General features: G+C 72.5%; 51 protein-coding genes and 1 pseudogene (2 of these 52 cut by a window edge). 27 read left to right on the top strand and 25 right to left on the bottom strand.

Annotation, left to right across the window (positions count from 1 at the left end):
* Positions 1-4 carry the 5' end (the start) of a FecCD family ABC transporter permease gene (locus AMK22_RS16320; RefSeq protein WP_073785643.1) on the bottom strand. It extends 1007 nt beyond the left edge of the window, so the window shows 4 of its 1011 coding nt (coding positions 1-4); it begins with the start codon at positions 2-4; the stop codon falls past the left edge of the window.
* A gap of 232 nt (positions 5-236) precedes the next feature.
* On the opposite strand from AMK22_RS16320, the gene AMK22_RS16315 reads away from it, so the two are divergent.
* Entirely contained in the window at positions 237-875 is a 639-nt protein-coding gene (locus AMK22_RS16315) for an HAD family hydrolase (RefSeq protein ID WP_073785642.1), read from the top strand.
* Positions 876-1041: 166 nt separating this feature from the next.
* On the opposite strand, the gene AMK22_RS16310 is transcribed toward AMK22_RS16315, so the two are convergent.
* Positions 1042-1266: a hypothetical protein gene (locus tag AMK22_RS16310; RefSeq protein ID WP_073785641.1), complete on the bottom strand. Its 225-nt coding sequence runs from the start codon at positions 1264-1266 to the stop codon at positions 1042-1044.
* 210 nt (positions 1267-1476) lie between these two features.
* Between AMK22_RS16310 and AMK22_RS41775 the strand changes: the two genes are divergently transcribed.
* Positions 1477-1860, top strand: a complete 384-nt coding sequence (locus AMK22_RS41775; RefSeq protein ID WP_073785640.1) for a cold-shock protein — start codon at positions 1477-1479, stop codon at positions 1858-1860.
* 88 nt (positions 1861-1948) lie between these two features.
* Here AMK22_RS41775 and AMK22_RS16300 read toward each other — a convergent pair whose 3' ends face one another.
* From AMK22_RS16300 to AMK22_RS16285, 4 genes are read right to left on the bottom strand one after another with little or no spacing between them, the layout of a single operon-like run.
* Complete coding sequence (locus AMK22_RS16300) at positions 1949-2827, bottom strand: 1,4-dihydroxy-6-naphthoate synthase (RefSeq protein ID WP_073785639.1); 879 nt, start codon at positions 2825-2827, stop codon at positions 1949-1951.
* Complete coding sequence (locus tag AMK22_RS16295; RefSeq protein WP_073785638.1) at positions 2808-3638, bottom strand: futalosine hydrolase; 831 nt, start codon at positions 3636-3638, stop codon at positions 2808-2810. Before AMK22_RS16295 ends, AMK22_RS16300 begins: the two co-directional genes overlap by 20 nt.
* A 41-nt stretch (positions 3639-3679) precedes the next feature.
* Entirely contained in the window at positions 3680-4159 is a 480-nt protein-coding gene (locus AMK22_RS16290) for a DUF2771 domain-containing protein (protein WP_073785637.1), read from the bottom strand.
* A gap of 27 nt (positions 4160-4186) precedes the next feature.
* Positions 4187-5665 (bottom strand): MFS transporter, encoded by a 1479-nt coding sequence (locus tag AMK22_RS16285; RefSeq protein ID WP_073785636.1) that lies wholly within the window; start codon positions 5663-5665, stop codon positions 4187-4189.
* 380 nt (positions 5666-6045) lie between these two features.
* Here AMK22_RS16285 and AMK22_RS16280 point away from each other — a divergent pair, with 380 nt between their 5' ends.
* From AMK22_RS16280 to AMK22_RS16270, 3 genes are all read left to right on the top strand, one after another.
* Positions 6046-6981: a DUF3027 domain-containing protein gene (locus tag AMK22_RS16280; RefSeq protein ID WP_199883235.1), complete on the top strand. Its 936-nt coding sequence runs from the start codon at positions 6046-6048 to the stop codon at positions 6979-6981.
* Between the two features lie 689 nt (positions 6982-7670).
* Positions 7671-10916 (top strand): sacsin N-terminal ATP-binding-like domain-containing protein, encoded by a 3246-nt coding sequence (locus tag AMK22_RS16275; RefSeq protein ID WP_073785634.1) that lies wholly within the window; start codon positions 7671-7673, stop codon positions 10914-10916.
* A 348-nt stretch (positions 10917-11264) separates the two neighbouring features.
* Positions 11265-12143: a DUF5707 domain-containing protein gene (locus AMK22_RS16270; protein WP_073785633.1), complete on the top strand. Its 879-nt coding sequence runs from the start codon at positions 11265-11267 to the stop codon at positions 12141-12143.
* A gap of 114 nt (positions 12144-12257) precedes the next feature.
* Here the strand turns inward: AMK22_RS16270 and AMK22_RS16265 are convergent, their stop codons facing one another.
* Positions 12258-14738, bottom strand: a complete 2481-nt coding sequence (locus tag AMK22_RS16265; RefSeq protein WP_073785632.1) for an HAD-IC family P-type ATPase — start codon at positions 14736-14738, stop codon at positions 12258-12260.
* Positions 14739-14992: 254 nt separating this feature from the next.
* Entirely contained in the window at positions 14993-15325 is a 333-nt protein-coding gene (locus AMK22_RS16260; RefSeq protein ID WP_073785631.1) for a DUF2530 domain-containing protein, read from the bottom strand.
* A gap of 241 nt (positions 15326-15566) precedes the next feature.
* Between AMK22_RS16260 and AMK22_RS16255 the strand changes: the two genes are divergently transcribed.
* Positions 15567-17021 (top strand): NCS2 family permease, encoded by a 1455-nt coding sequence (locus tag AMK22_RS16255; RefSeq protein WP_073785630.1) that lies wholly within the window; start codon positions 15567-15569, stop codon positions 17019-17021.
* Between the two features lie 61 nt (positions 17022-17082).
* Here AMK22_RS16255 and AMK22_RS16250 read toward each other — a convergent pair whose 3' ends face one another.
* Positions 17083-17331, bottom strand: coding sequence for a ribbon-helix-helix protein, CopG family (locus tag AMK22_RS16250; RefSeq protein WP_073785629.1), 249 nt, complete (start codon positions 17329-17331; stop codon positions 17083-17085).
* A gap of 144 nt (positions 17332-17475) precedes the next feature.
* On the opposite strand from AMK22_RS16250, the gene AMK22_RS16245 reads away from it, so the two are divergent.
* The 3 genes from AMK22_RS16245 to thpR all read left to right on the top strand — a co-directional run bounded on the left by AMK22_RS16245 (position 17476) and on the right by thpR (position 20131).
* Positions 17476-17916 (top strand): MarR family winged helix-turn-helix transcriptional regulator, encoded by a 441-nt coding sequence (locus AMK22_RS16245; RefSeq protein WP_073785628.1) that lies wholly within the window; start codon positions 17476-17478, stop codon positions 17914-17916.
* Positions 17917-18004: 88 nt separating this feature from the next.
* The gene (locus AMK22_RS16240) at positions 18005-19348 is read left to right on the top strand and encodes an MFS transporter (protein WP_073785627.1); all 1344 of its coding nucleotides are present in this window, start codon (positions 18005-18007) and stop codon (positions 19346-19348) included.
* A gap of 207 nt (positions 19349-19555) precedes the next feature.
* On the top strand, positions 19556-20131 hold the full coding sequence (gene thpR, locus AMK22_RS16235; protein ID WP_073785626.1) for an RNA 2',3'-cyclic phosphodiesterase: 576 nt from the start codon (positions 19556-19558) through the stop codon (positions 20129-20131).
* A 259-nt stretch (positions 20132-20390) separates the two neighbouring features.
* On the opposite strand, the gene AMK22_RS16230 is transcribed toward thpR, so the two are convergent.
* Together AMK22_RS16230 and pip are read right to left on the bottom strand one after the other, a co-directional pair.
* Positions 20391-22676 (bottom strand): N-acetylmuramoyl-L-alanine amidase, encoded by a 2286-nt coding sequence (locus tag AMK22_RS16230; RefSeq protein WP_073785705.1) that lies wholly within the window; start codon positions 22674-22676, stop codon positions 20391-20393.
* 345 nt (positions 22677-23021) lie between these two features.
* On the bottom strand, positions 23022-24002 hold the full coding sequence (pip, locus tag AMK22_RS16225; RefSeq protein ID WP_073785625.1) for a prolyl aminopeptidase: 981 nt from the start codon (positions 24000-24002) through the stop codon (positions 23022-23024).
* Positions 24003-24070: 68 nt separating this feature from the next.
* Between pip and AMK22_RS16220 the strand changes: the two genes are divergently transcribed.
* The 3 genes from AMK22_RS16220 to AMK22_RS16210 all read left to right on the top strand — a co-directional run bounded on the left by AMK22_RS16220 (position 24071) and on the right by AMK22_RS16210 (position 27320).
* The gene (locus AMK22_RS16220; protein WP_073785624.1) at positions 24071-24637 is read left to right on the top strand and encodes a hypothetical protein; all 567 of its coding nucleotides are present in this window, start codon (positions 24071-24073) and stop codon (positions 24635-24637) included.
* A gap of 97 nt (positions 24638-24734) precedes the next feature.
* Entirely contained in the window at positions 24735-25097 is a 363-nt protein-coding gene (locus tag AMK22_RS16215; protein WP_143203567.1) for a hypothetical protein, read from the top strand.
* Between the two features lie 105 nt (positions 25098-25202).
* Positions 25203-27320, top strand: coding sequence for a serine/threonine-protein kinase (locus tag AMK22_RS16210; RefSeq protein WP_073785622.1), 2118 nt, complete (start codon positions 25203-25205; stop codon positions 27318-27320).
* A gap of 54 nt (positions 27321-27374) precedes the next feature.
* Here the strand turns inward: AMK22_RS16210 and AMK22_RS16205 are convergent, their stop codons facing one another.
* A complete protein-coding gene (locus tag AMK22_RS16205) occupies positions 27375-27977 on the bottom strand; it encodes a TetR/AcrR family transcriptional regulator (RefSeq protein ID WP_073785621.1) in 603 nt (200 codons plus the stop codon).
* A 92-nt stretch (positions 27978-28069) separates the two neighbouring features.
* On the opposite strand from AMK22_RS16205, the gene AMK22_RS16200 reads away from it, so the two are divergent.
* Both AMK22_RS16200 and AMK22_RS16195 read left to right on the top strand, forming a co-directional pair.
* Positions 28070-29197 carry an ABC transporter permease gene (locus tag AMK22_RS16200; protein ID WP_073785620.1) on the top strand — a complete coding sequence of 376 codons (1128 nt, stop codon included), beginning with the start codon at positions 28070-28072 and terminating at the stop codon, positions 29195-29197.
* Positions 29194-29868 carry an ABC transporter ATP-binding protein gene (locus tag AMK22_RS16195; RefSeq protein ID WP_073785619.1) on the top strand — a complete coding sequence of 225 codons (675 nt, stop codon included), beginning with the start codon at positions 29194-29196 and terminating at the stop codon, positions 29866-29868. The genes AMK22_RS16200 and AMK22_RS16195 overlap by 4 nt, the downstream gene beginning before the upstream one ends.
* Before the next feature lie 172 nt (positions 29869-30040).
* Here AMK22_RS16195 and AMK22_RS16190 read toward each other — a convergent pair whose 3' ends face one another.
* Positions 30041-30793, bottom strand: a complete 753-nt coding sequence (locus tag AMK22_RS16190) for a class I SAM-dependent methyltransferase (RefSeq protein ID WP_073785618.1) — start codon at positions 30791-30793, stop codon at positions 30041-30043.
* Between the two features lie 605 nt (positions 30794-31398).
* On the opposite strand from AMK22_RS16190, the gene AMK22_RS16185 reads away from it, so the two are divergent.
* The gene (locus tag AMK22_RS16185) at positions 31399-32037 is read left to right on the top strand and encodes a TetR/AcrR family transcriptional regulator (protein WP_073785617.1); all 639 of its coding nucleotides are present in this window, start codon (positions 31399-31401) and stop codon (positions 32035-32037) included.
* 112 nt (positions 32038-32149) lie between these two features.
* A complete protein-coding gene (locus AMK22_RS16180) occupies positions 32150-32842 on the top strand; it encodes a helix-turn-helix domain-containing protein (RefSeq protein WP_079186184.1) in 693 nt (230 codons plus the stop codon).
* Between the two features lie 54 nt (positions 32843-32896).
* Here AMK22_RS16180 and AMK22_RS16175 read toward each other — a convergent pair whose 3' ends face one another.
* Positions 32897-33583 (bottom strand): GDSL-type esterase/lipase family protein, encoded by a 687-nt coding sequence (locus tag AMK22_RS16175; protein ID WP_079186183.1) that lies wholly within the window; start codon positions 33581-33583, stop codon positions 32897-32899.
* 68 nt (positions 33584-33651) lie between these two features.
* On the opposite strand from AMK22_RS16175, the gene AMK22_RS16170 reads away from it, so the two are divergent.
* Positions 33652-34653: a hypothetical protein gene (locus AMK22_RS16170; RefSeq protein ID WP_073785615.1), complete on the top strand. Its 1002-nt coding sequence runs from the start codon at positions 33652-33654 to the stop codon at positions 34651-34653.
* Between the two features lie 52 nt (positions 34654-34705).
* Here AMK22_RS16170 and AMK22_RS40870 read toward each other — a convergent pair whose 3' ends face one another.
* The gene (locus AMK22_RS40870) at positions 34706-35059 is read right to left on the bottom strand and encodes a TetR/AcrR family transcriptional regulator C-terminal domain-containing protein (protein ID WP_338014168.1); all 354 of its coding nucleotides are present in this window, start codon (positions 35057-35059) and stop codon (positions 34706-34708) included.
* Positions 35060-35095: 36 nt separating this feature from the next.
* Between AMK22_RS40870 and AMK22_RS40865 the strand changes: the two are divergent.
* From AMK22_RS40865 to AMK22_RS16150, 3 genes and pseudogenes are all read left to right on the top strand, one after another.
* Positions 35096-35632: pseudogene (locus AMK22_RS40865) on the top strand (ABC transporter permease); the annotation flags it as partial.
* 103 nt (positions 35633-35735) lie between these two features.
* Positions 35736-36332 carry a GNAT family N-acetyltransferase gene (locus AMK22_RS16155; protein ID WP_079186181.1) on the top strand — a complete coding sequence of 199 codons (597 nt, stop codon included), beginning with the start codon at positions 35736-35738 and terminating at the stop codon, positions 36330-36332.
* A 108-nt stretch (positions 36333-36440) separates the two neighbouring features.
* Entirely contained in the window at positions 36441-36842 is a 402-nt protein-coding gene (locus AMK22_RS16150) for a DUF4259 domain-containing protein (RefSeq protein ID WP_073785613.1), read from the top strand.
* Positions 36843-36874: 32 nt separating this feature from the next.
* Here AMK22_RS16150 and AMK22_RS16145 read toward each other — a convergent pair whose 3' ends face one another.
* The 8 genes from AMK22_RS16145 to AMK22_RS16110 form a co-directional block, all read right to left on the bottom strand.
* A complete protein-coding gene (locus tag AMK22_RS16145; RefSeq protein ID WP_073785611.1) occupies positions 36875-37486 on the bottom strand; it encodes a Uma2 family endonuclease in 612 nt (203 codons plus the stop codon).
* A gap of 171 nt (positions 37487-37657) precedes the next feature.
* Entirely contained in the window at positions 37658-38776 is a 1119-nt protein-coding gene (gene serC, locus AMK22_RS16140) for a phosphoserine transaminase (RefSeq protein WP_073785609.1), read from the bottom strand.
* 167 nt (positions 38777-38943) lie between these two features.
* The gene (locus AMK22_RS16135; protein WP_073785607.1) at positions 38944-40152 is read right to left on the bottom strand and encodes a cytochrome P450 family protein; all 1209 of its coding nucleotides are present in this window, start codon (positions 40150-40152) and stop codon (positions 38944-38946) included.
* Positions 40149-41501, bottom strand: coding sequence for a cytochrome P450 (locus AMK22_RS16130; RefSeq protein WP_079186180.1), 1353 nt, complete (start codon positions 41499-41501; stop codon positions 40149-40151). The genes AMK22_RS16135 and AMK22_RS16130 overlap by 4 nt, the downstream gene beginning before the upstream one ends.
* On the bottom strand, positions 41498-42163 hold the full coding sequence (locus tag AMK22_RS16125) for a GTP-binding protein (RefSeq protein ID WP_073785605.1): 666 nt from the start codon (positions 42161-42163) through the stop codon (positions 41498-41500). Before AMK22_RS16125 ends, AMK22_RS16130 begins: the two co-directional genes overlap by 4 nt.
* Positions 42144-42506, bottom strand: coding sequence for a DUF742 domain-containing protein (locus AMK22_RS16120; RefSeq protein ID WP_073785603.1), 363 nt, complete (start codon positions 42504-42506; stop codon positions 42144-42146). The genes AMK22_RS16125 and AMK22_RS16120 overlap by 20 nt, the downstream gene beginning before the upstream one ends.
* Positions 42503-42979, bottom strand: coding sequence for a roadblock/LC7 domain-containing protein (locus tag AMK22_RS16115; RefSeq protein ID WP_073785601.1), 477 nt, complete (start codon positions 42977-42979; stop codon positions 42503-42505). The genes AMK22_RS16120 and AMK22_RS16115 overlap by 4 nt, the downstream gene beginning before the upstream one ends.
* Positions 42976-44556: a sensor histidine kinase gene (locus AMK22_RS16110; RefSeq protein ID WP_073785599.1), complete on the bottom strand. Its 1581-nt coding sequence runs from the start codon at positions 44554-44556 to the stop codon at positions 42976-42978. Before AMK22_RS16110 ends, AMK22_RS16115 begins: the two co-directional genes overlap by 4 nt.
* 700 nt (positions 44557-45256) lie before the next feature.
* Here AMK22_RS16110 and AMK22_RS16105 point away from each other — a divergent pair.
* Complete coding sequence (locus tag AMK22_RS16105; protein ID WP_242434000.1) at positions 45257-48037, top strand: FAD-binding and (Fe-S)-binding domain-containing protein; 2781 nt, start codon at positions 45257-45259, stop codon at positions 48035-48037.
* A gap of 135 nt (positions 48038-48172) precedes the next feature.
* Here the strand turns inward: AMK22_RS16105 and AMK22_RS16100 are convergent, their stop codons facing one another.
* Positions 48173-49102: a LysR family transcriptional regulator gene (locus AMK22_RS16100; RefSeq protein ID WP_073785597.1), complete on the bottom strand. Its 930-nt coding sequence runs from the start codon at positions 49100-49102 to the stop codon at positions 48173-48175.
* 311 nt (positions 49103-49413) lie between these two features.
* Between AMK22_RS16100 and AMK22_RS16095 the strand changes: the two genes are divergently transcribed.
* On the top strand, positions 49414-50535 hold the full coding sequence (locus AMK22_RS16095; protein WP_443333296.1) for an EamA family transporter: 1122 nt from the start codon (positions 49414-49416) through the stop codon (positions 50533-50535).
* On the opposite strand, the gene AMK22_RS16090 is transcribed toward AMK22_RS16095, so the two are convergent.
* On the bottom strand, positions 50490-51545 hold the full coding sequence (locus AMK22_RS16090) for a transcriptional regulator (protein ID WP_073785595.1): 1056 nt from the start codon (positions 51543-51545) through the stop codon (positions 50490-50492). The genes AMK22_RS16095 and AMK22_RS16090 overlap by 46 nt on opposite strands.
* 173 nt (positions 51546-51718) lie before the next feature.
* On the opposite strand from AMK22_RS16090, the gene AMK22_RS16085 reads away from it, so the two are divergent.
* From AMK22_RS16085 to AMK22_RS16060, 5 genes are all read left to right on the top strand, one after another.
* Positions 51719-52864 carry an asparagine synthase-related protein gene (locus AMK22_RS16085; protein WP_242433995.1) on the top strand — a complete coding sequence of 382 codons (1146 nt, stop codon included), beginning with the start codon at positions 51719-51721 and terminating at the stop codon, positions 52862-52864.
* Positions 52865-52890: 26 nt separating this feature from the next.
* Positions 52891-53607: a class I SAM-dependent methyltransferase gene (locus AMK22_RS16080; protein WP_073785699.1), complete on the top strand. Its 717-nt coding sequence runs from the start codon at positions 52891-52893 to the stop codon at positions 53605-53607.
* Between the two features lie 224 nt (positions 53608-53831).
* Positions 53832-54626: a TIGR03084 family metal-binding protein gene (locus tag AMK22_RS16075; RefSeq protein WP_073785593.1), complete on the top strand. Its 795-nt coding sequence runs from the start codon at positions 53832-53834 to the stop codon at positions 54624-54626.
* Positions 54623-56473, top strand: coding sequence for an acyclic terpene utilization AtuA family protein (locus tag AMK22_RS40860; protein WP_242433994.1), 1851 nt, complete (start codon positions 54623-54625; stop codon positions 56471-56473). The genes AMK22_RS16075 and AMK22_RS40860 overlap by 4 nt, the downstream gene beginning before the upstream one ends.
* Positions 56470-57671, top strand: the 5' portion of a protein-coding gene (locus AMK22_RS16060) for an acyl-CoA carboxylase subunit beta (protein WP_073785591.1). The gene runs 397 nt beyond the window's last position; only the first 1202 of its 1599 coding nucleotides appear in the window; the start codon lies at positions 56470-56472; its stop codon lies off the right edge, out of view. The genes AMK22_RS40860 and AMK22_RS16060 overlap by 4 nt, the downstream gene beginning before the upstream one ends.

The raw sequence follows: 57671 nt of genomic DNA, 5'->3' as shown, positions 1-57671 counted from the left end.
ACATCGGACCCAATCGGACGGCGGGCGGAGCGGCGAAGCAAAGTTAGGCTTGGCTAAGTCTAAGCACCGCCCGTTTTGCGCCCCGAGGGCGACCGGGGTCGGGGGATGCAACGGGGCCCGGGGGCGTACCGGGGAGCCGCCCGGTCTGACGGTGCTTCACCGGGTTCCACGGGCCTTCACCGGGGCCCGAGGGGCGCGGCCACCGAGCCGGTGACCGGGGCCGCGACAATGGGGGAATGCCCGCACACCAGCCCACGCCCCCACGGGCGGCACTGACGGTCGGCTTCGACCTCGACATGACGCTCATCGACTCCCGTCCCGGCATCAAGGCCACCTACCTGGCGCTCTCCGCCGAGACGGGCACACGGATCGATGCCGACCTGGTGGTGAGCAGGCTCGGTCCGCCGGTCGACGACGAGCTGAGGAACTGGTTCCCGGCCGAAGCGGTCGCGGCGAGCGCCGACCGGTACCGGGAGATCTACCCCGCCCACGCCATCACCCCGACCCCCGCCCTGCCGGGCGCCCGCGAGTCGCTCGCGGCGATCCGGGAGCGGGGCGGCCGGGCGATCGTCGTCACCGCCAAGTACCGCCCCAGCGCGCAACTCCATCTCACCCACCTCGGGATCGAGCCCGACGCGCTGATCGGCGGCCTGTGGGCGGAGGCCAAGGCGGAGGCGCTGCGCGCGCACGGCGCGTCCGTGTATGTGGGCGACCACATAGGCGACGTACGGGGCGCCCGCACGGCCGGGGCGCTGTCGGTCGCGGTCACCACAGGCCCCTGCGACGCCGCCGAACTCCGGGCGGCGGGGGCGGACGTCGTCCTGTCCTCACTGACGGAGTTCCCGTCCTGGCTGGAGACGTACACCGCGCGCTGAACAGCCGAGCAGCCGCGGAACTGCGCGACTGAGCACGTGAGGCGCACGTGCGACATCAGTCACGCGGGACGCGCGTCCCACCCTGGGCACGCACGCCACACATGGGGCATTCGGGGCGCGCGGACCCGGGTTCGCCAGGTGTCCGACGCCCCCGACGCCCCCGGCGCTACCGCTCCCGCGCCCCCGCCCGCACCGATCGCACCACGCCCGCCGCGGCGATCAGGAAGCCGACGCCCATCAGCATGCAGAGCGACCAGGCGATGGACGGCAGCGGGCGGGTGCCGAGGAACAGCGGGGCCACCGTCGCCAGAGTGGCCAGCGCGCCGACGAAGAAGACGATCGCGCCGATACGGACCAGCCGGTCACCCGCGCCAGGAGGTGTAGTACTCACCCCGCCAGGGTAGTTCCCGACGGCGACAGGACCGCCCCGCGGGTTGCGGCGAGCGGCACAGGCATCGTTTCCGGACAGCGGTCCGAATGGTCAGGCTTGACTAGGGTGCCCCACCTGGGGAGGCTGCTGCCAGCAGGGGAGCACCACCACTGGATAGCCTGACCTGCTGAGGCTTTGTTCCGGCATACGGGTTGAGATGGGGTGCGTGCTTTGCCGACTGGCAAGGTCAAGTGGTTCAACAGCGAGAAGGGCTTCGGCTTCCTCTCCCGCGACGACGGCGGCGACGTCTTCGTGCACTCTTCCGTGCTTCCCGACGGTGTCGACGCGCTCAAGCCCGGCCAGCGCGTCGAGTTCGGTGTCGTCGCAGGCCAGCGTGGAGACCAGGCGCTGTCGGTGACGGTCCTGGACCCGACCCCCTCCGTCGCCGCCGCGCAGCGCCGCAAGCCGGACGAGCTCGCGTCCATCGTGCAGGACCTGACCACCCTGCTGGAGAACATCACACCGATGCTGGAGCGGGGCCGCTACCCGGACAAGCCGGCCGGCAAGAAGATCGCCGGCCTGCTGCGGGCGGTCGCCGACCAGCTCGACGTCTGACGGCCGGGATCCGCCCCGGGCCGGCCGCGCGACGCGGCGGCGGCCGGTCGCCGACGAACGACTGCGTGCCCGGGATCCGGCGGCCGTCTCAGACGAACGACAGCGCGTCCGGGCCGAGGGGCGGTACCAGCCCCTCGGCCGCCGCGCGGGTCAGCAGCCCGCGGACCGCCGCGTAGCCGTCCTCGCCGAGGTCGGCCGTGAACTCGTTGACGTAGAGCCCGATGTGCTGGTCCGCCACGGCCGGGTCCATCTCCTGGGCGTGCTCCAGCACGTAGGGCCGGGACACCTCCGGGTCGTCCCAGGCCATCCGTACCGAGGTGCGCGCCGACTCGGCGAGCAGCTTCAGCGTGTCCGTGCCCAGCGACCGCTTCGCGATGATCGCGCCGAGCGGAATCGGCAGCCCGGTGGTCTCCTCCCAGTGCCGGCCCATGTCGGCGAGGTTGTGCAGCCCGTAGTCGCGGTACGTGAATCGGGCCTCGTGGATGACGAGACCGGCGTCCACCTTGCCGTCACGCACGGCGGGCATGATCTCGTGGAAGGGCATGACGACGATCTCGCCGACGCCGCCCGGCACGACGTCCGCCGCCCAGAGCCGGAACAGCAGGTACGCGGTGGAGCGCTCGCTCGGCACCGCGACCGTCCGCCCCGTCAGGTCCGTGCCCGGTTCCCTCGTGAGGACGAGAGGCCCGCAGCCCCTTCCCAGCGCCCCGCCGCACGGCAGCAGCGCGTACTCGTCGAGGACCCACGGCAGCACCGCGTACGAGACCTTGAGGATGTCGCCCTCACCGCGCTCGGCCATGCCGTTGGTGATGTCGATGTCGGCGAAGGTGACATCGAGGGCGGGCGCGCCGGGGACCCTTCCGTGCGCCCAGGCGTCGAAGACGAAGGTGTCGTTCGGGCACGGCGAGAAGGCGATGCTCAGCGGGGAACGAGGAGCGCGAAGCGGCTCAGGCGTGGTGTCGGTCATGGCGGGTCCAACCTTCCAGTACGGGGAGAAGCTTCCCGAACGCCCCGGTGAGCGCGGTCAGCGCGTCCCCGATGCGCCAGGCGTCGCGGTCGCGCGGGCCGACGGCGTTCGACACCGCCCGGAGCTCCAGGACCGGTACGCCGGCCCGGTCGGCGGCCTCCGCGACGCCGAAGCCCTCCATGGCCTCCGCGGCGGCCCGCGGGTGCGCGGCGAGCAGGGCGGCGGCGCGCTCCGCGCTGCCGGTCACGGTGGAGACGGTGAGGATCTCGCCGGGGAGCGCGCCGGTCGCGGCGGTCACGTCCCGGACCAGCGAACGCGGCGGTACGTGCCGGTCGCGGCCGAAGCCCAGGCCCGTGACGGGGACGAAGCCCTCCGGCGTCTCCGCGCCCAGATCCGCGGCGACGATCCCGCTCGCGACGACGAGCGAGCCGACCGGGGCGGCGGGTACGAATCCGCCGCCGATCCCGGCCGAGACCACGAGGTCGTACGGAGCGGGCGCGAGGCCGTACGGCCCGGAGACGGGCTCGTACGGCGCGGGCCCGGAAGCGGGGCCGGAGATCGGCCCGGGGGCGTTTCCGGGCGCGGCGGAGGCGTGTCCCGAGGCGAGGCCGAAGGCCGTGGCGGCGGCCGCCGCGGCCGGTCCCGCGCCGCCCGCGAGCACATCGATGGCGACACCGGGGCCGCAGGAGCCGTGCACGCGGTGGAGTTCGGCGCCGGGTACCCGGCGCACGGTCACCCGTGTCCCGTCCCCGAACGCGCGCGTGACCGCGTCCCGTTCTGCCGAGACGGCGGTCACGACGAGCACACGCACGGGGAGGGGCCCTCCGGGGCCGGGGGTCGGCAGAGGGTGGGTCAGGACGTCTTCTTCAGCTCGAAGTGCCAGATGCCCGTGAGGTTCTTGCCCTGCGTCTCCACGATGCTGACCTGCGTGCTGTTCGTGGTCTCGCCGGTCTGGCTGGAGAAGAAGGCGCTGCCCGGGATGGACCGGTAGGTCTTCTTGTACGGCTCCTGCTCGGCCTGCTGACCGTTGATGAACAGGGTCCAGCCGTGCTCGGCGATCTCCGGGTCGACGCCGAAGCGGACCTTGTCGTCCATCGCGACCTCGACGGTCTTCTCCGCCTTCTTGTTGAGGCAGCTCTTGATCTCGGACGTCTTGAGGGGCTTGCCGTCGTTGTAGCAGGCCGCCTCGGAGCTCACCGAGTTGCCGCCGACCGTTACGGTCGCGAGCGGCGTCGGCTTGTCGCAGGCGGAGAGGACAAGGAGTCCCGCGGACACGGCACCAAGAGCGACGCCGATTCGACGGCCCTTACCGGAGAAGAACGCAACGGTCATGAGCCGAAGGCTATCGGTCGCCCCGTCTCATGCCACGCGGGGGTGCGGCGAGCCGCGCCTGGCGGCGCCCAGCAGCCCCCGTACGGACGTGGCGGCACCGAGGGCGAGAACGCCCGCGGCGACCGACACGCCCAGTACGCCGTTGAGGGGGAGGGCGATGCCGATGCCGCCGCCGACCACCCACGCCATCTGGAGTGCCGTCTCGGAGCGGGCGAACGCGGACGTCCGCACCTCCTCGGGCACGTCCCGCTGGATCATCGCGTCCAGCGAGAGTTTCGACAGGGCCTGGGTGAAGCCGGCCGTCGCGCTCAGCACGGCGACCGTGACGGCGCCGAAGAAGAACGCGGTGAGCACGGCGACCCCCAGGGCCAGGGCCAGGACCGAGGCGGTGATCACCTCGGGGCCGCGGGCCCGGACCCAGGACCCGACCACCGTGCCGAGCGCGTTGCCCAGCCCGGCCGCCACGCCGACGATGCCGAGCGAGACGGCGGCGTTCTGACCGGCGAGCGGCTGGTCGCGCAACAGGAACGCCAGGAAGAAGATGAGGAGGCCGGAGAGCATGCGATGGGCGGCGTTGGCCTGGAGGCCGTTCAGCACGGCAGGTCCCACGGACCGCAGCCCGGGCCGCCGCTCGCCGTCGCGCCCCCGGCCCAGGAGTCCTCGCCCACGAGCGCACCGCCCGTTCTTCCCCGGATCCGTCCCGCGGTCCTTCTTCCGGCCTTCGTGTCCGTTCCGCTCCGTCCGGGGGCGCGGGGGCAGCACACCGTACGGCGGCACCAGCCGGGCCCTGCGCTCGCCCTTCGCGGAATCGACCTCGTGCGGCAGTGTGAAGGCGAGGACCGTCCCGCCGAGGAAGACCAGGCACGCCCCGTACAGCGGCCAGGCCGGACCGATGAACTGCAGCCCGGCCCCGATCGGCGCGGCCACACCCGTCGCCAGCAGCCCGGCGAGCGTGACCCGGGCGTTCGCCTTCACCAGGGAGATGCGGGGTGGCAGCAGCCGCGGCACCACCGCGCTGCGCACCACCCCGTACGCCCTTGAACAGACCAGCACGCCCAGCGCGGCCGGATACAGTTCCAGGCCGCCGGTGGCGACCGCGCCCGACATGGTGAGCGCCAGCACCGCGCGGGTCAGCATCGCCGCCGCCATCGCGGCCCGGCGGCCGTGGGGCAGCCGGTCCAGCAGCGGACCGATCACGGGTGCGAGAAGCGCGAAGGGCGCCATCGTGACGGCGAGGTACAGCGCGACCCGGCCGCGGGCCTCGTCCGTCGGCACGGCGAAGAACACCGTCGAGGCGAGCGCCACCGTGATCATCACGTCGCCCGCGCCGTTCACGGCGTGCAGCTCGATCAGCTTGCCGAGACCGGACTCCCCGGCGCCGTGCGCGTGCGTCGCCCTCCGGATGCCCCGGGCGGCACCGGCGAAAGGGGAACGAAGGGCACGGCCGACCGCCCGCCCCGTCCTGCGGAACGGGCCGGAATCCTGGTGCGACCGGGCGGAAGTCACCCCGTCATAGTGCCCCGCCGGGGGTGGCCGCGAACCGGGACCGGCCCGGGGCGCGGACGCACTCCGCCCTGTCGGGCCAGTGTGCGACCCCGGACGTACGTCCGGCCCGTCCCCTGCCGCGCACCCCCGGTTCGGGACGGGCAGGTGGGCGGGGGACGACGAAGGGGGTAGCGTGCGTAGCGCGCCACCGGCGGTTGTTCTCGGCCGCGCGCCTATCGGCGATCCCGCAGAATGGATGGCAGAAGGTGCGCCCGAGGCAGGCACGACGGGCGCGGACGTCGACGCGGCCCCCAGGTCCGCTCCGCCCGCACCCGCCACGGCCGAAATCGATGGATGTGCAGGCGCGCCCGTGAGACTGGCGTAGGAGAGAAGCGAGACCTGTGAGTGCTGTGACGACGCGAAGGCGTACGGCCCGTACCCCTGCCCCCGACCGCCTGTGCGTCGAGGCGGTGGACCTGGCCCGCGCGGCGGCCGAGGAAGCGGCCGCGCCGGGGGTCGTCGGAGAGCACGTGGGCGTGGTCTCCGAGGGAGACCGGGTCGTCACGCACTTCTTCGAGTGCAAGGAGCCCGGCTACCGGGGCTGGCGCTGGGCGGTGACCGTCGCCCGGGCGTCCCGTGCGAAGAAGGTCACCCTTGACGAGACGGTTCTGCTGCCCGGCAGCGACGCGCTCCTCGCCCCGGAGTGGGTGCCGTGGAGCGAGCGCCTGCGCCCCGGCGACATGGGGCCCGGCGATCTGCTGCCCACCGAGGCGGACGACATCCGCCTGGAGCCCGGCTACACCGGCGAGGACGAGCCGCCGCCGAACTCCGCGGTCCCCGAGGTGTCCGAGGAGATGGCCGATCTCGTCGACGCGGAGGACGCGGAGCTGACGACCCGCCCCGCGACGACGAACCGCGGTGCGATCGCGGCGGTCGCGGACGAGCTCGGGATGCGCCGGGCGCGGGTGCTGTCGCGGTACGGGCTGCGCTCGGCGGCCGACCGGTGGGACGAGGCGTTCGGCGCGCGGACGCCGATGGCCCAGGCCGCCCCGGCGAGCTGCCTCACCTGCGCGTTCCTGGTGCCGCTGGCGGGCTCGCTGCGGCAGGCGTTCGGGGTGTGTGGCAACGAGTTCGGCCCGGCGGACGGACACGTGGTGTCCCTGTCGTACGGATGCGGTGGGCACTCCGAGGCGGCGGTCATGCCGAAGCCGCCGAAGCCGGCGCCGCATGCCCTGGACACGATGCAAGTGGACGAGTACCCGCTGCGCCCGGCCCGGGACTCCGGTTCGGTCCCGGCGGAGCCGGACACCCCCACGGAGGACCTCGGCCACTCCTGACGGCGCCGACGTGCCCGATGGCGCCGACGTGCCCGATGGCACGGACGTGCCCGATGGCATGGACGTGTCCGATGGCACGGACGTGTCCGATGGCATGGACGTGTCCGATGTGGCACCGAGGCGCCTGGGTCCTTGACGGCCGAGCCCCTGTCCTGTCTGCCCCGGTCGCACCCGCGAGGGAGTTCGCGCGGCTGTTCCTGCGGGAGACCTCGCGCGGGCGCCCCCCGGTCCCTCGTCGGACGGGCGTGCCCGCCGTGCCGATTCCGGGCGGGTCCGTGCCCGGGTCCGTCCGTGTCCCGTCCGGTCGCGTTCGTGCCGTCGTGCCCGTATCCGGTCGCGTTCGTGCTCGTGGTGTCCGTTCCGCTCGTTTCCGGGCCCGTCGGGTCCGTTGCCGGTCGTGTCCGCCCGCGTCGTGCCCGTTCCCGGTCGTGGCGGGCCGTGGTGCGGCCCCTTCGCGCGGGCGCCGTTCGCGATGCCCTGTCGCGATGCCCCGCCCGGCGCGAGGAGCCGGTACCTTCGGGCGCACACTGGCGGCACGGGACGCGTCGGTGGCGCCGGAGGCCTGGTGGCACCGTGACGCCCAACCCGAACAACCCGAACAACCGGAACGACCCGAACAACCGGAACGGCCGGAACAACCGGTGGAGACCGGAAGACCGGAAAGAACAGAGCGGAGTCGGAGCGTGAGCATGAATGGGACCGAGGGAGCCGACCCGTTCGGTACCGCGCGGCTGCGACGCGGCGTGCTCGACGCGTGGGGCGCCGGCCCCGCCCGGTTCCGCGAGGATGCCAACGCCGAGGAAGAACTCGCGCTCGGCGGCTACCGCGACCGGCTCGTCGTCGAACTGGCCCAGAACGCCGCCGACGCCGCCGCCCGCGCGGACGTCCCCGGACGGCTCCGCCTCACCCTGCACGCCGCGACCCCGGACGCCCCCGCCGTGCTCGCCGCCGCGAACACCGGCGCCCCGCTCGACGCCACCGGCGTGGAATCCCTCTCCACGCTGCGCGCCTCCGCCAAGCGCGAGGGCCACGAGGGTGCCGTCGGCCGGTTCGGCGTCGGGTTCGCCGCCGTGCTCGCGGTGAGCGACGAGCCGGCCGTGATCGGCCGGCACGGCGGCGTCCGCTGGTCCCTCGCCGAGGCCCGCGACCTGGCCGCCCGCGCCGCCACCGCCAGCCCCGGCCTCGGCGACGAACTGCGCCGCCGCGACGGCCACGTACCCCTGCTGCGGCTCCCGCTGCCCGCCGAGGGCACCCCGCCCGACGGCTACGACACCGTCGTCGTCCTCCCGCTGCGCGACGGCGGCGCCGAGGACCTCGTCGCCAGGCTGCTCGCCGCCGTGGACGACGCGCTGCTGCTCACCCTGCGCGGCCTCGACGAGATCGTGATCGAGACCCCGGACGCCGTACGGACGCTGCGCCGCACCCGGCAGGGCCCGTACACCCACATCGAGGACTCCGCGCACGGCACGCACCGCTGGCGCACCGTCACCCACCACGGCCCGGTCGAACCGGCCCTGCTCGCCGACCGGCCCCGCGAGGAACGGCTGCGCCCGCACTGGTCGGTCACCTGGGCCGTCCCGGTCGACGCGGAGGGCGCCCCGGTACGCCCCCGCACCGCCCCCGTCGTCCACGCGCCGACCCCCACCGACGAACCCCTCGGCGTCCCCGCGCTGCTCATCGCGTCGCTGCCGCTCGACAGCACCCGCCGCCACCCCGCGCCCGGCCCGCTCACCGACTTCCTGGTGGAGCGCGCCGCCGACGCGTACGCCGAACTGCTCGCCGGCTGGCGGCCGGTGTCCGTCGACACCATCGACCTCGTGCCCGGACCGCTCGGCAAGGGTGAACTGGACGGCGCCCTGCGCGGCGCCATCCTCGGGCGGCTGCCGCGCGTCGCCTTCCTGGAGCCCGCCGCCCCGCGCGACACCGCCGTCGAGGCGGACCGGACGGAGCCGGCGGACCGGTGGGACGACGCCTGGGACACCGAGCGCGACGGCATCCGGGAGACGGCCGGCACCGCGCTGCGCCCCATCGAGGCCGAGGTCCTGGAAGGGGTCGGTGCCGAGACCGTGCGCGTACTCGCCGAGGTCCTGCCGTGCCTGCTGCCCGCCGGACTGGAACGCCGCAGCGAACTGCGCACCCTCGGCATCGCCCGCGTCCCGCTGACCGAGGCGATCGACCGGCTCGCCGGCCTGGAACGCGATCCCGGCTGGTGGCGGCGGCTCTACGACAGCCTCTCCGGCATCGACCCCGATCGCCTCTCCGGTCTGCCCGTCCCGCTGGCGGGAACGCGGGAGGCGGCCGGCGCGCCGACGGAGCAGGACGCCGGGGCCCCGGCCGTGCCCCGGACCACCATCGGACCCCGCCAGGTCCTCCTCCCGCTCCCCGACGCGCTCGCCGGCCCGGTCCTGGACCGGCTCGCCCGGCTCGGGCTGAAGGTCGCCCATCCGGACGCCGCCCACCCGCTGCTGGAGAAGCTCGGGGCCCTGCCCGCCACCCCGCGCGCCGTACTGACGACCCCGCAGGTGCGGGCCGCCGTCGCCGGATCGCTGGACGCGGGCGAGATCTGGGACGAGGACGCGCCCGGCGCGGACGAACTCGCCGAGACCGTCCTGGCCCTCGTGCGCGACGCCGATCTGGCCCCCGGCGACGAACCCTGGCTCGGCGCGCTCGCCCTGCCCGACGAGGACGGCGAACTCGCGCCCGCCGGTGAACTCGTGCTGCCCGGCAGCCCGTTCGCCGCGATCATGAGGGAGGGCGAACTCGCCCTCTGCGACGAGGAACTGGCCGAGCGCTGGGGAGAACAGCCACTCACCGCCTGCGGGGTGCTCGCCGGCTTCACCCTCGTGCGGGCCACCGACGTCGTCCTCGACCCGGACGAACTGGAGCCCCGCGACGGCGACTTCGCCGAACCCGACGACCCCGGGCTGCTCGACGCCGTGGACGTGTGGTGCGAGGACGTCCTCGACCAGATGCCCGACACACCGGTGCCGCCGGTCGCCACCGAGCTCGTCGCCGTCCGCGACCTGGACCTCGTCGACGACGACGCCTGGCCGCAGGCGCTCGCGATGCTCGCCCGGCCGCCGCTGCGGGACGCGCTGACCCAGCCGGTGCGGGTGCTCCTGCCCGACGGCACCACGCGGTCCGTCCGCCCGTACACCGCCTGGTGGCTGCGCGATCACCCGGTGCTCGACGGCCGCCGCCCGGCCGGTCTGCGCGCGGCCTCCGGCGACCCCCGGCTGGCCGGGCTGTACGACTCCGCCGACGCGACCGGCTTCGACGACGCGCAGGTGCTGCGTGCCCTCGGGGTGCGGACGTCCGTGGCCGCGCTCCTCGACGAGCCGGGCGGCGCCGCCGAACTCCTCGGCCGGCTCGCGGACGAGAATCGCGAGGTCGACCCCGTGCAACTGCACGCGCTGTACACGGCGCTGGCCGACCTCGACCCCGAACAGGTCACGCTGCCCGACGAGTTGCGGGCCGTCGTCGACGGCGAGGTCCGGGTCGTCGACGCGGCGGACGCGGTGATCGCCGACGCCCCCGACCTGCTGCCGCTGGCCGCCCGGCTGCCGCTGCTCCCGGTCGCCCCGGCGCGCGCGGCCGAACTGGCCGAACTGCTCCAGGTGCGGCGGCTCGGCGACAGCGTCGAGGCCGAGGTGACCACGGACGGCGAGGAGCACCGCGTACCGGAGGCGGTACGGGTCCTGCTCGGCGCCGGTACGCCGGACACGTACGTGGAGCACGCCGAGCTGCGTGCGGGCGGCGTCGAACTGGACTGGCGCCGCACCCCCGACGGCATCGTGCACGCCGCCACGCTGGAGGGCGTCGCGGCCGGGCTGGCCTGGGCGGCGGGTCAGTGGCCGCGCCGCTTCGAGGTCGCGGCACTGCTGGAGGACCCGTCCCGGACCGAGGAACTGGCCCGCGACCGCTGGTTCGACTGACCCGGGCCGCCGCGCGGCGGGCGCGGCGGCCGGATCACGCGTACGGGCGGACCGCGCGTACCGGCGGACCACGCCGTACCGGATGATTCCGGGTACGGCCCGGATCACGCGCACGGACGAAGCGTGCATACGGGCCGATTCCCCGCCCGGACGTATTCCGTCGTTGTCGGGCCGTGTGGACGACGGAATCCGGCGTGCAAACCTGCTTTGCAGAGAATTTCCCGTTCGTCGTACAACCCTTCACATCTTTCACAGGTCTGCTCTTTCGAGTCATCAGGCTCATGACGAACGAGCCCTGCCCGGGCCGCACCACGTGCCCGCGGGGCCCTTTCTCCACTGGGGAAACACATGCGTATTCGTGCCACCGTGGCCGCCGTCTCCGGCGCCCTGGCCCTGTCCGCTCTGGCCGTCCCGGCCGCCCACGCGGATGACACCGCGAACCTGCCGAACATCCCGACGTCGGCGGCCGAGATCTTCGGCATCGCCCCGCAGGGCGCGTCGAAGACCGCCCGCACGGCGGCGGCCACGTCGGATCCCGTCATCTCCAAGGTCGTCGTCAACGGCGGCAAGGACATCGTCCTGGGCACCACCGCCTCCAAGACGGTCTCCGTCTCGGTCACCGCCTCGCACCCCTCCGGCATCTCCGACGCCTTCGTCGCCCTGTGGCACGGCAAGGACCTGTACTCCGAGGACTCCGTCGACGGCGCGGTCGTGCCGAACGAGGACGCGGCCAAGTGCACCAAGGTCAACACCACGACCTCGACGTGCAAGCTGACCTTCACCTTCGAGCCGGGCTGGGAGCTGTACAAGAACTCCCTGGCCGGTACCTGGAAGGTCGCCGTGGCCGCGCTCGCCGGTGACGAGACCAGCGCCACCGACAAGCAGGCCTACAGCAAGGTGCGCGTGCAGCGGGCCTCGAAGCTGACGGTCGACGCCGCGCCCGAGCCGGTCAAGAAGGGCAAGACCATCACGGTCACCGGCAAGCTCTCGCGGGCCAACTGGGAGACCTTCAAGTACCAGGGCTACACCGGCCAGCCGGTGAAGCTCCAGTTCCGCAAGAAGAACAGCAAGACCTACACCACGATCAAGACCATCAAGACGAACAGCACCGGCAACCTGAAGACCACGGTCAAGGCGTCGGTCGACGGCTACTGGCGCTACAGCTTCGCCGGCACGTCCACCACCCCGGCCTTCACGACCGCGGGCGACTTCGTCGACGTGCGCTAGTAGCCCCGCCCGGAGTCGGTTCCGGGTTTGTTCCGCTTCAACGCCACGGGCCGTGCCCGGAGACGGATTCCGTCTCCGGGCACGGCCCGTACGCGTTCCTGCGGGAACGCGGCGCTACGCCGGGAAGCGGCGGCCGACCAGCCGCCAGACGAACTCCAGGGCGGTCGCGGCCAGCACCGCGATGCCCACCGCCGTCCACGGCATCACCGTTCCCACCAGCTTCAGCGCGAAGAACTCCTGGAGCCACGGCACCACCAGCACGATCAGGAACGCCAGCCCCATCGCCGCCACCAGGCAGACCCGCCACCAGGTGTACGGGCGGGCGATGATCGCCAGGACCCACATCGAGACCAGGAACAGCGTGAGCGTCGCCGCGCTCGTCTCCGCCTCCAGCGAGCCCGCGCCGGTGTAGTGGTTCCGGGCGATCAGGTACGTCGTGAAGGTGGCGATCGCCGCGATGGCGCCCGACGGGATCGCGTACCGCATGACCCGGCGCACGAAGTGCGGATGGGCGCGTTCCTTGTTGGGCGCCAGGGCCAGGAAGAACGCCGGTACGCCGATGGTGAGCGTCGACAGCAGGGTCAGGTGGCGCGGCAGGAACGGGTAGTCGACCTGGGAGCAGACCACCAGGATCGCCAGCAGCACCGAGTAGACGGTCTTGGTCAGGAACAGGGTGGCGACCCGGGTGATGTTGCCGATCACCCGGCGGCCCTCGGCGACCACGGACGGCAGCGTCGCGAAGCTGTTGTTCAGCAGCACGATCTGGGCGACGGCCCGGGTCGCCTCGGAGCCCGATCCCATGGACACGCCGATGTCGGCGTCCTTCAGGGCCAGCACGTCGTTGACGCCGTCACCGGTCATCGCGACGGTGTGGCCGCGGGACTGGAGGGCCGCGACCATGTCCCGTTTCTGCTGCGGGGTGACCCGGCCGAAGACCGCGTTCTGCTCCATGGCCGTGGCCATGTCGTCGGGGCCGGTGGGCATCCGGCGCGCGTCCAGGGTGTTCTCGGCGCCCGGCAGGCCCAGCTTCCCGGCGACCGCGCCCACGGAGACGGCGTTGTCGCCGGAGATGACCTTCGCGGCGACGTTCTGGTCGGCGAAGTAGGCCAGCGTCTCCTCGGCGTCCGGGCGCAGCCGCTGCTCCAGCACGACCAGCGCGCTCGGTACGGCGCCGACGGCGGCTTCCGGGCCCTGGAGCTCGCCCCGTGCCCGGGCGAGCAGCAGTACGCGCAGTCCCTGCTGGTTGAGCTGCTCGATCTCGTCCAGCGCCGGGTCCCGCTCGGGCAGCAGCACGTCGGGGGCGCCGAGCAGCCAGGTGGAGGCCCGGCCGCCGCCCTCGTCGAACGCGGCGCCGCTGTACTTGCGGGCCGAGGAGAACGGCAGCGTCTGCGTGCACCGCCACTCCTCGCCGTCCGGATAGGCGTCGACGATGGCCTGGAGGCTGGCGTTGGGCCGCGGGTCGGAGGCGCCGAGGGCCCCCAGCACGCGGTGGATGTACGCGTCCTGCGCGTCGCCCAGCGTCCGCACCTCGGTGACGTCCATGCCGCCCTCGGTGAGGGTGCCGGTCTTGTCCAGGCAGACGACGTCGACGCGGGCCAGGCCCTCGATGGCGGGGAGTTCTTGGACCAGGCACTGCTTGCGGCCGAGCCGCACGACGCCGATCGCGAAGGCGACCGAGGTGAGCAGCACCAGTCCTTCCGGGATCATCGGGACGATGCCGCCGACGGTCCGGGCGATCGAGTCCTTGAGGTTGTTGTCCTGCGCGACCAGCTGGCTGACGACGAGCCCGATCGCGGTCGGCACCATCATCCAGGTGACGTACTTGAGGATGGTGGAGATGCCGGTGCGCAGCTCGGACTGGACGAGGGTGAAGCGGGACGCCTCCTCCGCGAGCTGCGCGGCGTACGCCTCGCGTCCGACCTTGGTCGCGGAGAACGAGCCGCCGCCCGCGACGACGAAGCTTCCGGACATCACGGTGTCGCCGCGGCGCTTGAGCACCGGGTCCGCCTCGCCGGTCAGCAGCGACTCGTCGATCTCCAGCCCGTCGGCCTCGACGACCGTGCCGTCCACCACGACCTTGTCGCCGGGGCTCAGCTCCACGAGATCGCCGAGGACGATCTCGGAGGTGGAGATCTCGGCCGAGACCCCGTCGCGTCGGACGGTGGGCTTGGCCTCGCCGATGACCGCGAGGCTGTCCAGGGTCTTCTTGGCCCGCCACTCCTGGATGATGCCGATGCCGGTGTTGGCGATGATCACGAAGCCGAAGAGGCTGTCCTGGATCGGCGCCACGAACAGCATGATCAGCCAGAGCACGCCGATGATCAGGTTGAACCGGGTGAAGACGTTGGCGCGGACGATCTCCCGGACGGACCGGGACGAGCGCACGGGTACGTCGTTGACCTCGCCGCGGGCGATTCGCTCGGCCACCTCGGCCGCCGTCAGCCCGCGGATGTTCACGGCCGGGACCGGCGGTTCCACGGGGTGGACCGGGTCGAGCTCCGCCCCGGCGTCGGTCATGGCCGAGCCGGGGCGGCCGTCGGAGCCGGGAGCCTCGGGGAGCTGCTCGCCGGAGGAATGGGGTACCCGCTGCGTCATGTTCCGACGGTACGGGTGAGAGGCCCGATTCTCCCACTTGGGGGGCTGAAGATCAGACCGGGGGAGGAGGGGGGATGGTTCCGTGGTGGTAGGGAATCCCCTGATACGGGTGGGGGTTCCCGGTGCGGCCGGGCCGGGCGCGGGCCCGCTCATCGGGGTGGGGCGCCGGCGCTGATCAGGGCCCTGGTGCGGGCGGGGCCTGCTCACAGGGCCCGGCGCCGGCCCGGGGCGCGGCCGGGGTTCCGGCCGCCGGATCACACCGTCGTGCTGCTCGTGCCCTTGGAGCCCGGCGCCGTTCCGCTCGCGTCCCCGTCGGCTCCGGCCGCCCCGTCCGAAGCCGCCCGTGCCGCTGCCCGCTTGATCGCCGCGTCGCGCCCCCGCACGTACCAGATGCCGATCAGGCCGAGCCCCGCACCGGCCAGGCAGGTCCACAGCCACCACAGGTGCCCGTGGTCGTCGAACCAGCCGTAGAAGGGGAGCTGGACCAGGAAGAGGACGAACCAGAGGATCGTGCCGCCGGTGATGGTGGCGACGACGGGCCCCTCCAGGGGCTCGGGTGCCTCGTGCTTCGGTGTCCACTTCGCCATGACCTCAGTGTATGGGGAGCGCGGTCGGCCGCCCCGGGCCCGTACCGGCCCTGCGGGAACGGCGCGCGCAAGGGCGCCTCCAAGGCGGTAGGACCCGGTCGCACCAAGGGTCTACGCGCGGAGATAGCGATCTTCGCCTCATGTATTCATACTGAATCTGCTTATGGCTGACTCGAATTATTCGTGTGAAAGTCCAAAGCTGACCACTTTTACTCCTCCCTACGTACGACTGAGGTCATCCATGTCCCCCTCGGCCACCGCTCCGGTCGACGCCGCGCAGCCACCGGCTCCTCAGCCGTCCGGCCGCCTGGATCGTTTCTTCAAGATCTCCGAGCGGGGGTCGTCGGTCGCGCGCGAGATTCGCGGCGGATTCGCCACGTTCTTCGCCATGGCGTACATCATCGTGCTGAATCCGATCATTCTCGGCGGCGCGCAGGACATCAACCACGAGTTCCTCGATCATGGGCAGCTGGTCACCGCGACCGCGCTGACGGCGGCGTTCTCCACGCTCCTCATGGGGGTCATCGGCAATGTGCCGATCGCGCTGGCCGCCGGTCTCGGCGTCAACACCGTCGTCGCCCTTCAGCTCGCTCCCAACATGACCTGGCCCGAGGCGATGGGCATGGTCGTGCTCGCGGGCATCGTGGTCATGCTGCTGGTCGCGACCGGGCTGCGGGAACGCGTGATGCAGGCCGTGCCCGGAGCGCTCCGCAAGGGCATCGCGATCGGTATCGGTCTCTTCATCCTGCTGATCGGCCTGGTCGACTCGGGCTTCGTCTCGCGCATCGAGGAGAAGAGCACCGTCCCGCTCCAGCTCGGCGGCGACGGACACCTTCTCGGCTGGCCGGTCCTGGTCTTCATCGTCGGCGTGCTGCTCACCCTGGGGCTGATCGTCCGCAAGGTGCCGGGCGCCATCCTGATCTCCATCGTCGTGATGACGGTCGCCGCGCTGATCATCAACTCGGTCGCGGGCCTGCACCCCGGGGCGTGGGGGCTGACCGCTCCGAAGTGGCCGGGCAACCCCCTGAGCGTCCCGGACTTCGGGCTGCTCGGAAAGGTCGACCTGTTCGGCGGCTTCCACCGGGTCGGCATCCTCACCGGCAGCCTGTTCGTCTTCACCGTGCTGCTGTCCTGCTTCTTCGACGCGATGGGCACCATCCTCGGCGTCGGCGACGAGGCGAAGCTGACCGACGAGAACGGCAACTTCCCCGGAATCAACAAGGTGCTGTTCATCGACGGCATCGCGGTCGCCGCGGGCGGCGCGTCCTCCTCCTCCGCCACGACCTGTTTCGTGGAGTCCACGGCGGGGGTCGGTGAGGGTGCCCGTACGGGTCTCGCGAGCGTCGTGACGGGTCTGATGTTCACGGGCTCGCTGTTCCTGGCCCCACTGGCGACCATGGTCCCCTCGCAGGCGGCCACCCCCGCGCTGCTGGCGGTCGGTTTCCTGATCATGTCGGGTGCGGTGCGGGACATCGACTGGAGCGACTACACGCTCTCCATCCCGGCCTTCCTGGCCATGGTGATGATGCCGTTCACCTACTCGATCACCAACGGCATCGGCATCGGCTTCATCGCCTTCACCGCGATGCGGGTCGCGGCCGGGCGCTGGCGCGAGGTGCCGGTGGCCATGTACGCGGTCTCGGCGGTGTTCGTCTTCTACTACGCGATGCCGGCTCTCGGCCTCATCCAGACGTGAGTCACCGGCCCGGGGCCTCGGCCCCGGGCCGGTTTCGCGCGGGTACCGGCCCCGGGAGGCCTCACACGCCCCCGGGGCCTCGCGTGGTTCTCTCCGCCCCGACGCCCGGGATCCCCGCCGTCCCTGCCGCCTCCGACCCGTAGAACTTCTCCGTCTCGTCGACGGCCGCCTTGAAGCGCTGGTCGAAGTCATCACGAATGAGCGTCCGGACGACATAGTCCTGGACGCTCATTCCGCTTCTGGCGGCGTGCTGCCGGATCCGGTCGAGCAGCTCACCGTCTATCCGCAGGCTGAGCACAGTCGATCCCATGGCAAGCAGGGTTACGGCCCAGCGGGTCGTTTCGCGTCACTTTCCGGATCCGACTCACTCGTTCGGGTGAGCGATTCGGTGATTCGGACGCATGCGCGTCACACGAATGGTCTTTAGGGTAGGTAATGAGTTACGCTAATAAACATGCCTGACCTGATCCACGACGGCGACAGTGCGGCCGCCGTGAGCTCCCTTCGCTCCGCCGTGATGCTGCTCGGCCGGCGCCTCAAGCACCAGCGCGTCGACGAGTCGCTGAGCCCCACCGAGATGTCGGTGCTCGGCACGTTGGCCCGCTGTGGTTCGGCCACCCCCGGTGAGCTGGCCCGCAAGGAGCATGTACAGCCCCCGTCGATGACCCGCATCGTCGCGCTGCTGGAGGCCAAGGGACTGGTCAGACTGGAACCGCACCCCGATGACCGTCGCCAGAAGATGGTCAGCCAGACCGAGCAGGCGGAGGCCATGCTCGAGGAGAGCCGCGCCAAGCGGAACGCCTGGCTGACCACTCTTGCCGAGGGCCTGGACGAGGACGAGTGGGAGACGCTGCGCAAGGCGGCGCCCGTGCTGGAGAAGCTCGCCCACCTGTAGCGGGCCGTCGGCCGTGCCGGACTCACGGCCGGGCCCCGCCGCATCCCGTCAGTCAGCGAATCGCATACGCCCGAGGAGGCGAACCCCTTTGAGTACGGGACCCGGAGCAGACTCCGCCCCCGCACCGACTTCCACCCACGAGAGCAAGCGCGGCGGGACCTTCTCGTCGCTGAGGATCCGCAACTACCGCCTGTTCGCCACGGGTGCCGTGATCTCCAACACCGGTACCTGGATGTCCCGCATCACGCAGGACTGGCTCGTCCTGAGCCTCACCGGATCCGCCGCCGCCGTCGGCATCACCACGGCCCTCCAGTTCCTCCCGATGCTCCTCTTCGGCCTGTACGGCGGCGTCATCGCCGACCGCGTGCCGAAGCGCAAGCTTCTCCTCGCCAGCCAGGCGGCGCTCGGCCTGTGCGGGATCGCCCTCGCGGCGCTCACGCTCTCCGGGGTCGTCCAGGTGTGGCACGTCTACCTCATCGCGTTCCTGCTCGGCATGGTGACGGTCGTCGACAACCCGGCCCGTCAGTCGTTCGTCTCCGAGATGGTCGGCCCCGACCAGTTGCGCAACGCGGTCAGCCTGAACTCGGCGAACTTCCAGTCCGCCCGGCTCATCGGCCCCGCCGTCGCCGGTGCCCTGATCACCACCGTCGGCAGCGGCTGGGCCTTCCTGCTCAACGGCCTGTCCTTCGCCGCCCCGCTCGTCGGCCTGCTGATGATGCGCCCGCACGAGCTGCACAAGCCCACCGTCGTGCCCCGCGCCAAGGGGCAGCTGCGCGAGGGCCTGCGCTATGTCTCGGGCCGCCCCGAGCTGATCTGGCCGATCGTCCTGATCGGCTTCGTCGGCACGTTCGGGTTCAACTTCCCGATCTGGCTCACCGCCTTCGCGGACGAGATCTTCCACGGCGGCGCCGGGATGTACTCGTTCTTCAACATCCTCATGGCGGCCGGTTCCCTCGTCGGCGCCCTGCTCGCCGCCCGTCGCGGCTCCTCCCGGCTGCGGATGCTGGTGGCCGCGGGCACCGCGTTCGGTCTGCTGGAGATCGTCGCTTCCCTGTCGCCGTCCGTCTGGCTCTTCGCGCTCCTGCTGGTGCCGATCGGCATGATCGGCCTGACGACCAACATCAGCGCGAACACGAGCGTGCAGATGGCCGCCGACCCGGAGATGCGCGGCCGGGTCATGAGCCTGTACATGATGGTCTTCGCCGGTGGTACGCCGGTGGGCGCCCCGATCGTCGGCTGGATCAGCGACGTCTACGGGGTCCGCACGGGGATGGCCGTCGGCGGCGCGCTCTCGCTGGTGGCGGCGCTCGGTGTCGGCTTCATGCTGACCCGTGTCGGGGGCCTGCGCATCCGGGTCGACCTGCGCCCCGGCCGCCCGCACCTGCGGTTCGTCCCCCGCGAGTCCCGCGAGGAACTGGCCGCGGCGGTCTGAGCCCCGGCCGCCCGCGACGCGCGTGGGCACGGCCTTGGTACGTGGTACGGCCCCGTCCGGTGGACACCGGCCGGGGCCGCTGTGCGTGAGGGGTGCGCCGGTCGCCGGGAAGCCGTCCGTTCCGGGAGCCGGGCCGACGGTCGTACCGGCCGGGTCGACGGCATGCACGAAGACCAGGACGCGCCGGTACGGTGCGACACTCGGGCCATGAGCAGCCTCAGACTCTTCGTCGCCGTTCTGCCGCCCGACTCCGCCCTGCGGGAACTGCGCCGTGCCGTCGCCCCGCTGCACGCGCTCCCCGGTGCCGGCCGCCTGCGCTGGACCGGCACCGACGGCTGGCACTTCACGCTCGCCTTCCTCGGGAACGTGAGCGAGGAACTGCTGCCCGAACTCCATGCCCGCCTGGCCCGCGCCGCCCACCGCACCGACCCCTTCACGCTGCGCGTCCACGGCGCCGGGCGGTTCGGCGGGCGGGCGCTGTGGGCGGGCGCCGCAGGTGGGATCGACACCCTGCGGCTCCTCGCCGAACGCGCGGACGCCGCCGCGCGCCGTTCCGGCGTCCCGATGGACGAGCACCGCCGCTACAGCGCGCATCTGACCCTGGCCCGGAGCCGGGGCACCGACGCCGATCTGCGCCCGTTCGTCGAGGCCCTGGCGGGCTTCGAGGGCACCCCGTGGGAGGTCGGCGAGGTCGCCCTCGTTCGCAGCAACCTGCCGGGCGGCGGGGCGCCGGGCGAGCGGCCCCGGTACGAGGTGCACGCATCCTGGCCGCTGGGCCGCTGAGCACGGCGGTTACGCTCGGAGTGTGGATCCGAAGACCAGAAACCGCGTGATGGCGGCCGTGCTCGTACTGATGTTCGTCGTTGTCGCCGTGGCGTCCGCCGTCGGCCAGTGATGTCCGCGGCCGTCCGGTGGGCGGCATGGCGCCGCCCCCGGCCCGGCGGCGCGGGACGGGGGCGGCTGTCCGCCCTCACCGGGCGAACGCGTCCGGCCGATTCGGTCGATTCCGACTGAGTCGGCTGCCGACCGGCTCGGACACCGGTCACTTCAGGTAGACGAGCCCGTCGGTGGTGACCGCCGGGCGGCCCGACGTGCCCACGACGACGATCTTGACGGTGTGCTTGGCGCTGCCGGACCAGGTCTTCGTCCACAGCGCGTCGCGGTACTTGGTGCTGCTGGACTTCAGATCCACCGTCGACGTCTTCACGCCGTCCACGTAGACGTACACCTGGCCGGAGGTGGCGGCCCTGGAGACGACCAGGGCGGCCGAGCGGCCGGTGAACGTCCAGCTCAGGGACGCGCCCTTGGACGAGCTGGAGTACGACTTGCCGCCGAGGTAGCTGGTCGAGGACTTCGTCGTCCACGTCCCGGTCTTCTGCCCCGAGCTCTCCTGGAGGATGACCGGGGTGCCGGAGACCGACGCGGTGGCGGTGTTGCCCGCCCAGTCGTACGCGGTCATGGGCCAGGCGGTGGCGGCGCCGGACTTCGCGGTGTGCGAGGCGCTGGTCGTCGTCGGCCCGTAGGTCTTGGCGACCGGGGCGGTGAGCCGGACCTCCTTGAGCGCGGCGGTGTCCGTGGCCTTCCACTTCAGGGTGAGCGGGACGGCGGTGGTGTTCACCGTGCCGGTGCGCAGTGCCAGGTTCGGCTTGGTGGTGAAGGAGGGCGCGCTCTGGTCGGCGACCACGGTGACCGCGGTGGACGTGGTGACCTTGCCGGACTGGTGGGTGGCGCGGACCTGGACCTTGTGGGTGCCGACGGCGAGCGTCGCCTTGGCGGAGGTGGCGGTGCCCGCGGCGGTGGCCACGGACTTGCCGTCGACCAGCAGTTCGTACTTCGAGACGAACACGCTCGGGGTCGACGCCGACCAGCCGACGGTGACGGCGGACTTGGTGTAGTACGTCGTGCCCGAGAGCCCGGCGCCGGTCACGGACTTGACGGTCAGCCCGGTGACGGGGCCCGCGGCGAGGGAGCGGATCGCGGGCAGCTGCCCGTACAGCTTGGTGCCGGGGCACTGGGTGTTGAAGCCGTCGCGGTGACCGGAGACGGTGTTGAACGTGTACGCCGTGCCGGAGGTGAACCTGGTGCCCGCGAAGTTGCCGCCGGTCGCCCCCGCCGTGAGCGTGGTGGTGCCCGCCGGGTCGACCTTGTACTGGCCGAGCTTCCACGCGGCGACCCGGGCCACGGCGGTGGTGGCCGCGGTGGGCGCGGCGGCATCCGTGTAGGTGCCGATGACGGCGATGCCGGCGGTGTCGCGGTTGAAGCCGTAGGTGTGCGCGCCGAAGACCGGCCGGTCGACGCCGCCCTTGCGGCCCTCGAAGACCGTTCCGCACTTGTCGACCACGAAGTTGTAGCCGAGGTCCTTCCAGCCGTTGGCCTTGACGTGGTACGCGTACAGGCCGCGCACGATGGCCGCGGAGTCGGCGCACGAGTAGTTGTTCGTCTCGGCGGTGTGGTGGACGAAGACGGCCTTGACGCCGTTCAGGTACTCGGGCGCCTCCGGGCTCATCGACTCGTCGGCGCCCCAGCCGGCGCGCGAGACGATCGGCGGCTTCGGCACGGTCGACGGCGGGGCGGGCGGCAGCGTCGGCGCCGGGGGCGTACTCGCGGAGGGCGAGGGGCTGGTGCTCGCCGTCGGTGTGGGTGTCCGACCGGCCGGTTCGGAGGCGTCGGGCGTGGGATCGGTGGTCGGGGTCGCCTCACCGGACGGCTCCGTGCCGGTGTCGGGCGCGGTCGGCTCGGGCGCGACCGGGTCCGACGGTTCGGCGGTCGGGGTGGCCGCGGGGTCCTCCGCCCCGGGCAGGTCGGCGGCGAAGGCGGCGGGCTCCGCGTTCAGCGTGCCCCGCCCCGGGTCCACGGTGTCCAGCCGCAGCCCGGCGGGCAGCTTCGAGGAGACCTTGCCGCCCGTGTTGATCCGTGCCTCGACACCGTTGGACGGGCCGACCCAGCGAGGTTCGGTGCCCCCGCGCACGCCGGCCCGGCCGGTCTCCGCGCGGCCGGTCACGTCGGTGCCGAGCGGCAGCCAGGACGTCCAGGTCCCGTCGGCGGCGGACCGGGTCCGCACCTCCACGGCGCCGGTGACCTTCGCGGCCGGGTCGGTCCAGGTGATGCCCAGCATGCTGAAGGGGGCGGTGTCCCGCTTGCCGAGGGTGGCCGACGTGCCGTCGTCGGCGACCTTCAGCGCGGTCGCGTGCACATCCGGCCCGGCCGGCCCGGACTTGGCGTCGGTGTCCGCGGGGGAGTCGCCCGTGACCCCCTCGAAGACCAGGACCCCTGCCACAGCGGTGGTGGCCAGGGCGGCCGTGAGCCAGATTCTCTTCTTCGATCTCAAGTCGTACCCCACGGGATGGTGTTGGACATGAACGCGTCAGCGTGTGTCCGACGACAGCACTGGTTCATGACGAGACCAGTGGGGGGTACGAGTGCTGTCGCGTGCTGCCGCGCGCGTGCTGCGAGGACACAGCTTGCCATGTCGTTCCGGCGGCCGGACCCCTGCCCCCGCCCGTGACGCCCCGGGATGCGATGAATTCCGCGTTCGTTCACCGCCCGGCGAACCGGTACGGAGCGGTCGATACCGTTCGGTGATCCGGTTCCGGAGGGACCCGTGCCGCCGGTCTCGCGACGGTCGGAGCCTTCTGCGTCGTGGGCGCCGCCCGGTGAACCGGTCCGGCGCCGGTCAGTTCACCTCGGCGAACCGGTCCAGCGCCGCCAGCACCGCCCGGCGCGTCGCCGTACCGCCCAGATGTCCGGCCCCGTCGATGACGGTGAGTTCGGCGTCCGGCCAGGCCTTCGCCAGCTCCCATGCCGTGGTCAGCGGTCCGCCCAGGTCGAACCGTCCGTGCACCAGCACGCCCGGAATCCCCGTGAGCCGCCCCGCTTCCCGGATCAGCTTCCCCTCTTCCAGCCAGGCGCCGTGGGAGAAGTAGTGCGAGCAGATCCGCACCAGCGCCTGCCTCGCCCGGCCGGGGCGCCCGCTGTACGGGGGCGGTCCGGTGTACTGCTCCAGGGAGACCACCGCGTCCTCCCAGGCACACCAGTCGACCGTCGCCCGCTCCCGTACACCGGGGTCGGGGCTCTCCATGCGCCGTGCGTAGGCCGCGAGGACGTCGGGCGTGGCGTTCCCCTCGACCTCCGGCACCCCGGCCCGGAACCGGTCCCACGCCTCCGGGAAGATCTGCCCGACGCCCCGGTACAGCCAGTCGATCTCGGAACGGCGGGTCGTCGTGACCGCCGGGATCACGATCTCGGAGACCCGCTCCGGGTGCTGCTCGGCGTACGCGAGGATCAGCGTCGAACCCCACGACCCGCCGTGCAGCAGCCAGGTGTCGATCCCGAGGTGCCGACGCAGCCGCTCCATGTCGGCGATCAGCCGGTCGGTCGTGTTGTACCGCATGTCGGTGGCGGGGTCGCTCGCGTGCGGCGTGGAACGGCCGCAGCCCCGCTGGTCGAAGAGGACGACGCGATACCGGTCCGGGTCGAAGCACCGCCGGGCCTGCTCGGTGCACCCCGAACCGGGGCCGCCGTGCACGACGACCGCGGGTTTGCCGGCCGGGTTGCCGCACACCTCCCAGTACACGTGGTTGCCCTCGCCGACATCGAGCATCCCGTGCGCGTACGGTTCGATCGGCGGGTACTTCTCATCGGGCTCGCGGTCCACGGTGTCGTCGCTCCCTCGGCTCCGGCGGGCAAAGGGAACATCGTAGGGCGGGGCGTAGCCTGAGCGCCGTGAATTTCGTACCCCGGGTACTGGCCGTACTCGACGAGCTGTTGACCGCCGCGGCGCCCGACGACCGCGGAGCGCTGTGGCAACTGGCCGAGCCGGGCCGGGAGCTGGACGCCAATCTGGTGCGTCTCCCGGCGGGCGCGGAGGTCGGTGAGCATCAGGAGGACGTGCTGGACGTGCTCCTGGTCGTCGTCGCGGGCGGCGGCCGGGCCGTCGTCGCGGGCGCGGAACTGGACCTGACGCCGACCACTGTCCTCTGGCTGCCCCGCACCTCCCGCCGCGCGCTCGTCGCCGGGCCGGGCGGCCTGGCGTATCTGACCGTCCACCGACGGCGCCCCGGACTGACGATCACATCCTCGGCCGGGTCCTCGGCGCCGTTCCCGGTCGCGGAGCCGGGTGCTGAGCCGGTCGCGGAGCCGGCCGGGCCGTACGCCGCGCGCCCGGCCGCGGACGAGGGCGGCGAGGCGCCCTGCATGCTGGACCTGGTCTGCCCCGCGTGCGGCCGGCTCTCGGCGGACCCGGAGCCGGTGTTCTGCAGCAGGTGCGGGGAGCGGTTCGCCGAGCGCTGACCGGCGGGGCCGATCACCCCTGCCGGAGCCGCCGACCCCGTCCCGGGCCGCCGCACGGGCTTGTTCCGGTGGTGCGTACCGGGGAAGAGTGGACGGCATGTTCCGGGACGACGAGCGACTGCTGACCACGGAAATGGACGCGAGCCACGGGCTCGACCCCGCCGGTGGCGATCCGCCGGTCCTCGCGAAGGACCCCGCGGTGCGTGCGGTGTGGGCGTGGTCGCACCGGGCGCGGCTGCTGGCCGTGGGGGCGGGTGTCGGGGCGCGGGCCCGGCAGGCGGCGCTCGCCGATCACCGGGGCCGCCGTCTCGCCCCCGCCGTCGTGGCCGCCTGGGCGGCGCGCGAACGCCGCAACAAGGAGGTGCTGTTCTACAGCACCTCCTCGGACAACCACGCCTCGCGGTCCGTCGCCCGCCGTCTGGGGCTCATCCCATCGGGCTGGATCTGGACCGTGCGTTGACGTCCGGGCCGACATGGCCGATTCACAAGTACGAAGGAGAGCCGGGGATATGACGGTGCCTCTAATCTGAGGCGCGGTTGATCCATGGAACGCACAGGGGGTCGCATGCACAGCGACGGTACGGAGGATCGCGGCACGGGCGACGGACGCCACGGCGACGGATCCGACAGGCGCCACGGCGACGGAGCCGACGGCTGGTCGTACGACGGCCCGGAGACCCAGCCGCCGCCGGAGACGGTGACCGCGCCCCTCGAAGTGATCGACGCGCGTTACCAGTTGCTCCGCAGGCTCGGGCACGGCGGGATGGGGGAGGTCTGGGAGGCCCTGGACACCCGCCTGAACCGCAAGGTCGCGGTGAAGGGCCTGCTCGACCGCGGCTCCGTGGGGACGGACAAGCAGGCCCAGTTCATGCAGCGGGCGCGGCGCGAGGCGGAGGCCATCGCGCGGATCAAGCACCAGAACGTGGTCGCGGTGCACGACCGGGTCGAGACCGACAGCCAGGTCTGGATCGTGATGGAACTGCTCAACGCCCATTCGCTGGCCGATCTGCTGCGCGTGGAACAGCAGCTCACGGTGCGGCGGACGGCCAGGATCGGTCTGCAGATCCTGCGCGGGCTGCGGGCCGTGCACGAGGCGGGGGTCGTCCACCGGGACGTCAAGCCGCACAACGTCCTGTTCCGACCGGACGAGTTCGCGATCCTGGCCGACTTCGGGATCGCGACCTTCGACGGGGCCGTACCGGTCACCCGGTCGGGGGAGCTGGTCGGGACGGTGAAGTACCTCGCACCCGAGCTGTTCGACCACGCGTCGGGACGGCCGCAGCCCGCGACGCCCGCGTCCGACCTGTGGGCCCTGGGCATCACCCTGTACGAGATGGTCGAGGGCAGGACCCCCTTCGACGGGCTGTCGCTGGTGGAGTTCCTGATCGCCGTGCGCGACTCGCCGGTGCCGCCCATGGCGTACGGCGGGCCGCTGACCCCGGTCGTCGAGGAGCTGCTGCGCAAGGACCCCCGGCAGCGGCTCTCCGCGGCGGACGCGGAGAAGATGCTCCGGGCGGTCGTCCACGAGTCCCCGGCGCCGGAGGCGTCCGTGCCCGGCACCTCCCCGGTGCGCCGGCCGGACACCGCGTCGTCGCCGCCCCCCGACCCCGTCCCGCCGCCGGACCCGGCCCCGCTGCCCCCGGGGCACGGGACGCCGACACCGCCCCCGGAGGGTTCCCGGACGCCGGAGGAGCCCGACCCGGCGCGGTCCCGGACCCCGGACCGGGCCCCGGCCCAGGGACCGGACACGGGCCGGGCACGGACCCGGCGCAGGGCCCTGGCCGCCGTGCTGTGCGCCGCCCTGCTGGCCGGTGCCGGCTGGTACGCCGTGGACCTCTCCCGGCGGGGCGAGGAGACGAACGCGCGCGGTGGGGAGGGCAAGGGCGCGCCCGCGCAGAAGTACCGGACCGCACACCGGACCCTGAAGGTCGGCGTCAAGGCCGATCAGCCCGGTCTCAGCGAGCGGACGGCGAACGGCACGTACCGGGGCTACGAGGTCGACCTGGCCCTCGCGATCGCCCGGGACATGGGCTACGCCCCCGAGGCCGTCGAGTTCAGACCCGTGAGCACCGAGAACCGGAGCAGCCTGCTGGAGAGCGGGACGGTGGACCTGGTCATCGCCACGTACAGCATCACCGACGGGCGGAAGAACGCGAAGCCGCCGGAGTACAGCGTCGCCTTCGCCGGGCCGTACTACGTGGCGAACCGGAGCTTCCTGGTGAACAGGAAGTCGAAACTGCACAAGGTCGAGGACTCCAGCGATCTGATCCGTGACGACCTGGAGGTGTGCACCGCCCGGGGATCGACGTACGTGGACTGGCTCGCGGCGGAGAAGTACAACCTGACGGCCTCGCGCCCGAACGGATACGAGGAGTGCGTGCAGCGCCTGCTGAATCCGGCGTCGGACGTCTATGCGGTGAGCACGGACGACGTCATCGTCGCCGGATTCGTCGAGAAGGACCCGGGCCGTCTCAAGCAGCTCCCGAGCAGTTGGGGAGCGGAGGGCTACGGCGTCGCGATGAAGCCCGAGGAGAAGGAGCTGAAGGGCGAGGTGTGTTCCGCCCTGGCGAAGGTCATGGCGGACGGGACGTGGGAGCGGCTCTACCAGAAGCATCTGTATCCGCTGAGGGACCGGGCGGCGGCGCCGAACAGGCCGTCCCTGGAGGAATGCCCGAAGCGCTGACGGGCGGCGGGGCGGGAGGAGGCGCGGGACCGGTGGGACCAGCCGCCTCCCGGCTCACCGGGGGAGCGGACCGGTGGTGAGACCCGCGAGGGCGGCGACGGCCAGGCGCACCGTGCGGTCCGTCACTGCGGCGTAGTCGTCGCCTGCCTCCAGCGCCGTGGTCGCGGCGTTCACGAGCCCTTGCAGCAGCCGGGCAGTGCGCAGCGGGGTGTCGTCGCCGAGGTCGCGCAGGGCGTCCAGGAGCGGGGTGAGCAGGGCGTGGTGCGCCGCGTCGGCGCCTGCGCGCAGGGCTGCCGCGTCCTGCGCGTCGGCGCTGGCGCGGGCGATGCGGTGCTCGCCGTCGCGCACCATCTCCAGCTGCGCCGTGACGTAGGCGGCGATCCGCCTTTCGGGGGCGTTGCCGGCGGCCGCGACAGCGGCGTGGATGCGCTCGGTCCAGCGCGGCGCGGCCTGCCGTACCACCTCGGTCAGCAGCTCATGGCGGTTGGGGAAGTACTTGTAGACGCTGTTGCGGGCCAGCCCGGTGCGACGGGCGATCGCCGCGAACGTCACCTTGGCGGCATCGCCCTCGGCGAGCAGCTCGTATGCCGCGTCGAGCAGGGCGGCGCGCTGCTGGGCGCGGTGATCGGCGACCGAAGCGGCCTGGATCCTGGGCATCCGTTCAGTCTAGAACCCCACCCCACTTAGGGACGCTGCGTCGCCATCCTTTATTTTGGGGACGCCTTGTCCCTATCTTTGGAGGGAACACCGTGTTCCTCGCCCTGTTGGAACTCAAAGCGGCCAGAGGCCGCTTCCTGCTGATGGGCAGCGTCGTCGTCCTGGTCGCCGCGCTCGTCGGCATCGTCTCCGGCTTCACCACCGGCCTCGGTGACGACACCGTCTCCGCCCTGCGCAGACTGCCCGTCACTCACATCGCCTTCGCCGAAGGCACCAAGTCGGACCAGTTCGCCCGGAGCCTGATCGACCGGCGCACCGTCGCCGGCTGGACGAAGGAGAAGGACGTCGAGGCCACACCGCTGGGCGTTGCCATCACCCGCGGCACCACCGACCGCAAAGTGGAGGTCGACCTCGCCGCCTTCGGCGTCGAACCCGGAGCCTTCACCGACCCCGGCGCCGAGAAGGGCCACCGCCTGGACGCGGCCGCCCCCAACGGCATCGTCGTCTCCCGCCAGCTCGTGAACGACGGCATCCGCATCGGCGACACCCTGACCATCGACCGGCTCGGCATCCGCCTGAAGGTCACCGGCACCACCGGCCGTTCCTCCTACGGCCACGTCCCGGTCGCCTACGTGACCACCGATGCCTGGCGCCGGATCCGCTTCACCACCCCCGGCGCCCACACCACGTCCACCGATCTCCCCGGCCAGTACACCGCGATGGCCCTCAAAGCCCCCGCCGGCCTCGGTGGACAGGCGCTCGCCGAGGCCGACCGCCGCCACGACACCGCGACCGTCCCGCTCCAGGACGCCCTCGCCGCCGCCCCCGGCTACGACGGAGAGCGCCTGACCATGACCTCCATCCAGACCTTTCTCTTCCTCATCGCCCCGCTGGTCGTCGGCGCCTTCTTCGCCGTCTGGACCGTCCAGCGCACGCCGGAACTCGCTCTGCTGCGCGCCATGGGCGCATCCCGACGCCGTCTCCTCGGCCACACCCTCGCCCAGGCCGCCGTGGTCGTCGCCGCCGGTACCGCCGTCGGGGCCGCGCTCGCCGCCGCCGTCGGTCTCCTCGTCGGCGAGCAGGTGCCCTTCAGCCTGCCCGCCGCCACCCTCACCACGACCATGGCCGCCGTGGCACTGGTCGGCCTCGCAGGCTCCGCCCTCACCCTGCGCCGCGTCACCACCGTCGACCCGATGACCATGCTGGGAGCCGCACGATGACCCTCCACCTCGACGACATCACCGTCACCCTCGGCCGCGGCGAATCCCGCACCACCGCCCTCGACAGCCTGACCGCCTCCTTCCGGCAGGGCGCCCTCACCGCCCTCGTCGGCCCCTCCGGCTCCGGCAAGTCCACCCTCCTCGCCGTCGCCGGCGCCCTGCTCCGCCCGGACCGGGGCCAGGTCCTCCTCAACGACACCGACCTGGCCGCCCTCACCGACCGCCAACGCGCCCACGCGCGCCGCACCCGCATCGGCTACATGTTCCAGAGCGGCAACCTGCTGACCGGCCTCACCACCGAGGAACAACTCCTCGCCGCCGCCTCCCTCGCCGGGCACAAACCCCGCACCCTGCGCGCCCAGGCCCGCGAACTGCTCGCCGAGGTCGGACTCGGGCACCGGCTGCGCCACCGCCCCGACCAGCTCTCCGGCGGCGAACGACAGCGGGTCGCCCTGGCACGCGCCCTGCTCACCCGGCCCGAACTCCTCCTGGTCGACGAGCCGACCGCCGCCGTCGACCGCACCCGCGCCGACGACCTCACCCGGCTCATCGCCCGCACCACACACGAACACGACTGCGTCACCCTCGTCGCCACCCACGACCCGGTCGTCGTCGAGGCGGCCGACACCACCATCGACATGCTGGACCACGCTCCCGCAGCAACTGCCTGAACAGCGCGGCCGTACGCACACCGCCCCGTACGGCCGCACGCCACGGTCCCCGGGACGGGGCGGGCACCCGCGAGCAGGGCGCCGTCCGGGAACCAGGCCCTGACGGACGGTGCCGAGCTCGCGTGACCGCACCTCCGCCCGTGGGTCCGCGCCCCGCCCGCGGGCGCGCGCGTCAGGCCGTCGGCTCCCGGCGGAACAGGGCCGTCCAGAGGAACGGCTCGCCGAAGGACGGGGACTCGGGCGGTTCGTCGTTCATGCGGCGGAGCTCGATTTCCGTCAGGCCGGAGAAGATCCGGCGCAACGACTCGGGCGTGTAGGCCAGCCCGCCCCGCAGCCCCGCCCCGTCGTAGAAGGCGGCGTCCGGAAGTTCGGACCCCATGCCCCGCTCACCGGCCGCGAAACAGGTGAGCGCGAGATGCCCGCCCGGGGCCAGCACGCGGTCCAGGAGCGCGAGATAGCTGATCCGGCGGTGCGGCGGCAGATGGTGGAAGCAGCCGGAGTCGTGGATCAGGTCGTACGGACCGGTCGGCCCGGTCCCCTCGGCCGCCGTGAGGGCGAAGGCGTCACCGCGGTGGAACCGGATGTCGGCCCCCGCCTCCCGGGCCCGCTCCCCGGCCCACGCGAGGGCCGCCGGGGAGAGGTCCACCGCGTCGACCCGGAAGCCCAGGGACGCGAGGTACAGCGCGTTGCGCCCCGGGCCGCACCCCAGGTCCAGGGCGCGGCCCCGGGAGACCAGACCGCGGTCCGCGTACGAGACGAGGTTCTCGTCGGGCTTCGCCACGAAGAACGGAACCGGCTTCGTCCGGTCCGTGTAGAAGCCGTCCCACCAGGACGCCGCGCCGGCCGTCCACCGGTCGGCCTCCGGTGTGACCAAGTCGTCAAGAAGCGCGAGGACATCGTCCGTCGTGCGAATGTTCCGATCCATGCGGATCCTGCTCCCCTTTCCTGCCCGGAAGGGGGAATCGTAGGACCGTCCGGTGCGGGAGCCCAGCGCCGAAGAAGACGGCGAAGGCCGCTGCCCGGCGTCCGGCGATCCCCGGTGGGAGGGGCCGAACCACGGGTCGGAGCCGGCCGGTTCGGGCGTCGTCGCATGCCTGGAGGGGCGTGGAAGGGCATGTCCGGGCGCCGCCTGCCGGTGTTTTTCCGGCGGTGCCCCCCGGCCCTCCGTGCCGCGTCCGGGCGCCGTGCCGGAGGCGGCCTCCCGGATATCGGGAGCCCTCGCCCCGGGCGCCGTCACGCCCCCGCCGAATATGCCCGTTGGACTCCGGTGTGACTCAGAGTGTCGTTAGAGTCACCGTCGTGAGGGCGTGTCGTGCGGGCGGCGCCCGTACCGGTTGCGGTGCGGGCCGCGGTGCGGACGAGCGGACCCTCGCGGCCGGGAGGCCGATGCCGTGGCTGCAACGGTTCGTCGGGCGATCGGACTTGATGAGGTGCCGTCCCACGCGTGCCCCACTGCGTGGCGGAGACCCCACCGGCGGGGCGGAACAGGAAGAGTGTGGGGGCAGCGGTACGGATGACGAAGGAGGACCGATGGTGGGTGCCGTGGCGAACCAGCGGAGCGGGGCGGCCGGGCAGGAGAGGGAGGGGCAGGGCGCGCGGGACCGACTCCTGCGGGCCGGACGCCAGTTGTTCGCCGCGTACGGGTACGCGCACACGAGCGTCGAGGACCTGTGCGAGCAGGCGAAGGTGCCCGTTCACGTCTTCCAGCAGGAGTTCGTCTCGCGCGAGGTGCTCCTGATGGCGATCTACGACGAGGTCGCGACCCATGGACTGCGCGCCGCCGAGAACGCCCTGATGGCCGAGGGGATGGAGGACTGCCCGACGCGGGAGAGGGTCCGGCTGCTGTTCGACGCCTATGTGAAGGCGGTCACCGGGGACCCCTGCGCGGCCCGGGTGGCGTTCGTCGAGGTGCTCGGGGTCAGCCGGGAGGTGGACAACCATCTCGCCACCTGGCGGACGATGTGGATCGAGTTCCTGACCTCCGAGGCGGAGCGCGCCGTGCGCCGGGGCGAAGCGGTGCCGAGCGACCACGCCGTGACCGTCACGGTGCTGAACCACGCGGTGGACGAACTCATGGCCCACCACGGCCGCCGCCCCCGCCAGGTCGACGCCGAATGGCTGACCGACGAACTGACCAGGCTCTCGCTGACCATGATCCTGCCGTCCTGACCCTGCTGTCCTGCCCCGGCAGCCCCGCCTGCCGGACCAGCCGCCCACCGGACAGGCCGCCTGCCCCGCCGGCCGCCGGTCACCCGTCACCGGGCGGGCGAATAATGGGCGGATGGCGGACGACGGAGAACACCGGGCGCGCGGAGCGCGGCACAGGACCGGGAACCATCAGGAGCACGGCGGCCGGGCGGACGACCGCAAGGCGGGCGCGGACGACGAGATCTCGGCCGTCCTGACGGGCGTCGGACCCCGGTTGAGGGCCCTGCGCCAGGAGCGCGGCACGACCCTGGCCCAGCTCGGCGAGACCACCGGCATCTCCCTCAGCACGCTCTCTCGGCTGGAGTCCGGAGGCCGCAAACCCACCCTCGAACTGCTGCTGCCGTTGGCGAAGGCGTACGGGGTCCCGCTCGACGAACTCGTCGGCGCCCCGCCCACCGGCGATCCCCGCCTCCGCTTCCGCCCCATCACCCGGGACGGCATGACCTTCGTGCCGCTGGCCCGCCACCTCGGCGGGTTGCACGCGTACAAGCAGATCCTGCCCGGCGGGCGCGGCGCGACGGGACCGCTGGAGCAGCGGGTGCACGAGGGATACGAGTGGGTGTACGTGCTGACGGGACGGCTGCGGCTGGTGCTGGGCGAGCACGACCTGGTGCTGACGGCCGGTGAGGTCGCCGAGTTCGACACGCGTACCCCGCACGCGTGGGCCAGCGCCGGGCCCGAACCGGTCGAATTCCTCAGCCTGTTCGGTCCGCAGGGCGAGCGGATGCATGTGAGGGCCCGGCCCGCGGGGCGGCCGGAGACCTGACGGGAAGGGCGGGGGCCCGACGGTGAGCGGGCGACTTCGACGGCCGGGCGGCCCCTACGGCCGGGGCGTGTAGGGGCCGCCGAGTCCCCATGCCTGGTGCATCGCGTCGGCGAACGCCGCCGCCAGTCTGTGCTCGCCGGTGGGGCCGGGGTGCGTCCCGTCGTACGTGTCCCGGTGGATGTCGTACCCCGTGGGGCGCGAGGCCAGCAGGATCGGGGACATCGGGTCGTCGAGGTCGGCCACGGCCTTGGCCAGGAGTTCGTTGAACCGGTCGCACTCGGCGGCGAACGGGGCGTCCGACTCGGCCCGTACGTTCGGTATCACGGGTAGCAGCACCATCTTCACGCGCGGGTTCGCGGTGCGTGCCGCGGCGATGAACTCCCGTGCGTTCAGGGCGGTCTGGTCGCTGTCGGTGTAGAACCCGAGGTCGATCAGGCCCAGCGACACCAGCAGTACGTCCGTGCGGTGCGCGGTGACCGTGTCGGCGATCACCGGGGCCATGTGCAGCCAGCCCTCGCCCCAGCCGGCCAGATGGGCGCGCGCCCCGGCGGGGAAGTCCGGTGCGGCGTACGCGTGACTGACGGCGGCGTCCGCCCCGGTGTCGTACAGCGCGTCGCGCGGACCGACGATCGCGAACGGGGCGCCGAGGACGGACGTGAGGTGCTGCCACATCCGGTAGCGCCAGGTGAAGTCGCCGGCGCGCCCGATCGTCATGGAATCGCCGACAAACGTGAAACGCATGGGTGTCATCATCGTCGATCGGCGGTGATCGCCCGTCCGGGGGCGGCGTGACGATGGACACTTGTGTCATGCGTTCGTACCTGACTGTGTCCGGAGCCGCCGCACTGCTCCTGTTCGCCGGGGCGCTCCCCGCCGGGGCGGCCGCCACCGGGTCCGGCGACGGAGCCGACCGGAGCTTCACCATCGAGGACCCCCGGATCACCGAGTCCAGCGGTCTCGCCGCCAGCCGCGCCCACCCGGGCGTCTACTGGACGCACAACGACAGCGACGACGGGCCGTACGTCTACGCCGTCGACTCCCACACCGGCAGGACCGTCGCGACGATCACCATGAGCGGCGTCGGGCGGCCGCGCGACGTGGAGGCCGTCTCGCTCGGACCCGACGGCAACCTGTACGTGGGGGACATCGGCGACAACCTGAACGGCAGCTGGGACCACGTCTGGATCTACCGCTTCCCCGAGCCGAAGGAGCTGAAGGACGCCACGGTCCGCGCCACCCAGTTCGACGTGAAGTACGCGGACGGCCCGCGCGACGCGGAGGCGCTGATGGTCCACCCCACGACCGGACGGGTCTACATCGCGTCGAAGAACGAGAACGGCGGCGGGCTGTACGAGGGCCCGGCCCGGCTCGCCACCGGTTCTGTCAACGTGTTCCGGCGGGTGGGCGAGGTGCCGTGGGTGACGGACGGGGCGTTCTCGCCGGACGGCGGGGAACTGGTGCTGCGCTCGTACTTCAGCGCCCGCGCGTACGCCTTCCAAAACGGCAGGCTCGGCGCCGACCACGCCGTCCGGGCACCGTTCCAGCGGCAGGCCGAGTCGGTGACGTACACGGCGGACGGCTCGGCGCTGATGTTCGGTTCGGAGGGGGAACGCAGCGACGTGGTGCGGGTGGACCTGGGGAAGGACGCCGGCCGCGGTGGGAACGGGCCCCGGGGCGGGGACCCGTCGGCGTCCGCCGGGGACATCGGGGACGGTATCGGCGGCGCCGGGGGCATGAGCCTGAGCGGGGTGCTGGTGGTGGTCGCCGTGGCCGCCTTCTTCCTCATGAAGCGGCGTCGCGGGCAGGGCTGACCTCAGGGAACGGCGCCGTGGTTCGAGCCGGCCGTCCGGGTGGCGGCCCGGCTCACTCCCCGGATCGTCGTTGCCCGGAGCGTCGTTCGACGAGCACCTCGAAACCGTCGATCAGCCGTTGCAGACCGAACGCGAAGTGGTCGGTCCCGTAGTCGAACGCGTCGTCGGAGAGGGCCGCCATCAGCGGGTAGTCGCCGCTCCGCATGGCCCGTTCCAGGTAGGGGCGCTGGTTCTCCCAGAAGTCGTCGTCGCTCAGCCCGGTCTCCCGCGAGACCTCGGAGGTGTGGAGGCGGGCGCGGGCGATGCCCTCCACGAAACTGTTGACCGTGATGATCGTGGAGATCAGCTCGGCGTCGGACAGCCCCATGCCCCTGATACCGGCCAGGGCCCTCTCCAGACCGCGCACGGCGTTGGGGCCGAGGACCGTGCGTGCCTGATTGACACGGACGTCGGGAAGGGGGTGGTGGACCGGTTCCGGTCCATGCCGATGGCGCCGTCCGCGGTCTGTGCCGGACGCGGTCTCGCCGATCTGCTGGCCGCCGCCGAACTGGCGATCCTCATGGCGACCGCGCTGGCGATCGGCTGGCGCGCGGGCGACGGACCGGCCTCGGCCGTGGGGGCGTTCGGACTGCTCCTGCTGCTCAGGTTCAGCCTGATCTGGGTCGGCGTATGGCTCGGGCTGCTGGTCCCGGGCCCGGAGTAGGCGGGCGGCCTGTACGCGATCGCGTTCCCGGTCACGATGATCTCCAGTGCGTTCGTCGCGCCGTCCCTGATGCCGGGCTGGCTGGGCGCCGTCGCCGCCTGGAACCCGATCTCGTCCACGGTCACGGCGACGCGCGAACTCTTCGGCAACCCGGTGGCGAGCGGCGGCACCTGGGTCGAGGAACACGCCTCGCTGATGGCGGTGGTGTGGCCGCTGGTGCTGACCGCGGTGTTCCTGCCCCTGGCGGTTCGGCGCTTCCAACGACTGAGCCGCTGAGCCGCGGTGCCGCGGCGCCGCCGGATCGCGGGTGGTCGGTGGGGGCGTCGACGCCCGGGGCCCGCCGGGCACGGGTCGGCCGGCCCGGGTAGGGTCCGGCGCCATGACGAACCAGGAACCCGCGCCCTTCTCCACCGAACGCCTCGACGCCCTGCCGCTGCGGGTCGCGCACGCGGACGAGATGGCGGCGGTGCTGGACGACCCGGCCCTGTACACGTACACCGGGGGCGCCCCGGAGTCCGCCGACGGTCTGCGAGCCCGCTACGCACGGCAGACCGCCGGTTCGCCCGACCCCGGGGTGTGGTGGTGGAACTGGGTGCTGCGGGTTCGGGACGAGGACCGGTCGGCCGGATACGTGCAGGCGACGGTGCGCGTCCGGGACGCGGAGGCGGAGATCGCCTGGGTGGTCGGGACGCCGTGGCAGGGGTGCGGGTACGCGAAGGAGGCCGCGGTCGGGCTGGTGTCCCATCTGACGCGGGCGGCGGCGGAGGACGTGCGTACCGTCGTCGCCCACATCCACCCGGACCACGCCGCCTCCGCCGCCGTGGCCGCGGCGGCGGGTCTGGCGCCGACCGCGGAGTGGCACGACGGCGAACGGCGCTGGGAACGCGGCCCGGACCGGAACCGTGACCGGGACCGGAACCCGGATCGAAACCGGAACCCGGATCGGAACCGGGAGCCCGGCGGGGAAGCCCGCTGAAGGGCCGTTGTCAGTGGCGGGTGTGAGGATGGCGTTCGCCGGTGGGGTGCACCGGCCGACGTCGTCTCGCACCGAGCCGACGCTGTTTCGTATTGAGGGGACACCACCATGGGCACCTGGGACACCGGTCACTTCGACAACGACTCCGCAGCGGACTTCTCAGGGCGTCTGGACGACGCCCCCGAGGCCGAGCGGCCGGCGCTGATCCGCAAGGTCCTGGAAATCGCCGTCGCCGCGACGGACTTCTTGGACAGCGACGAGGCGGCGGAAGCGGTCGCGGCGGCGGCGCTGGTCGGTGCGCAGTGCCCGGGCGGGGAGCCGGTGACCACCGCGTACGGCCCCGACAAGGCGCTGCCCGAGTTTCCGGCGGACCTGCGCCCGCTCGCGGTGAAGGCGCTCGACACGGTGCTCGGCGAGAACTCGGAGATGCGCGAGCTCTGGGAGGGCGACGAGACGTGGACGGCGGGCATCGCCCGGCTCCGGGAGGTGCTGGTCGCGGCGAGCGCCTGAGCGCGCCCGACGGGGACCGGGCGCGGCCGAGTTCAGGCGCGGGCGCGGCCGGCCCGGATGAGGTCGTCCACGTCGAGAGCCACCGGGGCACCGATCGAATCCGGGAGCGGGGCGGACTGCCCGGGGGCGTACACCTGGTGACTGTCGTACCCGCCCCCCATGGGCTCGGTGAGGACGTGCACCCGGCCGTGCTTGCGGTCGATGATCACGTACACCGGGACCTTGGCCTCGGCGTACGCGGCGACCTTGTTGCGCAGGTCGTTGTTGTAGTTGCTGGAGGTGACCTCCAGCACGAGACGGAAGACGGCCGGGTCGTAGCAGTTGTTCTCGACCATGTGCTCGTCGAAATCGGCGTCGACGACGGCCAGGTCGGGGATGGCGTAGTCCGCGGGGCCGCTGGGGAGCCACAGGCCGATGCCCTGGAGGACCTCGGTCTCGCCGTCATCGATACCGGCTGCGATGAAGGGGCGCATGACTTTGGTCAGCACTCGGGCGTGCGGTCCGTCCGGGGATGGAGCCACGGTGATGACGCCTCCGATGATCTCGACACGGTAACCCGGGTGCTGCTCCATGAGGCTGTTGGCCGTGTCGAGCAGGGGCTCGGGTTCACCGTCACAGGGGTGCTCGACTGCTGCTGCAGACATTGCGGGCCTCCTGAAGGGATGATGTCGAGGCCATCATCGTAGGACGGTCCGGCCGCCCGGGCCCGGAAAGCGACCCGCCATCCGGCCGGGTGAACGGCAAAGGTCCCCGCGCACGCCGGGTGCGCGGGGACCTTTGCCGGTCGAGGGACTACGAGCGCGTACGCGTGCCCGTCACAGCTTCTCGATCACGTAGTCGATGCAGGCCGTCAGCGCCTGGACGTCCGCCGGGTCGATCGCCGGGAACATCGCCACGCGCAGCTGGTTGCGGCCCAGCTTGCGGTACGGCTCGGTGTCGACGATCCCGTTGGCGCGCAGCGCCTTGGCGACGGCCGCGGCGTCGATCTCGTCCGAGAAGTCGATCGTGCCGATGACCTGCGAACGCTTGGCCGGGTCGGAGACGAACGGCGTCGCGTACTTGGAATCCTCGGCCCAGCCGTACAGGTTCCGGGACGAGGTGGCCGTGCGGCGGACCGCGAAGTCCAGGCCGCCCTGCCCGTTCAGCCAGTTCAGCTGCTCGTTCAGGAGGAAGAGGGTGGCCAGGGCCGGGGTGTTGTACGTCTGGTTCTTCAGGGAGTTGTCGATCGCCGTGGGCAGGCTGAAGAACTCCGGGATGTGCCGGCCCGACGCGTGGACGCGCGCGGCGCGCTCCAGGGCCGCCGGGGAGAACACGCCGATCCACAGGCCGCCGTCGGAGGCGAAGGACTTCTGCGGGGCGAAGTAGTAGACGTCCGACTCGGTGATGTCGACAGGCAGGCCGCCCGCGCCGGAGGTGGCGTCCACCAGGACCAGAGCGCCCTCGTCGGCGCCCGCGACGCGCTCGATCGGCGCGGCGACACCGGTCGAGGTCTCGTTGTGGGTGAACGCGTACACGTCCACGCCCTCCTCGGCCCGCGGCTCCGGGTGGGTGCCCGGGTCGGAGGCGACCACGGACGGGTCGGCCAGCCACGGGGCGAGCTTGGCGGCCTTCGCGAACTTCGAGGAGAACTCGCCGAAGGTCAGGTGCTGGGACTTGTTCTCGATCAGGCCGTGCGTCGCGATGTCCCAGAAGGCGGTGGAGCCGCCGTTGCCCAGGATCACCTCGTAGCCCTCGGGGAGCGAGAAGAGGTCGCGCACGCCCTGACGGACCGAGCCGACCAGGTTCTTGACCGGGGCCTGGCGGTGGGACGTACCGAGCAGGGACGTACCCGTGGCGGCCAGGGCGTCGAGCGCCTCCGTCCGCACCTTGGAAGGACCGGCGCCGAAGCGTCCGTCGGCGGGCTTGATGTCAGCGGGAATCTGGATATCGGCCACGAACCGGAGCGTAATACCTCATGGACGGCCCCGAGGACCATGTCCGTCGGATGAGACACCCGCTCCGGCGCGTGGACGATGCCCGTTCCGGCGTGCGGACGACTTCCTTTCCGGTGCGTGGACCGCGGTGCGCGGACCCCTGCGCACGGGTCCGCGCACCGGGCGCGTCAGGCCAGGCGCACCGGCAGTTCGTACAGGTCGTTCTGGGTGACGATCGGCTTGTTGCGCAGTTCGGACGCGGGGACGGCCAGCTCCAGGTCCGGGAACCTCTCGTACAGCGCGGGCAGCGCCACCCCCGCCTCCAGCCGGGAGAGCGCCGCGCCCGGGCAGACGTGCGGGCCGTGGCCGAACGCGATGTGGCGGTTGGGGGAGCGGGTGATGTCGAAGTCGGCGGCCGTCGGCCCGTGCTGTCCCTCGTCGCGGCCGAGCGCGCCGAAGGAGACGATCAGCGCCTCGCCCTTCGGCAGGATCCGGTCGCCCACCTCGACGTCCTCGGTGGCGAACCGGAACAGGACGTGGGACGTGGGCGTGGACCAGCGCAGCGTCTCCTCGATCACGTTCTCCCACGGCACCTCGCCCTTCAGCACCCGTGCGCGCTGCTCGGGGTGGGTCTGGAGCGCGACGACGGCGTTGACGATCAGGCTGATCGTGGTCTCGTGACCGGCCGCGATGATCAGCTGGAGGGTGTTGACGATCTCCTCGCCGGTGAGCTGGTCGCCGTCCTCGGACGCGGCGATCAGGGCGCTGGTGAGGTCGTCGCCGGGGTTCTCCCGCTTGCCGTCGACGATCTTCGTGAAGAGCGCGCCGAGGTCCGCCATCATCTGCGGGACCTCCTCGGGCGGGGTCTGCGTCGAGAAGAACTTCTCGAACAGCCCCTTCAGCCGCGGGTGGTCGACGCTGTCGACGCCCATGAGTTCGCTGATCACGTTCATCGGCAGCGGGTAGGCGAACTCCGCCTTCAGGTCGACCGGCCCGTCCTCGGCCAGGGCGGCCAGCCGGTCCAGGCTCGCCGCGGTCAGTGCCTCGATGCCGGGGCGCAGCCGTTCCACCCGCTTGACGGTCAGGGCCTGGGCGACCAGGGTGCGCAGCCGGCGGTGGTCCGCGCCGTCGACGGTGAGCATGGAGCGGCCCGGGTTGGCGAGGCCGATCAGCGGCCAGTCCAGGGGTATCTCGCCGCGCTGCCAGGCGTTCCAGACATTGATGTCCTTCACGAGGCGGCCGTCGGTGAGCAGTTCCCGGGCCTCGGCGTGGTGGGTGACGGCGAAGCAGGGCACCTCGCCCGGCAGTTCCACCTCGGCGAGCGGACCGGCGGCCCGCAGCCGGGCGGACTCGCCGTCGAGGTCGGTGACGAAGGGGTCGAGCACGATCCGGGTCATCTCGCGCCTCCGATGGCGGCTTCAGTGGCTGATGCTGGGGCTGATCCGGTGGCTGATGCGGTGACGGGGCCGATGGCGGCCGCCAGGGCGGTGCCGGTCGGGGAGCCGATGGCGGGCGTGGGCGTGAACGTCACCGGCAGGGTGGTCAGGCCCCGCAGCCAGGGGGACGGGCGGCGGGTGAGCTGTTCGGCCGGGACGGCGAGGTCGATGTCGGGGAGCCGGTCCAGCAGCACCTCGATGCCGGTGCGGGCGACGACCTCGGCGGTCTCCTGGGCCGGGAACGGGCAGCGGTGCTCGCCGTGGCCGAAGGAGAGGAACGCGTTGTTGCCGCCGGTCAGCGCGGAGCCGTCGGTGCGTACCTGCGGGTCGTAGTTGGCGGCGGCGATGCCCAGCAGCAGCATGTCGCCGGCCTGGATGTGGCGTCCGCCGAGGCGGGTGTCGCGCGAGGCCCAGCGGCCCGCGACGTTCTGGGTCGGGGTGTCCTCCCAGAGCACCTCGTTCATGGCCTCGGCGACGCTGTGCCGGCCGCCCGAGAGGGAGGCGGCGAAGCGGTCGTCGGTGAGCATCAGCCGCAGCGAGTTGCCGATCCAGTCGGCGGTCGGCTGGTGTCCCGCGGCCATCATCACCATGAGGTCCTGGGCGACCTCCTCGTCGGTGAAGCCACCGGGGTCGGCCAGCATCCGGGTCGCGACGTCGTCGCCGGGCGCGGCGTGCTTGTCCGCCAGCAGCTGGAACATGGACGTGGCGAGGTGCTGCTGCCCGGCCAGGGCCCGCTCCCGGCCGTCGATCATGTCGTTGAGCGAGCCGACGAGCGCGGCGCCGATGGTGTCGGCGAAGCCGTAGATCTTCGCCAGGACGAGTGCCGGGAGCAGCATCGCGTAGTCGGCGATGATGTCGGTGCCGCCGGTGGAGCAGAACCGGTCGACGAGGCCGTCGGCGAACTCCTCCGCGTACCGCTTCAGCGAGAACGGGTCGACCCCCTCCAGCGCGTCGCTGATCATCGCGGCGCGCTGGGTGTGGCGGGGGCCGACGGTGTAGAGGATCGACGGCTGCTTGCGGCCGATCATCGGCAGCAGCGGCCAGTCGTCGGGGATGCGGTCCCACTGGTTCCACAGGTCGGAGTCGCGGCTGAACAGCACCGGGTCGCCGGTGACCTGGTGCAGTTCGCGGTAGCCGAGCACCAGCCAGGCGGGGACGTCCCCGTCGAGGACGACGGGCGCCACCGACCCGTGGTCGCGGCGCATCTCCCGGTACAGCCGAGTCGGTTCGGTCTGGAACCGGGGGCCGGACAGCGGTACGCGGCCCTGGGAGAAGGGGCAGCCGGAGGACGGCGCCGGGGGCTGGGTCACGACGTGGGCTCCGGGGTCATCTCCGGTGCGGTCGCCGGAGGGATGGCGGACGGGTCGGCGGAGGACTCGGCGGCGAGGCGGCGCCGCGACAGCGCGTGCAGGTGTTCGACCAGCGTGATCAGTACGTACTTGCTGGACGAACGGTCGCGGGCGTCGCACTCCACCAGGGGCACGTCGTCGGAGAGGGCGAGCGCCTCCCGTATCTGCTGTTCGGTGTGGAGCGGTCCGCCGAAGTCGTTGCAGGCGACGATGAACGGCGCGCCGTGGTGCTCCAGGCGGTCGATCGCGTACCAGGAGTCGGCGAGCCGGCGGGTGTCGACGAGGACGACGGCGCCGAGCGTGCCCGAGAACAGCCGGTCCCACAGGAACCAGAAGCGTTCCTGACCGGGGGCGCCGAAGAGGTACAGCACGGAGCGTTCGTCCAGGGTGATCCGGCCGAAGTCGAAGGCCACGGTGGTGGCCGTCTTCGAGTGGACGCCGTCGAGGTGGTCGACGGCCTCGCCCGCGCTGGTCATGGTCTCTTCCGTGTTCAGCGGACGGATCTCGCTGACGGAGCGAACCATGGTGGTCTTGCCCACCCCGAAGCCGCCGACGATGGCGATCTTCAGTCCGTTGTCGGCGGTCGCCCGCAGGGCGGCACGGTCAGAGGTTGCGGAGTCCAACGAGCACCTGTTCCAGGATGTCGGGGTCGGGGAGCCGGTCCGCGACCCGGGCGGTACGTGGGTGGCGGGCGCTGATCCGGCCGGTGGCCAGCAGATCGGACAGCAGGATGCGGACGATGCTGACGGGCAGTCCGAGGACCGCCGCGATCTCGACGACGGCGGTGGGCAGGGCGCACATCCGCAGGATCGTGGCGTGTTCCGACTGCATGCCGGGGGTCGGTTCGCACTCGGAGACCACCAGGGTCACCAGGTCGAACACGTCCGAGTCGGACCGGCTGCGGCCCCCGGTGAGGGTGTACAGCCGGTCGGGTGCGTCGTCCCTGCCGGGGCGGGGGCGGCTCATACGGTCGCGGTCGCGTCGACGGAGGTGGACCCCGTCGCTCCGGGAGTCCCGGTGGCGGAGCCCGTGTTCGCGACGGAGGAGCGCGGCGGGGCGCTGAGGTGTTCGCCGAGCTGCTCGACGAGTTCGCTCATGTTGTGCCCGACGAGGCCGACGTCCGCCTGGTCGGAGGCGACGACCGCGAGGTGGGCGCCCGCCCCGGCCTCGACGATGAACAGCACACCGCCGTAGAACTCGGTCATCGCGGACCGTACACCGCCGGTGCCGTCGCCGAATTCGACGGACGCGCCCTGCGAGAGGCTCTGGATGCCGGCCGAGATCGCGGCCAGCTGGTCGGCCTGGTCGACGGTCAGCTCGGGGGTACGGCACAGTTTGAGGCCGTCCCTGGACAGGACGAGGGCGTGGCGGGCGCCGGGGGTGCGCTCCAGGAGCCCCTCCAGCAGCCAGTTGAGCTTCTCGTCGGTGGTCGCGGTCATCGGGTGTTGCCTTCTTCCGGGTGCGGGGTGTTGGGCCGGACAGCCTGGCGGAAGCTGCTGAAGCGGGCTGCCTGTTCCTTGGGGTCGGCGGCACGGGGCCGGGTGGGGTCGGTGTCTGCGGCGTCGTCGGCGCGGCTGCGGGCCTCGGCGATGCGGGCCTCGGCAGCGGCGAGGGTACGGCCGCGGGGGCGCCGGGGGAGCCCGCTCTCGCCGAACCGGGGGAGGCCGCCGGTGGTCTCGGACGCGGCGGAGGCCGGGCGCGTGGCGGGCGCCGGGGCGGCGGCCGGACCCGGGGCGACGGCGGGGGCCGTGGGCGCGGGGGCCGCCGCGTTCCGCGGGCGGGGGAAGTCGTCGGGGCCGGTCGGGGCGGCCGTGCCGTGCGTGGGCTCCGGTTCGGCGGCCGGGGCCGGAGCCGGTGCGGGGGAGACGGTCCGGGCCGGGGCCTGGACGGGGGACTGGGACGCGGCGGGGGTGGCGGCCGGGGCAGCGATCCGGGTGAGGATCTCCTGCGGGAGCATCACCAGCGCGCCGGTGCCGCCGCGCGCGGACGGCCGGAACGACACGGTCAGACCGTGCTTGCGGGCCAGCCGGCCCACGACGGCGAGGCCGAGCCGGGTGCCGGAGAGCCCCGTCAGGTCCTGGTCGGTGGCGGACACCGCGCGCTCGGCGCGGCGCAGATGCACATCGCTCATGACCAGGCCGCTGTCCTCGACGGTCACGACGATGCCGGCCGGCACCTCCTCGACGTACACATGGACCTCGGCCGTGGGCGGCGAGAAGTTGGCGGCGTTGTCGATGAGTTCGGCGAGCGCGTGCATGACGCCCTCGGCGGCGTGACCGGCGACCGCGACATCGCTCGTCGAGTGGAGACGTACCCGCTGGTAGCCGCTGATCCGGCCCATGGCCCCGCGCAGGATGGACTCCATCACGATGGGCTTGGCCCAGCGCCGTCCGGAACGGGCGCCGGTCAGCACGGCGATGGAGTCGGCGAGGCGGCCCGCCTGGGCGGTGCGGTGGTCCAGGTGGAGCAGGTCGCCGAGCACGTCCTCGGCGGAGTGCCGGTGCTCCATCTCGCGCAGGTCGGCCAGCATGCTGGTGGCCAGGGCCTGCATCCGGCCCGCGGCGTTGGCGCAGGCGGCGATCGCGGCGGAACGCTCGCTCTCGCTGCGGGTCGCGCGGGCGGCGAGCCGTTCCACCTCGGCAGCCAGCCGTCCGACCTCGGCGGCGGCCTGCGCGGCGATCCGTGCGGTCTCGGCGTCGGCGGCGGCCCTGAGCCGGGCGGTCTCCGCCGTGAACCGCTGGCCCTCGGCGGCGGAGGCGGACACCAGTCTGCTGATCTCGCCGGTGAACCGCTGGGTCTCCGACGCGAGACGCGCCCGCAGCCGGTTCGCGGTGGCACGGGTGTGGACCGTGGCGGCCACGGCGGTGGACAGCAGTACGGCGGCGGCGCCCGTGCCCCAGGCCAGGGGAGCCCGCACCGAGTCGGGGGCGGCGACGACCGCCCACAGGCACAGGGAACCGGTGACGGCCAGTGATATCAGCAGGGCCAGTGCGGTCGGCCGGGATGAGGCGCTCAAGTGGAGTCCTTGGGGCGGACGGGGCGGGCGGGCCGGGCGGTTTGACGGAACGATCGGGCCGGGCGGACCGGGCGGGCGGAGTGTTTGGGGTGAACAGGGCTTATCGGGACGGTTCGGTACGGCTTCAGAGCATGCGACAACTGGAGTTGATTATTCCCAGGTAAGTCGTGGTCACTATATGAGAATTGACGCTCTCTTTGGGAAGGCCATGTGGCCTTCTCTGTTTATGTATGGGGCGACGTGTCCGACTGCGCGTCGGAGGCGTGACAGGCCGTGAATCCGCTGTGTTCGGGTACGTTCGGGCGTGTTTCCGGCGCGTTCAGGAGCATTTCAGGCATATTTCGTCTCGTTCCAGCCTGTTCCTGCTCGTTCTGGCTTGTTTTGGCTTGCTCCAGCTCGTTTCGGCTTGCTCTCTCGCGTTGAGGCATTCGCGGGAAACGTGCGCGGTCGGGGCACGCGGGCGCCCCGCCGACGGCATCCTGGGCCGATGGCCGCACACCAGGAACCGACGGGACGCGACGCACGACCGACAGGGAACGACGCCGACCCGGCGGATCGCGAAACGAAGCGGACGGATCACGACGCACGACCGACGGGACGCGACGCGAAGCGGGTGGGGCACGACGCGCTCGCCCGGGCCCTGCGCGCCGCGGTCCGCGGAGAGGTCGACTTCACCCCCACCGCGCGGGCGCTGACGACGATGGACGCCTCCAACCACCGCCGCGTACCGCTCGGTGTCGTCACCCCGCGCGACGCCGACGACGTGGCCGCCGCGCTGGCCGTCTGCCGCGAGCACCGGGTGCCCGTGGTGCCGCGCGGCGGCGGGACGTCCATCGCCGGACAGGCCACCGGCACCGGGGTCGTGCTCGACCTCACCCGTCACATGCGGCGGATCACCGAGCTGGACCCCGGTTCCCGTACGGCGGTCGTCCAGCCGGGCGTGGTCCTGGACGAGCTGCGCGCGGCGGCCGCCCCGTACGGCCTGACCTTCGGCCCCGACCCGTCCACGCACGGTCGCTGCACGCTCGGCGGCATGATCGGCAACAACGCCTGCGGGCCGCACTCGGTCGCCTGGGGCACCACCGCCGACAACGTGGACACCCTGGTCGTGGCCCGCTACGGCGGCTCCACCCTTCAGGCGGGCCGCGGTCGGGACGCCGAACTCCCCGACGGACTCCGTGCGTTCATCGATGCCAACCTGGCGCTCCTGCGCACCGGTTTCCCCCGACTCCCGCGCCGGATCTCCGGCTACGCCCTGGATGCCCTGCTGCCCGAACGCGGCACCGACCTCGCCCGCGCGTTCTGCGGCAGCGAGGGCACGCTCGGCGTGGTGACGGAGGCGACCGTACGACTCGTCGAGGCACCGGCGGCCCGCGCGCTCGCCGTCCTCGGCCACGCCGACGAGTCCGCGGCCGCCGAGGCCGCCCCCGGCCTCCTCCCGTACGGGCCGCTGACCGTGGAGGGCATGGCCGCCGACCTCGTACGGACGCCGGCCGGGCTCCCGCGCGGCGGCGCCTGGCTGTTCGTCGAGACCGGCGGCGCCACTTCGGCCGAGGCCCGCGCCCACGCCGAACGGATCCTGCGGTCCGCCGGCCCGCTGGACGGCATGGTGGTCACCGACCCGGCCGGGCAACGGGCCCTGTGGCGCGTCCGCGAGGACGCCGCCGGCACCGCCACCCGCATGCCCGACGGCACCGAGGCATGGCCCGGCTGGGAGGACTGCGCCGTACCGCCCGCACGGCTCGGTTCGTACCTGCGCGCGTTCCGCGCCCTGCTAGCCGAGCACGGGCTGCGCGGCACCCCGTACGGCCACTTCGGCGAGGGCTGCGTCCACGTCCGGATCGACTTCGACCTGCTGACCCCCGAGGGCGTGGCCCGCTACCGCCGCTTCTCCACCGACCTCGCCGACCTGGTCGTCGCGCACGGCGGTTCACTGAGCGGCGAACACGGCGACGGCATGGCCCGCGCCGAACTGCTCCCGCGCATGTACGGGGACGAACTGGTTGACCTCTTCGCCCGGTTCAAGGACATCTGGGACCCGGACGGCGGCATGAACCCCGGAATTCTCGCCCGCCCCGCCCGGCTCGACGAGAACCTCCGCTTCGACGTGCTGCCGCGACGCCCGGTGGACGTCGCGTTCGGCTATCCGCACGACGGCGGCGACTTCACGGCGGCGGTACGCCGGTGCGTGGGCGTCGCCAAGTGCCGTACGGCCGTGCCCGTGGGCACGGGCGTGATGTGCCCGTCGTTCCGGGTGACCGGCGAGGAGGCCCATTCCACCCGGGGCCGGGCCCGGCTGCTGCACGAGATGCTCGCGGGCGAGGTGATCACGGACGGCTGGCGGTCGACGGAAGTGCGCGACGCGCTCGATCTCTGCCTCGCCTGCAAGGGCTGCCGCACCGACTGCCCGGTGGGCGTCGACATGGCCACGTACAAGGCGGAGTTCCTGCACCACCACTACCGGGGTCGCCCGCGCCCGGCCGCCCACTACGCGATGGGCCGGCTGCCGCGGTGGCTGCGCCTGGCGGCCCCGTTCGCGGGCGCGCTGAACGCCCTGGCCCGGGTGCGCCCCCTGGCCGCCCCGGCCAAGCGGCTCGCCGGGATCGCTCCGGAGCGTGACATCCCGGTGCTGGCACGCGAGACGTTCAGCCAGTGGCTGGGGCGACGCCTGGGCAAGGGGGCGGTGATCCTCTCCAACGACCGGGTGGCCCTCCTGTGGCCGGACACGTTCACCGAACACTTCGCGCCCGAGGTGGGCCGGGCGGCCGTCCGCGTCCTGGAGTCGGCGGGCCGCACCGCGCTGACGCCCGGTCGCGGGCTGTGCTGCGGCCTCACCTATGTCTCCACCGGCCAGCTCGACCGGGCGCGTGCGGTGATGCGCCGGACGCTGGACCGGATCGCCCCGGTCCTGGGCGACCCGATCGTGGTCCTCGAACCGAGCTGCGCCGCCACCCTCCGCACCGACCTGCCCGAACTCCTCCCCGACGACCCACGGGCGGCCGAACTGGCGTCGTCCGTAAGGACGTTGGCCCAGTATCTGGAGGAGTGCGCCCCGCACTGGCGGCCGCCCCGCCTGGACCGTCCGGTCGCCGGTCAGACCCACTGTCACCAGCACGCGGTCCTGGGCGACGAGGCGGACCGCCGCCTGCGCGAACGAGCCGGACTGAGCGGCGAGTTGAGCGGCGGCTGCTGCGGTCTCGCGGGGAACTTCGGCTTCGAGCGCGGCCACTGGGAGGTGTCGGTGGCGTGCGCGGAGGAGCAACTGCTCCCCTCGGTGCGGGAGGCCGGGCCCGGCACGGTGATCCTGGCCGACGGCTTCTCCTGCCGCACGCAACTGGCGCAACTGGGCGGCGGGGTACGGGCACGCCACATGGCGGAGGTGCTGGCGGAGGGCCTACGGGACGGGCCGCGGGGGGAAGGACCGGAGGGTCCGGCGGAGGACCCGCCGGACGGGCTGTCGGAGAGCCCGCCGGAGGGGTGAGGGGCTGGGGTCCAGGGCCCGGCGCCGGGCCGGACCTCGACGCCGTCCCTGAGCCTCGGCGTCGGCCTCGGCCCCGGGCGCGGGCCCTGACGTACGGCTGGGTCCCGACCGGGCCCCGGCCTCGACCCCCGCACCTCACCCCCCGGCGCCCCGGTGGCGCACGATCTCGCGGGCGAGCGCGACGAGGTCGTCCAGTGCGGGGTGGCCGGGGGCGTCGCGCCGGGCGAGGAGGACGGGGAGGGCCGGGGCGTCGACGAGCGGACGGTAGGCGACGCCGGGGTGCGGGTGCATCTCGGCGGTGGAGGCGGCGGAGACCCCGGCGCCCCGCCCCGCCGCGATGGCGGTCAGCCAGTCGTCGGTGTTGGCGACGGTGAGGGTCGAGGCGGGGCGGGCGTCCGGCGGCCACAGGTCGAGACCGGTGGTGCCGGAGACGGGGTTGAGGACGACGGTGCCGTCCGTGAGATCGGCGAGGCGGAGTACGGCGCGGGCGGCGAGCGGGCCGTCCGCCGCCACGGCGGCCACCCGGCGCTCCTCGAACAGCACCTCGGTGACGAGCCCGGGCGCCGCCACCGGTCCGCGCAGCAGCGCGGCGTCGACCTCGCCCCGGGTGAGCCCGGCGGTGCGGTCGTCGATCCGCAGCAGTTCGAGCGGGGTCGACGGATACCGCTCCTGCCAGCGCCGGAGCAACGGTGTGGTGTACGGACCGAACGCGGACCAGGCGTGCCCGACCCGCAGCGGCCTCAGGCGCGGCCCGCCGGGGCCGAGCGCCTCGTCGAACGCGGCGACCGCGGCGACGGCCCGGTCCCGGAAGGCGACGCCCTCGGGGGTGAGGACCAGATGGTGGGTGGACCGGTCGACGAGCCGGACGCCGAGGCGCCGTTCCAGGGCGGCGAGCGTCCGTGAGACCGCGGGCTGGGTGAGGCGCAGCCGGGCGGCGGCGCGCGTGACGTTGCCCTCGTCGGCGACGGCGAGGAAGGCGCGCAGATGACGGATCTCGATGCCGCGGTCCCGCCCGCGGTCCGGAGGGGCCCCGGCACGGGGGTCGTCGCTGGATCCAAGGCTCATGCGCGCGGAGCATAACCGGAGCCCAACCGGCATTTCACACGGCACGCGGAGGTACTTACCGTAAGAGGGAGGAACCACTCGGTCCGGTGCAGTATTTTCGATCGGGCGGTTCAGCAGAATGCACTGATGGCGACGGGCTCAAGGGCATCCGGAGGCTGAGCATCCGGGCATCGGCATTCGGAACGCCGAGCGTCCGGACGTCCAGCATCCGGACATCGGGCGTCCGGACATCGGACTCGGACGCGGGAGGAACAGCGCAGGTGGACGTGAACGACCGGAGCGCGGCGGCAGAGGCGGCGGCGACGGAACGGGTGGCGGCCGTCGCCGTACCGGAGGCGGTGGCCATGGCCGACACGGCACCGGGCTCCGTCCGCGCACGCGATTCCGTCGGCGCGCCGGGTTCCCTCCGAGCCCCGGGCCGCGCGGCGGCGCTCGCCCCGATCGCCCTGGTCGTCGCGGGCGGCCTCTCCGTCCAGTTCGGTGCCTCGGTGGCGGTCCTGCTGATGCCCCGGGCCGGGGCGCTCGGGGTGGTCACCCTGCGACTGGGCGTCGCCGCGCTCGCGATGCTGATCGTCTGCCGCCCGAGGCTGCGCGGATACTCCCGCGGCGACTGGGGCACCGTCCTGGCCTTCGGCGTGGCCATGGCCGGCATGAACACGCTCTTCTACCAGGCGGCCGACCGCATCCCGCTGGGCGCGGCCGTGACCCTGGAGGTGCTGGGCCCGCTCGCCCTCTCGGTGATCGCGTCGCGCCGCCTGGTCAACGTGGTGTGGGCGGGGCTCGCGCTGGGCGGTGTCGTGCTGCTGAGCGGCGGGGGCTTCGACCGTCTCGACCCCGTGGGCGCCGCGTACGCGCTGGGCGCCGGTGTCATGTGGGCCACGTACATCGTCTTCAGCGCCCGCACCGGCCGCCGCTTCCCGCAGGCGGACGGTCTGGCCCTGTCCATGGTGGTCGCCGCCCTCCTCACCCTGCCCCTCGGCGTCCTGGAGTCCGGCTCGAAACTGCTGGTCCCGTCCACGCTGGGACTGGGCGTGGTGGTCGCCCTGCTGAGCTCCGTGCTGCCGTACACCCTCGAACTCATGGCGCTGCGCCGCCTGCCCGCCCCCACCTTCGCGATCCTGATGAGCCTGGAACCGGCCATAGCGGCCACGGCGGGCTTCCTCGTCCTCGGCCAGGCGCTGGCCCCGACGGACGCCCTGGCCATCGCCCTCGTCATCGGCGCGAGCATGGGCGCGGTGCGCGGCCAGGTGAGCGGGGGGCGGCCGAAGAAGCGCCGGGGTCGACGGCGGTGGGCGCCGTCGACCGCAGCCGGGGCGTTCGGGCCGGGCGGCGGTGACGACCCAGTCGAAGGCCCTGACTTCCCGGGCCGAGGCCCGCGCCGGGACGGTCAGCCGGCCAAGGACGGGGGCGCGACCGCCCGCGCTCGGTCGTAAAGGTCCCGTGCGGTGGCGTTCTTCAAGTGGGGTCGCAGGAGGCCGAACATGGTTCTGATCCGGTCGTCGGCGCGGCCGGACTGCACCATGGGGTAGTCGTCGAGCGCCTGGTGCCAGGTGGCGCAGGCCGCTTCCAGGTGGCCGATCTCCAGTTGGCGCTCAGCCAGGGTGGCGCGGTGCCGTACGCGGGCGCGGCGGTAGACGCTGTAGCGCACCTTGTCCGACTCCTGCATGGCTTCGACGGCGCCGGAAACGTCGCCGAGTTCGTAACGCACTTGGCTGATGTGGTAGTTCAGTGCCGCAGGGTCGTACGAGCCGAACGCCTTGCCGCGTGACTCGGCGCGGTCCATGGCTCCCTCAGCCTCGCGGATGTATCGCAGTGCGCCCGTCCGATCCCCCGTTTGCGCGGCGGCATGTGCCTGCTGACCCGCGAGGAAGGCCCGCATGCGGGGCCCGGCTTTCGGGGAGGCGGCGGCAGCGAGGTCGGCCAGCTCCATGGCTTTCGCCCCATGGCGGAGGTCGACTGCCTGGACGCTCATGCCGCGCAGGGTGGTGCAATAGGTCAGGTGGTCCTCGGCCGCGCCCGCCAGCTCCAGCGCCTTGACGTAGTAGCGCTGTGCCAAGCCGTGCAGTCCTTCGTCCACGGCCATGTAGCCGGTCAGGTACAGCAGGTCCGAGGCCGCGGACAGCATCGCTTTTCGCACGCCCTCGGGGGCGTCGGCGCGCAGGTAGGAGGTCACGGTGTTGACCACGAACGAGGCTGCCATGGGGCGTGTGTGGCGACCGCCGAACTGGTCGTCCAGTTCCGAGACGCGCTCGGTCATGGCGATGACCATGTACACTTCGTTCATGCCGATGCGGGTTGCGCGGCCGGACTGGACGGCTTCGGCCCGCTCGATCACGTCGGGCCATCCGGGGATGGCGAAGGCCACGGAGAACAGACTGGCTCCCAGGACGCTGCGGCGGGACGGGTCCATGTCGTGCCTCCCCAGGTCGATCAGTCCTTCCACAGTATCCGCGGCCGTGGGGGAGCGATCGCGGGGCACGGGTAAGCCGGCCTCAGTGGGTGACAGGGCGGCCGAGGCACCGTGAGAGAGCTTCGAGGATGCACACGCGCACGGCGCTGCGGGGGACCGTGCCGCTGAGCCAGTGGCTCACCGCTGACTCGTCGTAGCGCAGGGGCGTGCCTGTCTCGGTGCCGCGTGTCGTCGCCCGAACGCTGACGAGGCAGCACCGCTACACGTCCGAAACGCTGTTCGAAGGCGTTTACCGCCTCACCGAGCGGGCATCGGCCACGTTCACCCCCTCGGGGCTCAGCATCCTCTATCCGGAGCCTGCCGAACACGTGCTTGAGCCGCGTACGCTCCGGCCCGGCGTTGATCCACTTGCCGCGCTGGACGAGTTGCTGACCGACGTGATCCGCCAGGCGCCGTCAGCAACCGGATGCGTGGGCGTCGAGCTGTCCGGCGGCGCGGACTCCGGGAACGTCGCCCTGGCCGTGAAAGCCGCCCGTTTCCCCGAGGTGCACAGCTTCGGCTTGCTGGTGGGAGGAAGCACCGGCAGGCAGCAGCGAGAGCGGCGCCGGGCCTTTGTGGAGTACTGCGGCTTCCGAGACATGGCATTCCCCGCCATGCAGCACACGCCCTTCTGCCCCGGAGGCGTGCGTGCTCTGTGCAAGCCCCACGATCCGGCGGGAGCCTTCTACCAGGAGGCGTTCGACGTCGTCCGCGAGGAGGCGGCTGCTCGGCGGTGCGAGATCATGTTCACTGGCAGCGGCGGGGACGAGATCAACGCCCACCACTCCAGGACGCAGGCCGAACTACCGACGCAGAAACCTGTGCCGTGGCTCGGCAGCAAGGCGGTCCGAGCGCTTGCCGAGGTGAACGAGCACCTTGCGCCCATCCCGGTGCTGCCCGTACCGACCCTGATGGCGTTCGGGATGCACAGCCCCGGATTCCTCCGGGCCGGAGTCTGGCCGGTGAGCCCGCTGGTACACCCGCGGATCGTGCGGTTCATGGAGCAGCTACCGCACGAGCACAAGCGCGGCAAGGCGCTGTTCCGCGAACGGATCAGGCGGACCGGGCTACCGGAATGCGTGGCCGCGCCGACCGAGCCGGAGAACTTCCTCGCCGTCCTGGAAAAGGGCCTGCGCTCCTACGGCTTGCCCGTCCTGGACGACATGCTGAGGGAATCAGTCCTGGTGGACCTCAGCTACGTTGACGGCAAGGCTCTCGCCCAGGCGCGGAGGGACGCCGACGCCGCCCCGGTCGTTCCCGATCTGCTCTGCGATGCACTCGCCCTGGAGGTCGGACTGCGAAGCCTCATGTGACCAGCCCCCGCACGGAAGCCGAGCACGTGGAAGCCACAAACCTCCTGTACCGCGACCCGGCCCTGTACGACGTGGTCCAGTCCGACAGTACGAGCGCCGGAATGTGCCAGACCCTGATCGAATTGCACAGGCCGAACGCCCGGACCCTGATCGACTTCGGATGCGGTACCGGCCGGGACCTGGAGAACCTGTCCAAGCGCTTCGAGTGCATTGGTGTGGACCTCCAGCCCGGCATGGTCGACTACGCCCACCTGGCCCGGCCAGGGCTCGACATCCGTGCCGACGACATGCGCACCATGCGACTCGGCAAGCGCATGGACGTGGTGACCTGCATGGGCAACAGCCTCGCCTACGTACACGACAACGAGGAGATCAGCCAGGTCTTCGCCACCTTCGCGGCCCACGCCGGGCCGAGCGCGCTGCTCGTGCTGTGCTCCCCTGTCGCCCCGATCACCCGGACCGAACCGACCGTCGCCACGGTGGACACCCCGAGGGGACCCGCGACGGTCACCATCCGACATGAGTGGCACCTGCGAACCCAGATCAACACCATGCACCGGCACTGGGTGCTCCCCTCTGGCGACGAGGCCCGAGACGAGATCCGCAGACGCGTCCTGTTCCCCCGCGAGCTGGAGCGCTACGCGGAGGGTGCCGGCTTCGAGATCCTGGACATGCTCGACGGCTCAGGGAGGGGGCTTATCGGCCCAACCGCGTACACGGTGGCCCGATATACCCGGCGCTGACCGGCGGAACGGAAAACGGCGCCAGTGCCCTCCGCCGGGCCCCTGACGGCAGTAGTGACGGCAACTTCAGCGGACGGGGGCCATGGTCGGCGGTAGTTCATCGTCCTCAGCGATGTCCGCCTCGTCCGGTGCCGGGGCGAAGAAATCATGCAAGCATGCTTGCTTGTTTATGGGGCCGCTGCCATGATCCTGGGCACACCGCCTTGCCCCGAGGGGAGCGCACCGTGCCCGATGTCGCAGTCGTGATCGACGATCTGCGTGATGAGAGCCAGGAACTCGACGCACTCGTACGGGAGTTGAGCGCCGGGCAATGGGCCGCCCCGACACCCGCCCCCGGCTGGAGCATCGCGCACCAGATCGCCCATCTCACCTGGACCGACGGGGTCGCGCTGCTGGCCGCGACCGACGCCGACGCCTTCGCCGGGGAGGTGGCCAAGGCGGAGCGGCAGCCCGAGTCCTTTGTCGACCAGGGCGCCGGGGAACTGGCCGTGCTCGCCCCGGACGCGCTGCTCGCGCGGTGGCGGGACGGGCGCACGCGGCTCGACGCGGCGTTGCGGAACGTACCCGCCGGAACTCGTATCCCCTGGTACGGACCGCCGATGAGCGTCGCCTCCATGGCGACCGCCCGGATCATGGAGACCTGGGCGCACGGCCAGGACATCGCCGACGCGCTCGGGGTCACCCGAACCCCCACCGCCCGGCTGCGACACGTCGCCCGGATCGGGGTGCGGGCCAGGGACTACGCCCATGAGGTGCGCGGGATCGAGGCGCCCGAGGAGGAGTTCCGGGTCGAACTCACCGCACCTGACGGGGAGGTGATCGCGCACGGACCCGAGGGTGTCGCGCAACGCGTCACCGGGCCGCTGCTCGACTTCTGCCTCCTCGTCACCCAGCGCGCCCACCGCGACGACCTCGCCGTCCGGGCCTACGGACCCGATGCCGACCGGTGGCTCGACATCGCCCAGGCGTTCGCCGGGCCTGCCGGAGCGGGCCGCGCACCCCAGGGAGGTGGCAAGTGACCGCGCCCCTCCGGATCGGCAACGCCTCCGGGTTCTACGGCGACCGGTTCGACGCCCTGCGCGAGATGCTCACCGGCGGGCCCCTCGACGTCCTCACCGGCGACTACCTCGCCGAGCTGACCATGCTCATCCTCGGCCGCGGCCGTCTCAAGGACCCCGCGCGCGGATACGCCACCACCTTTCTGCGCCAGCTCGAAGAAGGACTCGGGCTCGCCCACGAACGCGGGGTGAAGATCGTCACCAACGCCGGAGGGCTCAACCCGGCCGGACTTGCCCACGAAATAAGGGTGTTGGCGGAGAAGATCGGGGTTCCGGTGCGGGTCGCCCATGTGGAGGGGGACAGCCTGCCCGTCCCCGACGGGTACCTCACGGCCAACGCGTACCTCGGCGGTGCCGGGATCGCCGCCTGCCTGCGAGCCGGGGCCGATGTCGTCGTCACCGGGCGGGTCACCGACGCCGCACTCGTCACCGGTCCCGCCGCCGCCCACTTCGGCTGGGGACCGGACGACCTCGACGCACTCGCCGGGGCCGTCGTCGCCGGGCACGTACTGGAGTGCGGCACCCAGGCCACCGGCGGGAACTACGCCTTCTTCCGCGACTTCCTCCGCGACCGCGAGCCGACCCGCGACGACGGGTCACGCCCCGGCTGCGAGCCGGGCCGCGACGACGAGCCGCGCCGCGACCGCGAGCGCGGCCACGAACAAGGCCGCGATCGCGGACGAGGGCGCGGCCGGGCACACCCCCTCCTCCGCCCCGGCTTCCCCGTCGCCGAGATCCACGCCGACGGCACCTGCGTCATCACCAAGCACGACGGCACGGGAGGCGTCGTCGACATCGGCACCGTCACCGCGCAACTCCTGTACGAGACCGGTGGCGCCCGCTATGCCGGGCCGGACGTCACCGCCCGGCTCGACACCGTACGGCTCGCGCAGGACGGGCCCGACCGGGTGCGGCTGTCCGGGGTGCGGGGCGAGGTGCCGCCGCCCACCCTCAAGGTCGGGCTCAACCGGCTCGGAGGCTGGCGCAACGAGGTGGTCTTCGTGCTCACCGGACTCGACATCGAGGCCAAGGCGCAGCTCGTGCGGGACCAGTTCGCGGACGCGCTGGCCCGCTCCCGTACCGAACCGAAGGACGTGCGCTGGGAGTTGGCGCGCACCGACCGGGCCGACGCCGCCACCGAGGAGACCGCGAGCGCCCTGCTCCGGCTCGTCGTCCGCGACCAGGACCCGGAGGCCGTCGGGCGCGCGGTCTCCGGGGCCGCGGTCGAACTCGCCCTTGCCGGCTATCCCGGCTTCCACGTCACCGCACCTCCCGGGAAGGGCAGCCCGTACGGTGTCTTCGAGGCGCGCCATGTACCGGCCGACGAGGTCCCGCACATCGCCGTCCTCCCCGACGGGCGCCGCGAGCACCAGGAACCGCCCGTGCGCACCCGGCCCCTCCGGGACGCCGAACCGCCCCCGCTGCCCGCGCCGTTGCCTCCCGGCCCCACCCGTGACGCCCCCCTCGGCCGGATCGCGGGCGCCCGCAGCGGGGACAAGGGCGGCGACGCCAACGTCGGGGTCTGGGTGCGCGGTGACGACGCCTGGCGGTGGCTGGCGCACGAACTGACCGTCGAACGGTTCAAGGAACTGCTGCCGGAATGCGCCGAGTTGGATGTCGCACGGCATGTCCTGCCCAACCTCCGCGCGCTGAACTTCGTCGTGCGCGGACTGCTCGGCGAGGGCGTTGCCGCGCAGCACCGGTTCGATCCACAGGCCAAGGCGGTGGGGGAGTGGCTGCGGTCCAGGCATCTCCCTGTGCCCGTGGCGCTGTTGGAGGCCGCCCACGCTCCGGAGGTGACCGTATGACCGTCCTGCCCACCGGGCTCGACACCGCGAGCCCCGAATACGCCGCGAACCGCGCGGCCATGCTCGCCAAACTCGACGAACTGGCCGCCGAGCACGCCAAGGCGCGGGCGGGAGGCGGTGAGAAGTACGTCGAACGGCACAGGAAACGCGGCAAGTCGACCGCACGCGAGCGGATCGAGCTGCTGATCGACCCGGACACCCCGTTCCTGGAGCTGTCGCCGCTCGCCGCCTGGGGGAGCGACTACACGGTGGGTGCCTCGCTCATCACCGGCATCGGTGTGGTGGAGGGCGTCGAGTGCCTGATCACCGCCAACGACCCGACCGTGCGCGGCGGCGCCTCCAACCCGTGGACGCTGAAGAAGGCACTGCGGGCCAACGAGATCGCCTTCGCCAACCGGCTGCCCTGCGTCAGTCTCGTCGAGTCGGGCGGGGCCGATCTGCCCTCGCAGAAGGAGATCTTCATCCCGGGCGGCGCGCTGTTCCGGGACCTCACCCGGCTGTCGGCGGCCGGCATCCCCACCGTGGCCGTGGTCTTCGGCAACTCGACGGCGGGCGGTGCGTATGTCCCCGGCATGTCCGACCACACCGTCATGATCAAGGACCGTTCCAAGGTGTTCCTCGGCGGTCCGCCCCTGGTGAAGATGGCGACCGGCGAGGAGAGCGACGACGAATCGCTCGGCGGCGCCGAGATGCACGCCCGTGTCTCGGGGCTCGCCGATCACTTCGCCGTCGACGAGCCGGACGCGCTGCGCCTGGCCCGTCGCGTCGTCGCCCGTCTCAACTGGCGCAAGGCGCACGCCGATCCGGGACCGGTCGAGCCGCCGAAGTACGACGAGGACGAGCTGATCGGCATCGTGCCCGGCGACCTGAAGGTGCCCTTCGACCCGCACGAGGTCATCGCCCGGATCGTCGACGGCTCCGACTTCGACGCGTTCAAACCGCTGTACGGGACCAGCCTGGTGACCGGATGGGCCGCGCTCCACGGCTACCCGGTCGGCATCCTCGCCAACGCGCGGGGCGTGCTGTTCAGCGAGGAGTCCCAGAAGGCGGCCCAGTTCATCCAGTTGGCCAACCAGCGCGACATCCCCCTGCTGTTCCTGCACAACACCACCGGCTACATGGTCGGCAAGGAGTACGAACAGGGCGGCATCATCAAGCACGGCGCCATGATGATCAACGCGGTGTCGAACTCGAAGGT

Origin of the sequence: Streptomyces sp. CB01580 (assembly GCF_001905795.1) — a bacterium.
GTDB lineage: Bacteria > Actinomycetota > Actinomycetes > Streptomycetales > Streptomycetaceae > Streptomyces.
Note: the sequence above shows the minus strand (reverse complement) of the source record. Positions and strands in the feature narration are given on the sequence as shown.

Bases quoted from the DNA above. Each gene is read 5' to 3' on its own strand.
- AMK22_RS16150 (WP_073785613.1), top strand. From the start codon at position 36,441: ATGGGCACCTGGGACACCGGTCACTTCGACAACGACTCCGCAGCGGAC.
- AMK22_RS16300 (WP_073785639.1), bottom strand. From the start codon at position 2,827: ATGACCGACACCACGCCTGAGCCGCTTCGCGCTCCTCGTTCCCCGCTG.
- AMK22_RS16205 (WP_073785621.1), bottom strand. From the start codon at position 27,977: ATGCCCAGGATCCAGGCCGCTTCGGTCGCCGATCACCGCGCCCAGCAG.
- AMK22_RS16185 (WP_073785617.1), top strand. From the start codon at position 31,399: ATGGTGGGTGCCGTGGCGAACCAGCGGAGCGGGGCGGCCGGGCAGGAG.
- AMK22_RS16215 (WP_143203567.1), top strand. From the start codon at position 24,735: ATGTTCCGGGACGACGAGCGACTGCTGACCACGGAAATGGACGCGAGC.
- AMK22_RS16155 (WP_079186181.1), top strand. From the start codon at position 35,736: ATGACGAACCAGGAACCCGCGCCCTTCTCCACCGAACGCCTCGACGCC.
- AMK22_RS16135 (WP_073785607.1), bottom strand. From the start codon at position 40,152: ATGACCCGGATCGTGCTCGACCCCTTCGTCACCGACCTCGACGGCGAG.
- AMK22_RS16120 (WP_073785603.1), bottom strand. From the start codon at position 42,506: ATGAGCCGCCCCCGCCCCGGCAGGGACGACGCACCCGACCGGCTGTAC.
- AMK22_RS16115 (WP_073785601.1), bottom strand. From the start codon at position 42,979: ATGACCGCGACCACCGACGAGAAGCTCAACTGGCTGCTGGAGGGGCTC.
- AMK22_RS16105 (WP_242434000.1), top strand. From the start codon at position 45,257: ATGGACGCCTCCAACCACCGCCGCGTACCGCTCGGTGTCGTCACCCCG.
- AMK22_RS16270 (WP_073785633.1), top strand. From the start codon at position 11,265: ATGCGTATTCGTGCCACCGTGGCCGCCGTCTCCGGCGCCCTGGCCCTG.
- AMK22_RS16175 (WP_079186183.1), bottom strand. From the start codon at position 33,583: ATGCGTTTCACGTTTGTCGGCGATTCCATGACGATCGGGCGCGCCGGC.
- AMK22_RS16275 (WP_073785634.1), top strand. From the start codon at position 7,671: ATGAATGGGACCGAGGGAGCCGACCCGTTCGGTACCGCGCGGCTGCGA.
- AMK22_RS16260 (WP_073785631.1), bottom strand. From the start codon at position 15,325: ATGGCGAAGTGGACACCGAAGCACGAGGCACCCGAGCCCCTGGAGGGG.
- AMK22_RS16255 (WP_073785630.1), top strand. From the start codon at position 15,567: ATGTCCCCCTCGGCCACCGCTCCGGTCGACGCCGCGCAGCCACCGGCT.
- AMK22_RS16100 (WP_073785597.1), bottom strand. From the start codon at position 49,102: ATGAGCCTTGGATCCAGCGACGACCCCCGTGCCGGGGCCCCTCCGGAC.
- AMK22_RS16180 (WP_079186184.1), top strand. From the start codon at position 32,150: ATGGCGGACGACGGAGAACACCGGGCGCGCGGAGCGCGGCACAGGACC.
- AMK22_RS16250 (WP_073785629.1), bottom strand. From the start codon at position 17,331: ATGGGATCGACTGTGCTCAGCCTGCGGATAGACGGTGAGCTGCTCGAC.
- AMK22_RS16315 (WP_073785642.1), top strand. From the start codon at position 237: ATGCCCGCACACCAGCCCACGCCCCCACGGGCGGCACTGACGGTCGGC.
- AMK22_RS16170 (WP_073785615.1), top strand. From the start codon at position 33,652: ATGCGTTCGTACCTGACTGTGTCCGGAGCCGCCGCACTGCTCCTGTTC.
- thpR (WP_073785626.1), top strand. From the start codon at position 19,556: ATGAGCAGCCTCAGACTCTTCGTCGCCGTTCTGCCGCCCGACTCCGCC.
- AMK22_RS16190 (WP_073785618.1), bottom strand. From the start codon at position 30,793: ATGGATCGGAACATTCGCACGACGGACGATGTCCTCGCGCTTCTTGAC.
- AMK22_RS16145 (WP_073785611.1), bottom strand. From the start codon at position 37,486: ATGTCTGCAGCAGCAGTCGAGCACCCCTGTGACGGTGAACCCGAGCCC.
- AMK22_RS16290 (WP_073785637.1), bottom strand. From the start codon at position 4,159: ATGACCGTTGCGTTCTTCTCCGGTAAGGGCCGTCGAATCGGCGTCGCT.
- AMK22_RS16265 (WP_073785632.1), bottom strand. From the start codon at position 14,738: ATGACGCAGCGGGTACCCCATTCCTCCGGCGAGCAGCTCCCCGAGGCT.
- AMK22_RS16245 (WP_073785628.1), top strand. From the start codon at position 17,476: ATGCCTGACCTGATCCACGACGGCGACAGTGCGGCCGCCGTGAGCTCC.
- AMK22_RS16195 (WP_073785619.1), top strand. From the start codon at position 29,194: ATGACCCTCCACCTCGACGACATCACCGTCACCCTCGGCCGCGGCGAA.
- AMK22_RS16210 (WP_073785622.1), top strand. From the start codon at position 25,203: ATGCACAGCGACGGTACGGAGGATCGCGGCACGGGCGACGGACGCCAC.